The 57,342-nt window shown below is 59.5% G+C and carries 56 protein-coding genes, 1 tRNA gene and 1 pseudogene (2 of these 58 cut by a window edge); 18 read left to right on the forward strand and 40 right to left on the reverse strand.

What is annotated here, in order from left to right:
* A protein-coding gene (locus HF257_RS20485; RefSeq protein ID WP_185708017.1) for a CoA transferase crosses the window boundary here: on the forward strand, window positions 1-385 show its 3' end. The gene continues 965 nt to the left of window position 1, outside the view; 385 of the gene's 1,350 nt are visible here — the last part of the coding sequence; its start codon lies off the left edge, out of view; it ends in the stop codon at window positions 383-385.
* Window positions 386-505: 120 nt separating this feature from the next.
* On the opposite strand, the gene HF257_RS20490 is transcribed toward HF257_RS20485, so the two are convergent.
* Both HF257_RS20490 and arcD (HF257_RS20495) read right to left on the reverse strand, forming a co-directional pair.
* Window positions 506-1,369, reverse strand: a complete 864-nt coding sequence (locus tag HF257_RS20490) for a DNA-3-methyladenine glycosylase family protein (RefSeq protein ID WP_185708019.1) — start codon at window positions 1,367-1,369, stop codon at window positions 506-508.
* Window positions 1,366-2,793 carry an arginine-ornithine antiporter gene (arcD, locus tag HF257_RS20495; RefSeq protein WP_185708021.1) on the reverse strand — a complete coding sequence of 476 codons (1,428 nt, stop codon included), beginning with the start codon at window positions 2,791-2,793 and terminating at the stop codon, window positions 1,366-1,368. The genes HF257_RS20490 and arcD (HF257_RS20495) overlap by 4 nt, the downstream gene beginning before the upstream one ends.
* A 447-nt stretch (window positions 2,794-3,240) precedes the next feature.
* Between arcD (HF257_RS20495) and arcD (HF257_RS20500) the strand changes: the two genes are divergently transcribed.
* The 12 genes from arcD (HF257_RS20500) to HF257_RS20555 all read left to right on the forward strand — a co-directional run bounded on the left by arcD (HF257_RS20500) (window position 3,241) and on the right by HF257_RS20555 (window position 17,744).
* Window positions 3,241-4,668, forward strand: a complete 1,428-nt coding sequence (gene arcD, locus HF257_RS20500) for an arginine-ornithine antiporter (protein ID WP_185708023.1) — start codon at window positions 3,241-3,243, stop codon at window positions 4,666-4,668.
* 24 nt (window positions 4,669-4,692) lie between these two features.
* A complete protein-coding gene (arcA, locus tag HF257_RS20505; protein ID WP_185708025.1) occupies window positions 4,693-5,949 on the forward strand; it encodes an arginine deiminase in 1,257 nt (418 codons plus the stop codon).
* 69 nt (window positions 5,950-6,018) lie between these two features.
* Complete coding sequence (locus tag HF257_RS20510; protein WP_185708027.1) at window positions 6,019-7,029, forward strand: ornithine carbamoyltransferase; 1,011 nt, start codon at window positions 6,019-6,021, stop codon at window positions 7,027-7,029.
* A gap of 153 nt (window positions 7,030-7,182) precedes the next feature.
* Window positions 7,183-8,112 (forward strand): carbamate kinase, encoded by a 930-nt coding sequence (arcC, locus tag HF257_RS20515; RefSeq protein WP_185708029.1) that lies wholly within the window; start codon window positions 7,183-7,185, stop codon window positions 8,110-8,112.
* 18 nt (window positions 8,113-8,130) lie between these two features.
* Window positions 8,131-8,493 carry a DUF5064 family protein gene (locus HF257_RS20520; protein ID WP_122488999.1) on the forward strand — a complete coding sequence of 121 codons (363 nt, stop codon included), beginning with the start codon at window positions 8,131-8,133 and terminating at the stop codon, window positions 8,491-8,493.
* Between the two features lie 213 nt (window positions 8,494-8,706).
* Window positions 8,707-10,215: a sigma-54-dependent transcriptional regulator gene (locus tag HF257_RS20525; RefSeq protein ID WP_185708031.1), complete on the forward strand. Its 1,509-nt coding sequence runs from the start codon at window positions 8,707-8,709 to the stop codon at window positions 10,213-10,215.
* Window positions 10,216-10,617: 402 nt separating this feature from the next.
* Window positions 10,618-11,001 carry a glycine cleavage system protein GcvH gene (gene gcvH / locus HF257_RS20530; protein WP_185708033.1) on the forward strand — a complete coding sequence of 128 codons (384 nt, stop codon included), beginning with the start codon at window positions 10,618-10,620 and terminating at the stop codon, window positions 10,999-11,001.
* A 10-nt stretch (window positions 11,002-11,011) separates the two neighbouring features.
* Entirely contained in the window at window positions 11,012-13,852 is a 2,841-nt protein-coding gene (gene gcvP, locus HF257_RS20535; protein ID WP_185708035.1) for an aminomethyl-transferring glycine dehydrogenase, read from the forward strand.
* A 163-nt stretch (window positions 13,853-14,015) separates the two neighbouring features.
* Entirely contained in the window at window positions 14,016-15,392 is a 1,377-nt protein-coding gene (locus HF257_RS20540; protein ID WP_185708037.1) for an L-serine ammonia-lyase, read from the forward strand.
* Between the two features lie 39 nt (window positions 15,393-15,431).
* Window positions 15,432-16,556, forward strand: a complete 1,125-nt coding sequence (gcvT, locus tag HF257_RS20545; RefSeq protein WP_185708039.1) for a glycine cleavage system aminomethyltransferase GcvT — start codon at window positions 15,432-15,434, stop codon at window positions 16,554-16,556.
* A gap of 393 nt (window positions 16,557-16,949) precedes the next feature.
* Window positions 16,950-17,162, forward strand: coding sequence for a cold-shock protein (locus HF257_RS20550; protein WP_034109143.1), 213 nt, complete (start codon window positions 16,950-16,952; stop codon window positions 17,160-17,162).
* 93 nt (window positions 17,163-17,255) lie between these two features.
* Window positions 17,256-17,744: an RDD family protein gene (locus HF257_RS20555; RefSeq protein ID WP_185708041.1), complete on the forward strand. Its 489-nt coding sequence runs from the start codon at window positions 17,256-17,258 to the stop codon at window positions 17,742-17,744.
* A 133-nt stretch (window positions 17,745-17,877) separates the two neighbouring features.
* Here the strand turns inward: HF257_RS20555 and nadA are convergent, their stop codons facing one another.
* The 32 genes and pseudogenes from nadA to HF257_RS20710 form a co-directional block, all read right to left on the reverse strand.
* Window positions 17,878-18,936 carry a quinolinate synthase NadA gene (gene nadA / locus HF257_RS20560; RefSeq protein ID WP_135289433.1) on the reverse strand — a complete coding sequence of 353 codons (1,059 nt, stop codon included), beginning with the start codon at window positions 18,934-18,936 and terminating at the stop codon, window positions 17,878-17,880.
* Between the two features lie 237 nt (window positions 18,937-19,173).
* On the reverse strand, window positions 19,174-20,460 hold the full coding sequence (locus tag HF257_RS20565) for an OmpP1/FadL family transporter (protein ID WP_185708043.1): 1,287 nt from the start codon (window positions 20,458-20,460) through the stop codon (window positions 19,174-19,176).
* 276 nt (window positions 20,461-20,736) lie between these two features.
* Entirely contained in the window at window positions 20,737-21,531 is a 795-nt protein-coding gene (locus HF257_RS20570) for an IclR family transcriptional regulator (RefSeq protein WP_185708045.1), read from the reverse strand.
* A gap of 193 nt (window positions 21,532-21,724) precedes the next feature.
* Window positions 21,725-22,333, reverse strand: a complete 609-nt coding sequence (locus HF257_RS20575; protein WP_233081408.1) for a sarcosine oxidase subunit gamma — start codon at window positions 22,331-22,333, stop codon at window positions 21,725-21,727.
* Between the two features lie 52 nt (window positions 22,334-22,385).
* Complete coding sequence (locus tag HF257_RS20580) at window positions 22,386-25,283, reverse strand: FAD-dependent oxidoreductase (protein WP_185708049.1); 2,898 nt, start codon at window positions 25,281-25,283, stop codon at window positions 22,386-22,388.
* The gene (locus HF257_RS20585) at window positions 25,280-25,573 is read right to left on the reverse strand and encodes a sarcosine oxidase subunit delta (protein ID WP_105695417.1); all 294 of its coding nucleotides are present in this window, start codon (window positions 25,571-25,573) and stop codon (window positions 25,280-25,282) included. Before HF257_RS20585 ends, HF257_RS20580 begins: the two co-directional genes overlap by 4 nt.
* Before the next feature lie 12 nt (window positions 25,574-25,585).
* Entirely contained in the window at window positions 25,586-26,827 is a 1,242-nt protein-coding gene (locus HF257_RS20590) for an FAD-dependent oxidoreductase (protein ID WP_185708051.1), read from the reverse strand.
* Window positions 26,817-27,704, reverse strand: a complete 888-nt coding sequence (gene folD, locus HF257_RS20595) for a bifunctional methylenetetrahydrofolate dehydrogenase/methenyltetrahydrofolate cyclohydrolase FolD (protein WP_185708053.1) — start codon at window positions 27,702-27,704, stop codon at window positions 26,817-26,819. Before folD ends, HF257_RS20590 begins: the two co-directional genes overlap by 11 nt.
* The gene (purU, locus tag HF257_RS20600) at window positions 27,701-28,567 is read right to left on the reverse strand and encodes a formyltetrahydrofolate deformylase (RefSeq protein WP_185708055.1); all 867 of its coding nucleotides are present in this window, start codon (window positions 28,565-28,567) and stop codon (window positions 27,701-27,703) included. Before purU ends, folD begins: the two co-directional genes overlap by 4 nt.
* 165 nt (window positions 28,568-28,732) lie before the next feature.
* Entirely contained in the window at window positions 28,733-29,512 is a 780-nt protein-coding gene (locus tag HF257_RS20605) for an ABC transporter ATP-binding protein (protein ID WP_198913603.1), read from the reverse strand.
* Complete coding sequence (locus HF257_RS20610) at window positions 29,500-30,291, reverse strand: ABC transporter permease (RefSeq protein WP_198913604.1); 792 nt, start codon at window positions 30,289-30,291, stop codon at window positions 29,500-29,502. The genes HF257_RS20605 and HF257_RS20610 overlap by 13 nt, the downstream gene beginning before the upstream one ends.
* On the reverse strand, window positions 30,288-31,307 hold the full coding sequence (locus HF257_RS20615; RefSeq protein ID WP_185708057.1) for an ABC transporter substrate-binding protein: 1,020 nt from the start codon (window positions 31,305-31,307) through the stop codon (window positions 30,288-30,290). The genes HF257_RS20610 and HF257_RS20615 overlap by 4 nt, the downstream gene beginning before the upstream one ends.
* 299 nt (window positions 31,308-31,606) lie before the next feature.
* Entirely contained in the window at window positions 31,607-31,909 is a 303-nt protein-coding gene (locus HF257_RS33795; RefSeq protein ID WP_456300219.1) for a DUF7693 family protein, read from the reverse strand.
* A pseudogene (locus HF257_RS33365) lies at window positions 31,904-32,512 on the reverse strand (histidine phosphatase family protein); the annotation flags it as partial. The gene HF257_RS33795 and the pseudogene HF257_RS33365, both read right to left, overlap by 6 nt.
* A gap of 237 nt (window positions 32,513-32,749) precedes the next feature.
* Window positions 32,750-32,825 (reverse strand) — tRNA-Lys (locus HF257_RS20625).
* Window positions 32,826-32,888: 63 nt separating this feature from the next.
* Window positions 32,889-33,578, reverse strand: coding sequence for a 7-cyano-7-deazaguanine synthase QueC (gene queC, locus HF257_RS20630; RefSeq protein WP_185708061.1), 690 nt, complete (start codon window positions 33,576-33,578; stop codon window positions 32,889-32,891).
* A gap of 1 nt (window position 33,579) precedes the next feature.
* Window positions 33,580-34,227, reverse strand: a complete 648-nt coding sequence (gene queE, locus HF257_RS20635; RefSeq protein ID WP_185708063.1) for a 7-carboxy-7-deazaguanine synthase QueE — start codon at window positions 34,225-34,227, stop codon at window positions 33,580-33,582.
* A gap of 164 nt (window positions 34,228-34,391) precedes the next feature.
* Window positions 34,392-35,225: a tol-pal system protein YbgF gene (gene ybgF, locus HF257_RS20640; RefSeq protein ID WP_185708065.1), complete on the reverse strand. Its 834-nt coding sequence runs from the start codon at window positions 35,223-35,225 to the stop codon at window positions 34,392-34,394.
* Between the two features lie 6 nt (window positions 35,226-35,231).
* On the reverse strand, window positions 35,232-35,732 hold the full coding sequence (pal, locus tag HF257_RS20645; RefSeq protein WP_003209827.1) for a peptidoglycan-associated lipoprotein Pal: 501 nt from the start codon (window positions 35,730-35,732) through the stop codon (window positions 35,232-35,234).
* Window positions 35,733-35,784: 52 nt separating this feature from the next.
* Window positions 35,785-37,065: a Tol-Pal system beta propeller repeat protein TolB gene (tolB, locus tag HF257_RS20650; protein ID WP_185708067.1), complete on the reverse strand. Its 1,281-nt coding sequence runs from the start codon at window positions 37,063-37,065 to the stop codon at window positions 35,785-35,787.
* A gap of 17 nt (window positions 37,066-37,082) precedes the next feature.
* Complete coding sequence (tolA, locus tag HF257_RS20655; RefSeq protein WP_185708069.1) at window positions 37,083-38,156, reverse strand: cell envelope integrity protein TolA; 1,074 nt, start codon at window positions 38,154-38,156, stop codon at window positions 37,083-37,085.
* Window positions 38,156-38,608, reverse strand: a complete 453-nt coding sequence (tolR, locus tag HF257_RS20660) for a protein TolR (protein ID WP_161634127.1) — start codon at window positions 38,606-38,608, stop codon at window positions 38,156-38,158. Before tolR ends, tolA begins: the two co-directional genes overlap by 1 nt.
* 23 nt (window positions 38,609-38,631) lie before the next feature.
* Window positions 38,632-39,327 (reverse strand): protein TolQ, encoded by a 696-nt coding sequence (gene tolQ, locus HF257_RS20665; RefSeq protein ID WP_010208111.1) that lies wholly within the window; start codon window positions 39,325-39,327, stop codon window positions 38,632-38,634.
* A 1-nt stretch (window position 39,328) separates the two neighbouring features.
* Window positions 39,329-39,784, reverse strand: a complete 456-nt coding sequence (gene ybgC, locus HF257_RS20670; protein ID WP_025854760.1) for a tol-pal system-associated acyl-CoA thioesterase — start codon at window positions 39,782-39,784, stop codon at window positions 39,329-39,331.
* A gap of 138 nt (window positions 39,785-39,922) precedes the next feature.
* Complete coding sequence (ruvB, locus tag HF257_RS20675; RefSeq protein ID WP_003193867.1) at window positions 39,923-40,981, reverse strand: Holliday junction branch migration DNA helicase RuvB; 1,059 nt, start codon at window positions 40,979-40,981, stop codon at window positions 39,923-39,925.
* Complete coding sequence (ruvA, locus tag HF257_RS20680; RefSeq protein WP_003175802.1) at window positions 40,982-41,593, reverse strand: Holliday junction branch migration protein RuvA; 612 nt, start codon at window positions 41,591-41,593, stop codon at window positions 40,982-40,984.
* 68 nt (window positions 41,594-41,661) lie between these two features.
* A complete protein-coding gene (ruvC, locus tag HF257_RS20685) occupies window positions 41,662-42,186 on the reverse strand; it encodes a crossover junction endodeoxyribonuclease RuvC (protein WP_005790910.1) in 525 nt (174 codons plus the stop codon).
* A 157-nt stretch (window positions 42,187-42,343) separates the two neighbouring features.
* Complete coding sequence (locus HF257_RS20690; RefSeq protein ID WP_185708071.1) at window positions 42,344-43,090, reverse strand: YebC/PmpR family DNA-binding transcriptional regulator; 747 nt, start codon at window positions 43,088-43,090, stop codon at window positions 42,344-42,346.
* A 135-nt stretch (window positions 43,091-43,225) separates the two neighbouring features.
* Window positions 43,226-45,001, reverse strand: a complete 1,776-nt coding sequence (gene aspS / locus HF257_RS20695; protein ID WP_105524020.1) for an aspartate--tRNA ligase — start codon at window positions 44,999-45,001, stop codon at window positions 43,226-43,228.
* 107 nt (window positions 45,002-45,108) lie between these two features.
* On the reverse strand, window positions 45,109-45,330 hold the full coding sequence (locus tag HF257_RS20700; RefSeq protein ID WP_010208103.1) for an FmdB family zinc ribbon protein: 222 nt from the start codon (window positions 45,328-45,330) through the stop codon (window positions 45,109-45,111).
* A gap of 171 nt (window positions 45,331-45,501) precedes the next feature.
* Entirely contained in the window at window positions 45,502-45,831 is a 330-nt protein-coding gene (locus HF257_RS20705) for a ribbon-helix-helix domain-containing protein (protein ID WP_185708073.1), read from the reverse strand.
* A gap of 180 nt (window positions 45,832-46,011) precedes the next feature.
* Window positions 46,012-46,485, reverse strand: coding sequence for a Dps family protein (locus tag HF257_RS20710; RefSeq protein ID WP_105695396.1), 474 nt, complete (start codon window positions 46,483-46,485; stop codon window positions 46,012-46,014).
* A 426-nt stretch (window positions 46,486-46,911) separates the two neighbouring features.
* Between HF257_RS20710 and HF257_RS33460 the strand changes: the two genes are divergently transcribed.
* Window positions 46,912-47,514, forward strand: coding sequence for a cold-shock protein (locus HF257_RS33460; RefSeq protein ID WP_025854767.1), 603 nt, complete (start codon window positions 46,912-46,914; stop codon window positions 47,512-47,514).
* A 74-nt stretch (window positions 47,515-47,588) separates the two neighbouring features.
* On the opposite strand, the gene HF257_RS20720 is transcribed toward HF257_RS33460, so the two are convergent.
* A complete protein-coding gene (locus tag HF257_RS20720; protein WP_056791149.1) occupies window positions 47,589-47,795 on the reverse strand; it encodes a SlyX family protein in 207 nt (68 codons plus the stop codon).
* A gap of 3 nt (window positions 47,796-47,798) precedes the next feature.
* The gene (locus tag HF257_RS20725; RefSeq protein WP_185708075.1) at window positions 47,799-48,224 is read right to left on the reverse strand and encodes an HIT domain-containing protein; all 426 of its coding nucleotides are present in this window, start codon (window positions 48,222-48,224) and stop codon (window positions 47,799-47,801) included.
* Between the two features lie 873 nt (window positions 48,225-49,097).
* Here HF257_RS20725 and HF257_RS20730 point away from each other — a divergent pair.
* A complete protein-coding gene (locus tag HF257_RS20730; protein ID WP_185708077.1) occupies window positions 49,098-50,414 on the forward strand; it encodes an OprD family porin in 1,317 nt (438 codons plus the stop codon).
* A 191-nt stretch (window positions 50,415-50,605) separates the two neighbouring features.
* Here HF257_RS20730 and HF257_RS20735 read toward each other — a convergent pair whose 3' ends face one another.
* Together HF257_RS20735 and HF257_RS20740 are read right to left on the reverse strand one after the other, a co-directional pair.
* A complete protein-coding gene (locus tag HF257_RS20735) occupies window positions 50,606-51,448 on the reverse strand; it encodes a mechanosensitive ion channel family protein (RefSeq protein ID WP_185708078.1) in 843 nt (280 codons plus the stop codon).
* A gap of 136 nt (window positions 51,449-51,584) precedes the next feature.
* Window positions 51,585-52,070, reverse strand: a complete 486-nt coding sequence (locus HF257_RS20740) for a YajQ family cyclic di-GMP-binding protein (protein WP_003175814.1) — start codon at window positions 52,068-52,070, stop codon at window positions 51,585-51,587.
* A gap of 123 nt (window positions 52,071-52,193) precedes the next feature.
* Here HF257_RS20740 and HF257_RS20745 point away from each other — a divergent pair, with 123 nt between their 5' ends.
* The 3 genes from HF257_RS20745 to HF257_RS20755 are packed head-to-tail and all read left to right on the forward strand — an operon-like array spanning window position 52,194 to window position 55,775.
* Window positions 52,194-53,111, forward strand: coding sequence for a putative 2-dehydropantoate 2-reductase (locus HF257_RS20745; protein ID WP_185708079.1), 918 nt, complete (start codon window positions 52,194-52,196; stop codon window positions 53,109-53,111).
* Window positions 53,112-53,157: 46 nt separating this feature from the next.
* Window positions 53,158-55,194 carry a sensor histidine kinase gene (locus tag HF257_RS20750; protein ID WP_185708080.1) on the forward strand — a complete coding sequence of 679 codons (2,037 nt, stop codon included), beginning with the start codon at window positions 53,158-53,160 and terminating at the stop codon, window positions 55,192-55,194.
* A gap of 2 nt (window positions 55,195-55,196) precedes the next feature.
* Window positions 55,197-55,775: a cob(I)yrinic acid a,c-diamide adenosyltransferase gene (locus HF257_RS20755; RefSeq protein WP_185708081.1), complete on the forward strand. Its 579-nt coding sequence runs from the start codon at window positions 55,197-55,199 to the stop codon at window positions 55,773-55,775.
* A gap of 116 nt (window positions 55,776-55,891) precedes the next feature.
* Here HF257_RS20755 and HF257_RS20760 read toward each other — a convergent pair whose 3' ends face one another.
* A complete protein-coding gene (locus tag HF257_RS20760) occupies window positions 55,892-56,836 on the reverse strand; it encodes a Nudix family hydrolase (protein WP_185708082.1) in 945 nt (314 codons plus the stop codon).
* 20 nt (window positions 56,837-56,856) lie between these two features.
* On the reverse strand, window positions 56,857-57,342 hold the 3' portion of the coding sequence (argJ, locus tag HF257_RS20765; protein ID WP_185708083.1) for a bifunctional glutamate N-acetyltransferase/amino-acid acetyltransferase ArgJ. Its footprint extends 732 nt past the window's final position; only the last 486 of its 1,218 coding nucleotides appear in the window; its start codon lies off the right edge, out of view — the gene reads right to left on this strand; it ends in the stop codon at window positions 56,857-56,859.

The raw sequence follows: 57,342 nt of genomic DNA on the forward strand, positions 1-57,342 counted from the left end.
GATGAGCAGCGGGATTGCCGACGCGGGCATGGCCTGGAAACAGGCGGATAAACCGGTGCCGCTGCCGTTGCAGGCACTGGATCACGCCACCGGGTATCTGATGGCGGCCAGTGCGATCCAGGCGTTGAGTGAACGCTTGAAGAGCGGCCGAGGCGGATCGGCACGTTTGTCGTTGGCGCGTACAGCGACGTTGTTGGTGGAAGCTGGGCAAGTGCCCGAGCAACCAGTATTGCGGGCAGAAGCAGCAGGCGATCAGGGGTTGGTGGTGGAGCAAACCAGTTGGGGGCCGGCTCATCGGTTGTTGGCGCCATTGACCATCAGCGGCACGCCGTTGCAGTGGGATTTGCCGGCGGGGGAATTGGGGTCGCATCGGGCTCAGTGGTGACCTGATGATCGCCTTCGCGAGCAAGCCCGCTCCCACATCGACTGAATTCACACATTATGAATTGTGAACACAGTCAGTGTGGGAGCGGGCTTGCTCGCGAAGAGGCCAATATAGCCACTATCAATCTCCCCGGCTAAGTGACGTCCACAAATGCTGCGCCGCATACGCGCGCAACGGCCGCCACGCCTCGGCGCGGGCGGACAGCTGCCGCGACGACACCGGCCCGCCCTCCAACGCCACCAACGCGTTGATCAAGCCGATATCCCCCGACGCAAACGCATCCGCCTCGCGCATCTGGCGCATGGCGATGTACTGCGCCGTCCAATCGCCAATCCCCGGCAATGCCACCAAGCGTGCCACGCCCTCTTTGAGGCTGGCTTTGGGTTCAAACAATTGAGGATCATCCAACAGCGCCTGGGCGACGCCGGACAAGGTGCGGCCCCGCGCTTTGGGCATGCCCAGGGTCGCCAGGTCCGCTGCTGCCAGCACCGCGGGTGTCGGGAATACGTGGGTGATGCCGGCATGTGGCGTTTGCAGCGGCTGGCCATACTGCGCCACTAATTTTCCCGCCAGGCGAATCGCCGCCGCCACCGTGATCTGCTGGCCCAGTACCGCGCGAATCGCCAGTTCCAGACCGTCCCAGGTGCCGGGCACGCGCAAGCCAGGACGCGCTGCGACCAAATGCGCCATCAACGGGTCCGTCGCCAGCTGTGGGTTGATCAATTGCGGCTGGGCGTCCAGATCAAACATCGTGCGCAACCGCCGCTCGATCTCGGGCAAGGCCGCTGGGTTCGCAAACTCAACGTCGACATCCAGCCAATCGCCCGCCCCCAGCGTCACACTGATCCAGCCATGCTGCTGCCCCACGCTGATGCTGCGCCGATACACGCCAGCCTCGACCGTCTCCAACCCACTGATCGCCCGAGCAGACAAAAAACCGATCATCGCCGCCCAGTCATAAGGCGGCGCAAATGCCAGTCTCACAACGACAACACCCCGCTGTACAACCCATACGCCGCCAGCCCTGCGCCGGCGACTACGCAGCTGAAAATGCCTTTTTCCATGTGGGTAAACAAGGGCTGGCCCTGCTCACGCTTGGCCAGGGCGAACAGGATCACGCCCGGCGCATACAACAACGCCGACAGCAGCAAGTATTTCAAGCCACCCGCGTATAGCAGCCACACGGCGTAACCCAGGGCGATCAGGCCAACCAGCAGGTCCTTCATGCGCCGGTGCGGGGCGCCTTCGTAGGTTTCGCCACGCCCACTCAACAGCACCGCATACGCCGCCGACCACAGGTACGGCACCAGAATCATCGACGATGCGAGGTAGATCAGCGTGGTGTAGGTGCTTTGCGAAAACAGCGTAATCACCAGGAACACCTGGATCATCACATTGGTCAGCCACAGGGCATTGACCGGCACCTGGTTGGCATTTTCCTTCTTCAAAAACGCGGGCATGGTCTTGTCGTGGGCGGTGGCGTAAAGAATCTCGGCGCATAGCAGCGCCCATGAGAGCAAGGCCCCCAGCAACGACACCGCAAGCCCAATGCTAATCAGCATCGCGCCCCATGGCCCGACGATATGTTCCAACACACCCGCCAGTGACGGGTTTTGCAATTGCGCAAGTTCCGGCTGGCTCATGACCCCCAGGGACAGCACATTCACCAACACCAACAACGCCAGCACGCCAAGAAACCCGATCACCGTAGCGCGGCCCACATCCGAACGTTTCTCGGCCCGCGCCGAATAGACACTGGCACCCTCGATGCCGATAAACACGAAGACGGTGACCAACATCATATGGCGCACCTGGTCCACCACGCTGCCCATGTTCGGATTGCCCAGGCCCCAGATATCACGCGTGAAGATATCGGCCTTGAACGCCACGGCGGCGATCACGATAAACATCAGCAGCGGCACGATCTTCGCCACGGTGGTGACCTGGTTGATGAACGCCGCCTCCTTGATCCCGCGCATCACCAGAAAATGCACGGCCCATAACAGAAGCGACGCGCAGACGATTGCCACAGGCGTATTGCCCTGGCCGAACACCGGGAAAAAGTAGCCGAGCGTACTAAATAGCAACACGAAGTAACCGACGTTGCCCATCCAGGCACTGATCCAGTAGCCCCAGGCCGATGAGAAACCCATGTAGTCGCCAAAGCCCGCCTTGGCATAGGCATACACACCGGAATCCAATTCGGGCTTGCGGTTGGCCAGGGTCTGGAACACAAACGCCAGCGTCAGCATGCCCACGGCAGTGATCCCCCAGCCAATCAGTACCGCACCTACTTCGGCACGTGCGGCCATGTTCTGCGGCAGGGAAAAAATTCCCCCGCCGATCATCGACCCCACTACCAGGGCGATCAAGGCGCTGAGTCGAAGCTTCTGGGCGGGTTGGGACATGGAGACTCCTGGATAAATAACAATTTGAGCCGACAACTGTGCACTCAACTAATTAACTCATCGAGTGTAGCGTTTATTAGAGAAGGCGATAAAACAGACACGCTCATAACCTAATGGCATGTCAGTTTATAAAGTTTAGGCTTATTTAGATTTTAAATACTGCCCTGCCCCCGCCCTTATAGCGCCTTGGTGAAACATTGTTCAAAAAGTTTGCACATCCGAAAAAACGGGCTAGCTTCAAACGTCCATAGCCCTGACTAAATGATTAACCACAAATTGAGAGAGCGCTCTGGCAAGCGCCTTTCAGAGGATATCCATCGCCCGCGAGTTTTCAACCTAAGTCATTAATTCACAATGGAATGTGCCAATGAAGTGATCTGAGTCAGCTGTTTGAATAGCGCACGGAATTATTCTGTGGTCTCTCTTCTCCTGCATTGGAGTCACGCAATGTCTGAAACTCCCGGAAAACTTAGGCTTGGTGCACTGGTTGCACTTGTCGTGGGCTCGATGATTGGTGGCGGGATCTTCTCACTGCCACAAAACATGGCGGCCAGCGCCGATGTTGGCGCGGTATTGATTGGTTGGGTCATTACCGCCATCGGCATGTTGACCCTCGCTTTCGTGTTCCAGACCCTCGCCAACCGCAAGCCCGACCTCGATGGCGGTGTCTACGCCTACGCCAAGGCCGGTTTCGGCGATTACATGGGCTTCTCATCGGCCTGGGGCTACTGGATCAGTGCCTGGCTGGGCAACGTCGGTTACTTCGTTTTGCTGTTCAGCACCCTCGGCTACTTCTTTCCGATCTTTGGCGAAGGCAACACGCCGGCAGCCGTGATTGGTGCGTCGGTGCTGTTGTGGGCCGTGCACTTTCTGGTGCTGCGCGGGATCAAGGAAGCGGCGTTCATCAACCTGGTGACTACTGTCGCCAAGGTCGTGCCGCTGGTTCTGTTCGTGTTGATCGCGCTGTTCGCGTTCAAGCTGGAGATCTTCACCGCTGACATCTGGGGCGTGAAAAACCCGGACCTGGGCAGTGTGATGAACCAGGTGCGCAACATGATGCTGGTCACCGTGTGGGTGTTCATCGGTATCGAGGGCGCCAGCATCTTCTCGTCCCGCGCGGAGAAACGCTCCGACGTGGGTAAAGCCACGGTCATCGGCTTTATCACCGTGCTGCTGTTCCTGATGCTGGTGAACGTGCTGTCCCTGGGGATCATGACCCAACCGGAACTGGCCAAGCTGCAAAACCCGTCGATGGCTGCCGTACTGGAACACGTAGTGGGCCACTGGGGTGCGGTGCTGATCAGCGTCGGCTTGATCATTTCCTTGCTGGGTGCGCTGCTGTCGTGGGTGCTGCTGTGTGCGGAGATCATGTTCGCCGCCGCCAAGGACCACACCATGCCAGAGTTCCTGCGCAAGGAGAACGCCAACCACGTGCCGGTCAACGCCCTGTGGCTGACCAACGCCATGGTGCAGCTGTTCCTGGTGATCACGCTGTTTTCCGCCAGCACTTACCTGTCGCTGATCTACCTCGCCACCTCGATGATCCTGGTGCCTTACCTGTGGTCGGCGGCCTACGCCCTGTTGCTGGCGGTGCGTGGTGAAACCTACGAAGCCGCGTTGGCCGAGCGTAAGAAAGACCTGTTCATCGGCGCCATCGCTCTGATCTATGCGATCTGGCTGCTTTACGCCGGTGGCACCAAGTACCTGCTGCTCTCCGCCCTGCTCTACGCCCCCGGCGCGATCCTGTTCGCCAAGGCCAAGCGTGAACTGGGCAAACCGATTTTCACCAACGTCGAGAAGCTGATTTTCGCCGCAGTGGTCATTGGCGCCCTGGTGGCGGCCTATGGGCTCTACGACGGTTTCCTGACCTTGTAACTTGTGTTTATTGGAGGATCTGTAATGACCACGGAAAAAGTGAAGTACGGCGTACATTCCGAAGCCGGCAAACTGCGCAAAGTCATGGTGTGCTCCCCAGGCTTGGCCCACCAGCGGCTGACGCCCAACAACTGCGATGAACTGCTGTTCGATGACGTGCTGTGGGTGGCCCAGGCCAAGCGCGACCATTTCGACTTCGTGACCAAGATGCGCGAGCGGGATATTGATGTGCTGGAAATGCACAACCTGCTCACCGACATCGTCGCCATCCCCGAAGCACTGGACTGGATCCTGGAGCGCAAGATCACTGCCAACACCGTTGGCCTGGGCTTGGTCAACGAAGTCAGCTCCTGGCTGCGCAGCCTGGAACCCCGCAAGACCGCCGAGTTTTTGATCGGTGGTGTATCGGCCGATGACCTGCCGAGCCAATTCGGCGGCAAGGCCATCGAGATGTTCCGTGACTTCCTCGGCCACGCCAGCTTCATCCTGCCGCCGCTGCCGAACACCCAGTTCACCCGTGACACCACCTGCTGGATCTACGGCGGCGTAACGCTGAACCCGATGTACTGGCCGGCGCGACGTCAGGAAACCCTGCTGACCACCGCCATCTACAAATTCCACCCCGAGTTCACCAACGCAGACTTCCAGATCTGGTACGGCGACCCCGACCAGGAACACGGCGCCTCCACCCTGGAAGGCGGTGACGTGATGCCAATCGGCAACGGTGTGGTCCTGATCGGCATGGGCGAGCGCTCGTCCCACCAGGCGATCGGCCAACTGGCGCGCAACCTGTTCAAGAACAAGGCAGTAGAGAAGGTGATCGTCGCCGGCCTGCCGAAATCCCGCGCCGCGATGCACCTGGACACCGTGTTCAGCTTCTGCGACCGCGACCTCGTGACCATCTTCCCCGAAGTGGTCAACCAGATCGTCGCGTTCACCCTGCGCCCTGACGAAAGCAAGCCGCACGGCATCGACATCCAACGCGAGAAAACCAACTTCCTCGACACCGTCGCCGCCGCCCTCGGCCTCAAGGCCCTGCGCGTAGTAGAAACCGGCGGCAATGCGTTTGCCGCCGAGCGCGAGCAGTGGGACGACGGCAACAACGTGGTGGCCGTGGAGCCTGGCGTGGTGATCGGTTACGACCGCAACACCTACACCAACACCCTGCTGCGCAAGGCCGGCGTGGAAGTGATCACCATCAGCGCCGGTGAACTCGGCCGTGGCCGTGGCGGCGGCCACTGCATGACCTGCCCGATCATCCGCGACCCTATCGACTACTAAGCGACCATCCACCCGGCGGCTTCCACCCGAAGCCGCCCGGGCCGATTACCGAATCCAAGGAGAATCATCATGGCGTTCAACATCCACAACCGCAGCCTGCTCAGCCTGGAACACCACACCCCGCGCGAGCTGCGCTACCTGCTCGACCTGTCCCGCGACCTCAAGCGTGCCAAGTACACCGGCACCGAACAGCAGCACCTCAAGGGCAACAACATTGCGCTGATCTTCGAAAAAACCTCGACCCGCACCCGTTGCGCCTTCGAAGTCGCGGCCTATGACCAGGGCGCCAACGTCACCTATATCGACCCGGGCTCCTCGCAGATCGGCCACAAAGAAAGCATGAAAGACACCGCCCGCGTACTTGGGCGTATGTACGACGCTATCGAATACCGTGGCTTCAAGCAGGAGATCGTCGAGGAACTGGCCAAGTTCGCTGGCGTGCCGGTGTTCAACGGCCTGACCGATGAATATCACCCCACCCAGATGATCGCCGACGTGCTGACCATGCGTGAACACGCCGACAAGCCGATCCACGACATCAGCTACGCCTACCTGGGCGATGCGCGCAACAACATGGGTAACTCGCTGTTGCTGGTGGGTTCCAAGCTCGGCATGGACGTGCGTATCTGCGCGCCAAAAGCCCTGTGGCCTCACGATGACCTGGTGGGCCGCTGCAAAAAATACGCGGAAGAAAGCGGCGCGCGCATCACCCTCACCGAAGACCCGAAAGCGGCAGTCAAAGGCGTGGACTTCATCCACACCGACGTGTGGGTATCGATGGGCGAGCCGGTGGAAGCCTGGGCCGAGCGGATCGAGCAACTGCTGCCGTACCAAGTGAACGCCGAGCTGATGAAAGCCACCGGCAACCCGCGCACCAAGTTCATGCACTGCTTGCCGGCGTTCCACAACAGCGACACCAAGGTCGGCAAGCAGATCGCCGAGCAGTATCCGCACCTGGCCAATGGCATTGAAGTGACGGACGACGTGTTCGAGTCGCCGGCGTGTATCGCCTTTGAGCAAGCGGAAAACCGCATGCACACCATCAAGGCGATCTTGGTCTCTACCCTCGCCGATTTGTAACTGAAGGAATGCGGTCAACTGTGGGAGCGGGCTTGCTCGCGAATGCGGTGTGTCAGTCAGCACATGTATCAACTGATACACCGCTTTCGTGAGCAAGCCCGCTCCCACATTGGTCCTGTGTTCACAACGATGAATTTCAGAAGGACACTCTGTATGCGTATCGTCGTTGCACTGGGCGGTAACGCCCTGCTCCGCCGTGGTGAACCCATGACAGCGGACAACCAACGCGCCAATATCCGGATCGCTACCGAACAGATCGCCAAGATCCACGCCGGCAACGAACTGGTGATCGCCCACGGCAATGGTCCGCAAGTCGGCCTGCTGTCATTGCAGGCGGCGGCCTACACCCAGGTGTCGCCTTACCCGCTGGACGTGCTCGGCGCCGAAACCGAAGGCATGATCGGCTACATCATCGAACAAGAGTTGGGCAACCTGCTGGACTTCGAAGTACCGTTCGCCACCCTGCTTACCCAAGTCGAAGTGGACGCCAACGACCCCGCCTTCAAGAACCCCACCAAGCCTATCGGCCCGGTGTACTCCAAGGCCGAAGCGGAAAAACTCGCCGCTGAAAAAGGCTGGGCCATTGCCCCGGACGGCGATAAATACCGCCGCGTCGTTGCCAGCCCACGGCCAAAACGCATCTTTGAAATCCGCCCGATCAAGTGGCTGCTGGAAAAAAGCAGCATCGTGATCTGCGCCGGCGGTGGCGGCATCCCGACCATGTACGGCGAAGACGGCAAGCTCAAAGGCATCGAGGCCGTGATCGACAAGGACCTGTGTTCGTCGCTGCTGGCCACCCAACTGGACGCCGATTTGCTGGTCATCGCCACCGACGTCAACGCCGCCTTTATCGACTACGGCAAGCCAACCCAGAAAGCCATCGGCCAGGCTCACCCGGACGAAATCGAAAAACTCGGCTTCGCCGCCGGCTCCATGGGCCCCAAGGTGCAAGCCGCCTGCGAGTTCGCCCGCAAGACTGGCAAAACGGCGGTCATCGGTTCACTCTCGGACATCGAAGCCATCGTCCAGGGCAGCGCCGGCACGCGCATCAGCACGGCAAAACCTGGCATCACCTATCTGTAAAGTCGAGGAGAGACGCCTATGGCCACCTTTGAACCGGGACACTTGCACGTCGAACGTCATGCGCTCAATGCCCAGGACTACAGCTACAACCTGTGCATCGACTACGAAGTCAGCCAGGACCCCAAGGAAGGCAAGGGAATGCTGTTCAAACTGCATGGCTCGGTACAGGGCAAGGACCTCAAGGAAGAGTTCTTTTTACCCAAGGACCAGGCGTTCGACTTTGCACGGCATGCGATGAACATCGCGCAGAAGTACGGCATGCCGAAAATTGCGGTGCTGAACGGCTCGATGCACAAGCAGTACGACTTGATGTTCGAGGATGTGCGGCATCAGTTGGATGTGAAATCAGGCGATCCGATCAAGCCTGAGCACCTGGAATAAGAACACCGCAATCCCCCTGTGGGAGCGGGCTTGTGTGGGAGCGGGCTTGCTCGCGAATGCGGTGGGTCAGTCACTTGATTTATCAACTGACCCACCGCATTCGCGAGCAAGCCCGCTCCCACATTTGGATCTTCACCCAATGTGAGATTTCACCTCTACCCGCGCTCCAAGGCATACTTGCCGCCTCTGCTCTCCAGAATTGCTAATCGCCCCATGCGTATCCACGTCAGCTTCATCGACCGCGTCGGCATCACCCAGGAAGTCCTGGCCCTGCTCGGTGGGCGCAATCTCAACCTGGATGCGGTGGAAATGGTGCCGCCCAACGTCTATATCGACGCGCCAACCCTGAGTGCCGACGTGCTCGAAGAGCTGCGTGACGCACTGTTCAGCGTGCACGGCGTACAAGCGGTGACGGTAGTCGACATCCTCCCCGGCCAACGCCGTCACCTGCAACTCGACGCCCTGCTGGCCGCGATGACCGACCCTGTACTGGCGCTGGACAGCGCAGGCAAGATCCTGCTGGCCAACCCGGCGCTGATCGCGCTGTACGGTCGCGAACCGGCTGGGGAAAGCATCAGCGAACTGTTCAACGACCCGGCGCTGCTGGACACCTTGCTGGAACAGGGTTTTCGCCTGCCGCTGCGCGAGATCAGCGTCAACGGCCAGACCCTGCTGCTGGACGCCACGCCGATCACCGACGCCGGCGCCCTACTGACCTTGTACCCACCCAACCGCATCGGCGAACAACTGTCGGCGCTGCACCACGACCATGCCGAAGGGTTTGATGCCCTGCTGGGCGAATCCCCCGTGATCCGCACCCTCAAGGCGCGTGCGCAGCGGGTAGCCGCGCTGGATGCGCCGCTGTTGATTCAAGGCGAAACCGGCACCGGTAAAGAGCTGGTCGCGCGGGCCTGCCATGCCATCAGTGCACGCCACAGCGCACCGTTCCTGGCGTTGAACTGCGCGGCGTTGCCAGAGAACCTCGCCGAAAGCGAGTTGTTCGGTTATGCGCCCGGCGCGTTCACCGGCGCCCAACGCGGCGGCAAGCCGGGGCTGATGGAGTTGGCCAACCAAGGCACAGTGTTCCTCGATGAGATCGGCGAAATGTCGCCGTACCTGCAGGCCAAGCTGCTGCGTTTTCTCAATGACGGCAGCTTCCGCCGTGTCGGTGGCGACCGTGAAGTGAAGGTCAACGTGCGCATCCTCAGCGCTACCCACCGCGACCTGGAAAAGATGGTCAGCGAAGGCACCTTCCGAGAAGACTTGTTCTACCGCCTTAACGTGCTCAACGTCGAAGTGCCCCCCCTGCGCCAACGTGGCCAGGACATCCTGCTGTTGGCCCGCTATTTCATGCAGCAAGCCTGCGCGCAGATCCAGCGCCCGGTCTGCCGCCTCGCGCCGGGCACCTACCCGGCACTGCTGGGCAACCCGTGGCCGGGCAATGTGCGGCAATTGCAAAACGTGATCTTCCGCGCCGCCGCGATCTGCGAAAGCAACCTGGTGGACATCGGCGACCTGGACATCGCCGGCACCTCGGTGGCGCGCCAAAGCGACAACGAAGTCGATAGCCTGGAACAGGCCGTGGAAGACTTCGAACGCAGCCTGCTGGAAAAGCTCTACGCCAGCTACCCCTCGACTCGCCAACTGGCCAGCCGCTTGCAAACCTCCCACACCGCCATCGCCCATCGCCTGCGCAAGTACGGCATTCCCAACAAGCCTTAACTGCCAAAACGCAGATCAAAATGTGGGAGCGGGCTTGCTCGCGAAGGCGGTGTGTCAGCTATTACATCTGTGACTGATGCAACGCATTCGCGAGCAAGCCCGCTCCCACAGGGATCGCATTCCAAGTTTTGGTCCAGGAACGACATCGGCTGTACTGAAAGCGCTACAGCGTAACGATATCGCTACAGCCTTGTTTTTTGCGCGCCATGCAAGGCTTTGATCCACATAGGCTTTTTTTCGCGCGCTCAACTGTAGCGAAATCGCTACAGACCTTGGGCATAAGCCTATAACCATTTTCACCAAACCATTGATTTTAAAGGGTTTAACAACCTTGGCCGCGATTTTGCTAAGCAACTCCCCATTATTCCGTCCACCAGACGAATCTGGCCCCGAGGAGTTTCCATGAGCGAGTTGCGTTTCACTGAAGATCACGAATGGCTGCGCGCCGAAGCTGACGGCAGCGTCACCGTGGGTATCACCGCTTTCGCGCAGAACGCGCTGGGTGATGTGGTTTTCGTGCAACTGCCGGAGTTGCAGGCCTACGACAAGGGCGCCGAAGCGTCCACCGTGGAATCGGTGAAGGCCGCCAGCGGCGTGTACATGCCCCTGACCGGCGAAGTGCTGGAAGTGAACGACAAGCTCAGCGACAGCCCGGAACTGGTCAACGAAGACCCGATGGGCGAAGGCTGGTTCTTCCGCTTTAAACCGGCCGATGCCGAGGCGGTGGCTAAACTGTTGGATCAGGACGCGTACGACCGCCTGATCAAAGCCAACGCTGAAGCTTGAGGAGCGCGCAATGACCGTTCAACTGACCACCGCCAACGAATTCATCGCCCGCCACATCGGCCCACGCCAAGAAGATGAGCAGCAGATGCTCGCCAGCCTGGGTTTCGATTCCCTGGAAGCCCTGAGCGCCAGCGTGATCCCGGAAAGCATCAAGGGCACCAGCGTGCTCGGCCTGGAAGACGGCCTGAGCGAAGCCGATGCCCTGGCCAAGATCAAGGCCATCGCCGGCAAGAACCAGCTGTTCAAGACCTACATCGGCCAGGGCTACTACAACTGCCACACGCCGTCGCCGATCCTGCGCAACCTGCTGGAAAACCCGGCTTGGTACACCGCCTACACCCCGTACCAGCCAGAAATTTCCCAAGGCCGCCTGGAAGCGCTGCTGAACTTCCAGACCCTGATCAGCGACCTCACTGGCCTGCCGATCGCCAACGCTTCCCTGCTCGACGAAGCCACCGCCGCTGCCGAGGCCATGACCTTCTGCAAACGCCTGAGCAAGAACAAGGGCAGCAACGCCTTCTTCGCCTCGGTCCACAGCCACCCGCAAACCCTCGACGTGCTGCGCACCCGTGCCGAGCCGTTGGGCATTGACGTAGTCGTAGGCGATGAACGCGAGTTGACCGACGTCAGCCCGTTCTTCGGCGCCCTGCTGCAATACCCGGCCAGCAACGGTGATGTATTCGACTACCGCGCATTGACCGAACGCTTCCACGCTGCCAACGCCCTGGTGGCCGTAGCCGCCGACCTGTTGGCCCTGACCCTGCTGACCCCACCGGGTGAGTTCGGCGCCGACGTCGCCATCGGCAGCGCACAACGCTTCGGCGTGCCGCTGGGCTTTGGTGGCCCGCACGCGGCGTACTTCTCCACCAAGGATGCGTTCAAGCGCGACATGCCGGGCCGTCTGGTGGGTGTGTCTGTCGACCGTTTCGGCAAGCCGGCCCTGCGCCTGGCCATGCAAACCCGCGAGCAACATATCCGTCGCGAAAAAGCCACGTCGAACATCTGCACCGCTCAGGTGCTGTTGGCCAACATCGCCAGCATGTACGCCGTGTACCACGGACCCAAAGGCCTGACCCAGATCGCCCAACGTGTGCACCAGCTCACCGCGATCCTGGCCAACGGCCTGACGACTCTGGGCTTCAAGGTCGAGCAAGAAAACTTTTTCGACACCATCACCCTCAACACCGGCGCCAACACCGCCGCCCTGCACGACAAGGCCCGCGCCCAGCGCATCAACCTGCGTGTGGTAGACAGTGAGCGTGTTGGTGTGTCGGTGGACGAAACCACCACCCAGGCCGACATCGAAACCCTGTGGGCGATCTTCGCTGGCGACAAAGCCCTGCCGGGCTTCTCCGCCAAGGTAGACGCCACCCTGCCGGCCGCGCTGCTGCGCCAGTCGCCTGTGCTCAGCCACCCGGTGTTCAACCGTTATCACTCCGAAACCGAGCTGATGCGCTACCTGCGCAAGCTGGCCGACAAGGACCTGGCACTGGACCGCACCATGATCCCGCTGGGCTCGTGCACCATGAAGCTCAACGCCGCCAGCGAAATGATCCCGGTGACTTGGGCCGAATTCGGCGCCCTGCACCCGTTCGCCCCGGCCGAGCAAAGCGCCGGTTACCTGGAGCTGACCTCCGACCTGGAAGCCATGCTGTGTGCGGCCACCGGCTACGACGCGATCTCCCTGCAACCGAACGCCGGGTCCCAAGGCGAGTACGCAGGCCTGTTGGCGATCCGTGCCTATCACCAGAGCCGTGGCGATGAACGTCGCGACATCTGCCTGATTCCTTCGTCGGCCCACGGTACCAACCCGGCTACCGCCAACATGGCCGGCATGCGCGTGGTGGTCACCGCGTGCGATGCCCGTGGCAACGTCGACATCGAAGACCTGCGCGCCAAGGCCATCGAGCACCGCGATCACCTCGCCGCGCTGATGATCACCTACCCGTCCACCCACGGCGTGTTCGAAGAAGGCATCCGCGAAATCTGCGGCATCATTCACGACAACGGCGGCCAGGTGTACATCGACGGCGCCAACATGAACGCCATGGTCGGCCTGTGCGCACCAGGCAAGTTCGGCGGCGACGTGTCCCACCTGAACCTGCACAAGACCTTCTGCATCCCCCACGGCGGTGGCGGCCCGGGCGTTGGCCCGATTGGCGTCAAGTCGCACCTCACGCCGTTCCTGCCGGGCCACGCGGCCATGGAACGCAAGGAAGGCGCGGTCTGCGCCGCACCGTTCGGCAGCGCGAGCATTTTGCCGATCACCTGGATGTACATCAGCATGATGGGCGGCGCAGGCCTCAAGCGCGCTTCGCAGTTGGCGATCCTGAATGCCAACTACATTTCCCGTCGCCTGGAAGAGCACTACCCCGTGCTCTACACCGGCAGCAACGGTCTGGTGGCCCACGAATGCATCCTGGATCTGCGCCCGCTGAAAGACAGCAGCGGAATCAGCGTGGATGACGTGGCCAAGCGCCTGATCGACTTTGGTTTCCATGCGCCGACTATGTCGTTCCCGGTAGCCGGCACCTTGATGATCGAGCCGACCGAAAGCGAATCCAAGGAAGAACTGGACCGCTTCTGCAACGCGATGATCGCGATCCGCGAAGAGATTCGCGCGGTGGAAAACGGCACGTTGGACAAGGACGACAACCCGCTGAAAAACGCCCCGCACACGGCGGCGGAACTGGTGAGCGAGTGGACGCACCCGTACACCCGCGAGCAAGCGGTGTACCCAGTGCCATCGTTGATCGAAGGCAAATACTGGCCGCCGGTTGGCCGGGTGGACAATGTGTTTGGTGATCGCAACCTGGTGTGCGCGTGCCCGTCGATCGAGAGCTACGCATAACCTGAGGATGCACTCGGTCAAAAATGTGGGAGCGGGCTTGCTCGCGAATGCGGTGGGTCAATTACCGATATGCAAGCTGACACTCTGCATTCGCGAGCAAGCCCGCTCCCACACTTTGACCGAGTCGACTTCCAGAAAATAATAAGAAACCGGAGAACAACTCATGTCTTTAAGCGTGTTCGACCTGTTCAAGATTGGCATCGGCCCCTCCAGTTCCCACACCGTTGGCCCGATGCGCGCCGCCGCTCGATTCGTCGAGGGCCTCAAGCGTGACAACCTGCTGGGCACCACCGCCTGCGTCAAGGTGGAACTCTATGGATCGCTCGGCGCCACCGGCAAAGGCCACGGCAGCGACAAGGCCGTGTTGCTGGGCCTGGAAGGTGAACACCCGGACACCGTGAATACCGAAACCGTAGCCGCCCGCCTGGCGCAGATGCGCAAGGACGGCCGCCTGAATTTGCTCGGCGAACACAGCATTGCGTTCAACGAGAAAGAACACCTGGCGATGATTCGCAAACCCCTCGCCTACCATCCCAACGGCATGATCTTTCGTGCCTTCGACGCCGCCAACATTCAAATCCGCAGCCGCGAGTACTATTCGGTGGGCGGTGGTTTTGTGGTGGATGAAGACGCAGCAGGCGCCGACCGCATTGTCGAAGATGCCACGCCGCTGACCTTCCCGTTCAAGCACGGCAAGGACTTGTTGAACCATTGCACGACCTACGGGCTGTCCATCAGCCAGGTCATGTTGACCAACGAAAGTGCCTGGCGCCCCGAGGCTGAAACCCGCGCCGGGCTGCTGAAAATCTGGCAAGTGATGCAGGACTGCGTAGATGCAGGCTGTCGCAATGAAGGGATTTTGCCCGGCGGCTTGAAGGTCAAGCGGCGTGCGGCTGCGTTACATCGGCAACTGTGCAAGCACCCGGAATCGGCGCTGCGTGATCCATTGTCGGTGCTGGATTGGGTCAATCTCTACGCCCTGGCCGTCAATGAAGAAAACGCCAACGGCGGGCGCGTGGTCACGGCGCCCACCAACGGTGCGGCCGGGATCGTGCCGGCGGTGCTGCATTACTACATGCGCTTTATCCCCGGCGCGAACGAAGACGGCGTGGTGCGCTTCCTGCTGACTGCCGCCGCCATCGGCATTCTGTACAAGGAAAACGCCTCGATTTCCGGTGCCGAAGTCGGCTGCCAGGGCGAGGTTGGCGTGGCCTGTTCCATGGCGGCTGGCGCCTTGTGTGAAGTATTGGGCGGTACGGTTTCCCAAGTGGAAAACGCCGCCGAGATCGGCATGGAACACAACCTCGGCCTGACCTGTGACCCGATTGGCGGGCTGGTGCAGGTGCCGTGCATCGAGCGCAATGCCATGGGCTCGGTGAAAGCGATCAATGCGGTGCGCATGGCCTTGCGCGGCGACGGGCAGCACTTCGTGTCCCTCGACAAGGTTATCCGCACCATGCGCCAGACCGGCGCCGATATGAAAAGCAAATACAAGGAAACCGCCCGTGGCGGTTTGGCGGTCAACATTATCGAGTGCTGACGCCCCAAGGCGCGCCAGCACGTTTTTCAGGAGCTGAACATGTCCACCGAAACCCTGTTGAAAACCCCATTGCATGCGCTGCACATCGAGCTGGGCGCGCGCATGGTGCCCTTCGCCGGCTACGACATGCCGGTGCAATACCCGCTGGGCGTGATGAAGGAACACCTGCACACCCGTGATCAGGCCGGGCTGTTCGATGTGTCCCACATGGGCCAGATCCGCCTCACCGGCGCCAATGCCGCCAAGGCCCTGGAAACCCTGGTGCCCGTCGACATCATCGACCTGCCAGTGGGCATGCAGCGCTACGCAATGTTCACCAACGACCAGGGCGGCATCCTCGACGACCTGATGGTGGCCAACCTCGGTAACGACGAGCTGTTCCTGGTGGTCAACGCCGCCTGCAAGGACCAGGACCTGGCCCACTTGCGCCAGCATATCGGCGACCAGTGCAGCATCGAACCACTGTTCGAAGAACGCGCCCTGCTGGCCCTGCAAGGCCCGGCGGCGGTGAAGGTGCTGGCACGCCTGGCGCCGGAAGTGACGAAGATGACCTTCATGCAGTTCGCCACCCTGCGCTTGCTGGGTGTGGACTGCTATGTCAGCCGTTCGGGCTACACCGGTGAAGACGGTTTTGAAATCTCCGTGCCTGCGGCCAACGCCGAAAGCCTGGCCCGCAGCCTGCTGGCCGAGACCGAAGTACACGCCATCGGCCTGGGTGCCCGCGACTCCCTGCGCCTGGAAGCCGGCCTGTGCCTGTACGGCCACGACATGAACGCCGACACCACCCCCATTGAAGCCAGCCTGCTGTGGGCGATCTCCAAGGCTCGTCGCGCCGACGGCGCACGTGCCGGTGGCTTCCCTGGCGCCGACCGCATCTTCACCCAGCAGCAAGCCGGTGTGAGCCGCAAGCGTGTCGGCCTGCTGCCACAAGAGCGCACCCCAGTGCGTGAAGGCGCAGAGATTGTCGACGAGCACGGCACCGTGGTCGGCACCGTATGCAGCGGTGGCTTTGGCCCGACCCTGGGTGGCCCGTTGGCCATGGGTTACCTGGACAGCGCATTTGTCGCGCTGGATACCGAAGTGTCAGCGCTGGTGCGTGGGAAAAAGGTGCCACTTCGTGTAAGTAAAATGCCATTTGTACCGCAACGTTACTATCGCGGCTGATTGACTGTTCCAATAAGTAACGCGGTTGCGTTACGCGCACTAATCTGTAACGCAACCGCCATAAAACAGTGCATTGACGATAGTCATTGTTTAACGAATTAACCTATAACCAAAGATCAACGCTATCGAATAAGTCAGATCCGGATTGTTGACCGAAGTGTCATGAAGCCGAGCAAAACCTGGGCTTTTGGCAGGACTTGTTTTTTCTCCTTTAGTTGGCGTAGAGTTTGCTGACTGTGTTTGCATGGGTCGCTTTGAACCTGGACCTGGGCAGTAGCTGAAGTAGTTGTGCTACAACCCGTTCGACGTCTCTTACTTTCCTGCAACCCAGCCCAGTACTCTTTCATGTGAAAGAGACTGTCATTAATTTTTAGCGTCAAAGGAAAGAAGAAAATGTCAGATCGTCAGAGCGGTACCGTCAAGTGGTTTAACGACGAGAAAGGGTTTGGTTTTATCACTCCAGAAAGCGGTCCGGATCTGTTCGTGCATTTCCGCGCTATTCAAGGCAATGGCTTCAAGAGCCTGAAAGAAGGCCAGAAGGTCACCTTCAAAGCCGTGCAGGGCCAAAAAGGCATGCAGGCTGACGAAGTACAAGCAGAAGGCTGATCCCGACTGCGACAAAAAGCCCCTGATATGACATCAGGGGCTTTTTTATGCCCGTTATTTCGTACTATGGGTTTTTCTCCAGAGACCCCTGCCATGTCCAAACCCCTGCTGAGCCCCCAAGGCGAATTCCCCGCCGTTGGCCTGGGCCGTCGCCTGGCAGCGATGTTCTATGACTTCCTGCTGTGCACTGCCCTGCTGATCGTCACCGCGTTCATCTACAAGCTGGTGTGGATCGCCTTCGTGGGCGAAGCGAAGATGCGCACCCTCACCGAGTCCGGCGCACTGGACGGCGACCCGTTGCTATCGACGATTCTGTTCTTCGTGCTGTTTGGTTTCTTCGCCAAGTTCTGGACCCACTCCGGGCAGACCCTGGGCATGCAGGTGTGGGGCGTGCGCGTGCAGAACGCCGACGGCTCACGCATCAGCCTGTGGCAGGCGCTGCTGCGCTTTGTGGTGTCGATTGCGTCGTGGTTGTGTGTGGGGCTGGGATTTGTCTGGTCGCTGTTTGATAAGAAGCAGCGCAGCTGGCATGACATTTATTCGGATACGCAGTTGGTGCGAATCCCGAAGCAGAAGAAGTAGGTTCGAACGCAACAAAACCAGTGTGGGAGCTGGCTTGCCTGCGATAGCGTCAGTCCAGTCACTGCAACATTGACTGATAGACCGCAATCGCAGGCAAGCCAGCTCCCACATTTTTTACTGAGCAAACCTCAAGTCAAGCGTTGCCAGCCAACTTGAGGCGCGCAGCCTGGGTGAAATCCAACATCCGCTTAAGCGGCCTTACCGCCTGCGGAATCACCGACGGTTCAACGAATATCTCGTTGCTACCCTCACGCAGGCACTGCAACGTGCGCTCCAGCGTGTTCATCGCCATCCACGGGCAGTGCGCACAACTGCGGCACGCCGCGCCGTTGCCGGCGGTAGGCGCCTCGACGAAGACCTTGTCCGGGCACAGCTGCTGCATCTTGTAGAAGATGCCGCGGTCGGTGGCCACGATAAACGTCTTGTTCGGCAAGCGCTGTGCAGCGGCAATCAGTTGGCTGGTGGAGCCTACGGCGTCCGCCAGTTCGATCACCGAGGTCGGGGATTCGGGGTGAACCAGGATCGCTGCGTCCGGGTACAACGCCTTCATGTCCTCGAGCTGCTTGGATTTGAACTCTTCGTGGACGATGCACGCACCGTCCCACAGCAGCATGTCGGCACCGGTCTGCCGCTGGATGTAGGTGCCCAGGTGCTTGTCCGGGCCCCAGATGATGGTCTCGCCGTTGTCCATCAAGCTTTCGACGATTTCCAGCGCACAGCTGGAAGTCACCACCCAATCTGCCCGGGCTTTGACCGCTGCCGAGGTGTTGGCGTACACCACCACGGTGCGCTCGGGATGCTGGTCGCAAAACGCCGAAAACTCATCCACCGGGCAGCCCAGGTCCAGGGAGCACGTGGCTTCCAAGGTGGGCATGAGGATGCGTTTTTCGGGGGTGAGGATCTTGGCCGTCTCGCCCATGAAGCGCACGCCGGCGACCAGTACGGTCTTGGCCGGGTGGGCGGCGCCGAAGCGGGCCATTTCCAGGGAGTCGGAAACACAGCCGCCGGTTTCCTCGGCCAGGGCCTGGATCACCGGGTCACAGTAGAAGTGGGCAACCAGCACCGCGTCTTGAGCCTTGAGCTCGGCGGCGATGGCGGCACGCAGGCTCGCCTCTTCGTCGGCGCTGAGGGCCTTGGGCTGCTTGGCGTCGAGGTGGGCTTGAACCAGAAGGCGTTCGGAAATTTGCGTCATGTTCGCAAGACCTGCAGGCGCAGTTGCGCGAAAGTCGAGTGTACCACCGGCTCTGGAGCCCTTCGGGCGCCGCCGGACGAAGTGTTTTTGTTCATCAAGCACGGGTAAAGGTGAAGCTGCGCAAGGCTACAGAATATCGAATCGATTCAAAAGCCCAATCTAGCATTCGCGGACGCGTCTGTCGGACAAAAAAAGGGAACCTCACTTGAGGTTCCCTGTGTTCACTGCTTGGCGCGATCAGAAGCGGTAAGTCACCGACCCACCGAAACCATTGGCGCTGTTTTCATACTTGGCGTCGTAGGTCAGGCCGACCTGGCTCAGGTTCTGATGAACCTTGATCGGTTCTTCCTTGAGGTAGGAATACGCCACGTCAAACGTCACGTTTTCGATCGGTGTCCAGCCGGCACCCAGGCTGAATACGGTGCGGTCGCCGGTAGGAATCCGCACAGAGCGATCCGTATTGTTTGTAGGCGTCTGGTCGACAGAGAAACCGGTACGCAGCACCAGCTCCTTGTTCACACGGTAGGACGCGCCAATCGCGTGGGACCAGGTGTCATGCCAGTGCTGTTGTTCGGTGATCGTACCCAGGCCACCGAACTGTGCGGTGAGGTCGGACACCCCATCGTTGTTGATCGTGATCTTTTTCAACTGGCTCCAACGGGTGTAGGTGCTGCCCAGGTAAAGGGTCCAATCGTCATTGAGTTGGTGGGTGACCGAGAAATCCACCGAGGACGGCGTGGTCACGTTGAGGCTGGCGTCATAACGCTGCGGGCCGCCATCGAACGCGTTGGAAATCAAGCCAGAAGCGTCTGTCTTGCCCGTGAGGTGGTACACCACTTGCGAGTGGTAGGTCACACCGAAACGGGTGCTCTCCAGAGGCTGCACGAGGATACCGGCGTTGAACCCGGTGGCGTTGTCATTGCCCTTGACCTTGACGCTTTCACCCGCGCCACCACCGAGGGGGACGTTGGAGTCCAACTCGCCACTGATGCGGTTGAAGGTCGGGCCAAAGCCCACCGAAACGATGTCGTTGAAGGCATAGCTGATGGTCGGCTGCACGGTGATGACCTGCACCTTGCTCTTGTTGCCAAAGCCGTTGCCCTGGAAGCTGTGCTCGTAGTCGGTCACCAGGCCGAACGGCGCGTAGATCCCCAGGCCGAATGCCCAGTGCTCATCGATGGGCGTGACCAGGTAGCCCATCGGCACGGCAATGCCAGGCACCATGTCGCCCTTGTCGGTGCCTGGGTTGTCGGCACCGAACTGGGTCGAATGGGCATCCTTGATGTTGGATTTGGCATCGAGGTAGGTCGCGCCGATGCTCACTTCATTCTTCTTGAGACGGGACATGCCCGCTGGGTTGCCGAACACCGTGCTGGCGTCGTCGGCAGAAGAAGAACGGCCGGCATAGCCCGTGCCCATTGAACTGATGCTTTGTTCATTGAGCGCGAAACCACCGGCGAACAGTGGGGTGGAGGCCAGTGAAACGGCAAGCGCCAAGGCGCCTTTAAGAGTTTTGTTATTCATTATTAGGACTCGAATTATTGGGCAGCGATGAGGAAGCTACCAACGTTCGAGAAGCGGGTTTATGAAGAGTTTTTCATGCACAGGATTGTCGGACAATCCTAGGTATTTCAAAGACTTTGGCTGGCTTTACGTTGCTGTTTCAGACCTTTCAACCCCAATCTGACTGAGCGGTTTCGAGCGCCGGTCGTGAGGCTTTGGCCGGCCAAGGCGGTGCCTGGCAAGCAGCAACCCACTGCCGGAAAACCAGCAATGGGGGCCTGTCATCCAAGCCTCATTTCACCCCAGCGCTGCGGGCCGGTAGCCGGCCTCGGCGGAAATCTGCCGGGCGCATTCGAGCAGCATGTCGCGGGTACGCTCCAGCACACCTTCGGCGGCCATCATGGCATCAGGTCCAGACACGTTGATGGCAGCCACCACATTGCCCTCATGGTCGCGGATCGCGGTGGCAATGGCCGTAGCGTAGTCCGAGCGGCTAAGTACCCAGCCTTGCTCGCGGGCTTCGCTGATAGCCAGCTTGAGGTCTGGCAAGTTCCTGGGGCCGGATGTCATGTGGTCGTCGAGACGCACGTGCTGGTACAGCGACTCCAGTTCCGCTTCGCTCATTGAGCTGAGCAGCATCTTGCCCATGGCGTTGCAATGGCAGGGAATGCGGGTGCCGATGGGGATATTCACCGACAACCGTTGCTGGGCGAACGAGCGATAGATGTAGAGGGTGTGGTGCTGCTCGCGGATGCTCAGGTGGCACGACAACGAGGTGCGATCGCGCAGGGTGTTCAGGTGCGGCAGGGCCACGTCGACGATGTCGCGGCTGGCCAGGTAAGTGAACCCGCGAGAGATGAGCTGAGGCCCAAGCTCGTAACCGTTCTTGCCGACTTTTTGCAGGTAGCCCATCGCAGCCAGGGTTTGCACGATGCGGTAGATGGAGGAAACGCTGCCGCCCATGAGTTCGGCCAGTTCGTTCATGTTCAGGTTGCGTTGGTCGGAGTTGAACAGTTCCAGGATGCGCAGGCCGCGCTGAAGGGCTGGAACGATGTAGTCCAGGTCTTTGGCTGAGGGGTCCTGCTCGCTCATGTGCATCTCTCGTCTACAAAATGTTTTTTGGCTACCGAATGCCAGACAAGATAACAGTGTCCGGCCCGACACAAATCAAAAAATGTGGGAGCGGGCTTGCTCGCGAAGGCGGTGTATCGGTCAGTTGACTCATTGGCTGTCCCACCGCCTTCGCGTGCAAGCCCGCTCCCACATTTGAACTGCATAAGCAGGGTTATCGTGGCGAGACTGGGAGGGCCTTGATGCCTGCCGGTGCGCCGTCGAACTCCTGCATTGCATCGATCAACACATGCCAGAGGTAGTGCGCCGATGCCCGATCAAACAGCAGGTGGAAGCACGGTGTGTCATTCGTGCCCGTGTTGACGATGATGCCATTGACCCGCGCCACCGAAGTCTGCGCGACGCTGCCCGGTGCGAACGCCAAAGCGCTCAAATCAACGCCGCAGAGCTTGGCCATGATCTCGCTGATACGCGGACCAAACAGTGCCAGGCAAGTGTGGCTGTCCTGACGTGGCAGGCAGTAGTTGGTCTGCTGGCTGAGTGCCCACCCGGCTTCCAGTTGCGCCAGGCGCTCACCGCCGTCGTTGAGGGCGCCGAGCAAAAAATATTCGTTCATCGACAGCCGTGCAATCCACTCGCCGCCCGACTGGCGTACGGCGGTGTTGGGCTGCGATGGCAGGCTGAAACCGTGGCCTGCTAAGTAGTCGGCAGCTTGGGTGCCGCGAAAGCCGACGCGGTGCAGGTTGGCCAGGTCCACCAGCCCGCATTCACGCGCGTCGCTGTCATAGGCCTCTACGAACAGCTTGCCACCGGATGAAACCATCGCCGCGCCGGCGTGCAACGAGTGCAGCGGGCTTCGCTCAAGGTTATTCATATCAAAGCTCCTGACGCTTGTTTTCAGGGTCATAGAAAGGCAGTTCGACCACCGTGGCGCTGACGACCTGGCCGCCTTCCACACGGATCGGCACTTGACTGCCCGGTGCGGCCTGCTTGGCGCCGACATAGGCCAAGCCGATGATGGCGTCCAGGGTGCTGGAGTACTCACACGAGGTGACGTTGCCGCTGATATCGGCACCTTCGAGTACCAGGTGCCCTTCCAACGGCAGCGGTTGGCGCTTGTCCAGCTTGAAGCCCACCAGCTTGCGCTTGAGTGGCTGGGCTTCGAGGATTTCCACCGAGCGCTTGCCGATGAAGAACGGCTTCTTGCGGGCAATCGCCCACTGCATGTCGATCTCGCCGGGGTGGGTCATGCCGTCGGTGTCCTGGCTGATGATCACGTGGCCTTTTTCCAGGCGCAGCAGCCGTTGGGTTTCGACGCCGAACGGGCGAATGCCGAAGGGTTCGCCGGTTTCCAGCAGGAGGTCCCACAGGGCTTCGGCATAGCGTGCCGGCACGTGGATTTCATAACCCAGTTCGCCCACGAAACCGACCCGCAGGATGCGCGCGGGAATGCCGGCCACGGTGCCTTCGCGCACACCCAGGTAAGGGAAGGCTTCGGCGCTGAGGTCGACATCGGTGCAGACTTTCTCCAGCACCTTGCGCGATTGCGGCCCCGCCAAGTTGACCGCAGCGTAGGCTGCGGTGACGTTGGCCACGTCCACCTCCAGGCGCCACTGCGCATTCCACTGCAGCATTTGCTGGTAGATACGGTCCACGCCACTGGTGGTGGCCGAGACGTAGAAGTGGTTGTCGGCCAGGCGGCACGCCACGCCGTCATCGCCCACCACGCCTTGCTCGTTGGTCAGCAGCGCATAGCGAGTACGACCCACTGCCAGCTTCTTGAAGCCGAAGGTGTACATGCGCTCCAGCAGTTCAGCCGCGTCCGGGCCGCGCACATCCAGGCCGCCCAGGGTGGAGACGTCGATCAGGCCGACGTTCTTGCGCACGCACTCGGCCTCTTCACGCATGCAGCGTTCGCGCTCATGGGCCGGGCCGTAAAACGCCGGGCGCTGCCAGATACCGGCGGGCATCATTTTCGCGCCGGCCTGCAAGTGGCGCTCATGCATCGGGGTACGGCGGTAAGGGTCGAAGCCACGCCCGGCCAGCAGCGCGAGTTTCTCTTCGGTGAACGGCGGACGCGCAGTGGTTACGCCGGTTTCGCTGATGTTGCGGTGAGTGGATGCAGCCACCAAACGCGCCGTCGGCAAAGCGGAGTGACGCCCCTGGGACGGCCCCATGCCCACGGTGGAGAAGCGCTTGACCAACTGCACATCGCGATAGCCATGGCGGGTGGCGTTGATGATGTCGCGGACCTGCAGGTCTTCATCGTAGTCGACGAATTCCTTGCCCTTGGGGTGGGCGAAGATCGGCCAGTCGAAGTTGACCCGTGCAGTATCGGCCGCTGGCGCCTGCGCGGGCTCTTCACCCAGGCCCAGTGCCGCCAGGGCGTTGGCGGCAGCGTAGCGACCGTCTTCGATCACGTTGGCCAACGCGTGCTGCCCATTCACGGAACCGGCGATCTGCAAGTTGGCCGGCAGGCCCTTGATGGCGAACGCGGCACGCGTGTCGTTGTAGCTCAGCGCACCACCGGCCTGGCACAGCAGTTGATAGACCGGCATATAGCCCGCGGACATGCACAGCAGATCGCATTCCAACACCTGCCCGTTATCGGCGACGCGGCCCTGGCCGACGATGCGGCGCACATCCACGCCGGTGACATGCAGGCCGCGCTTGTCGGTAAGCGCTTCGTACACCGTATGCTCCAGGTGCACCACGATGCCCTTGGCCTTCACCGCCGCCAGCAATGCAGGTGACGCCGGCTGTGGGCGCATGTCGAGCAAGGCGGCAACGGTCACGCCTTGTTCGTGCAAATCCAGTGCGGCGAGATAGCCGTCGTCGTTGCCGGTGAGCACCACGGCGCGCTGGCCCGGCTTGACTGCGTACAGACGCATCAAGCGCTGCACCGCACTGGTGAGCACCACGCCCGGCAAGTCGTTGTTGCGGAACACCACCGGCTGGTCGAACGCGCCGCTGGCGACGATGCACTGGCGCGCCCGCACCTTGTACATGCGCTTGCCCTGGTGGATCGGCAGGTAGTTATCGGCAAACCAGGCATTGCAGGTGGCGTCGGTCATCACGCGGATATTCGGGTGATTGCTTGCCGCGCCGACCATTTGCTCACGGGTGCCGCTGGCCAGGTTGGCGTCCAGGTCGAAGCGCGCATAGGTCAGCGCACCGCCGAGGACCGGCTGCTGTTCGACCAGCAGCACCTTGGCGCCGGCGTCCGCTGCGGTCAGCGCCGCGCTCAGGCCCGCCGGGCCGCTGCCGATGACTACCACATCAAAGAACAGGAAGGCCTTGTCGTGGTACTCAGGCTTGAACTCCAGGTCGAGTACACCCAGGCCTGCTTTCTTGCGAATCAACGGCTCCCAGCGCTTCCACATGCCCTTGGGCTTGTAGAACGCGCGGTAGTAGAACCCCACCGGCATGAACTTGGAGAACTTGCCCAGGTAGGCGTCCTTGTCTTTCTCCAGCGTGCCGCTGATGTTTTGCGGGGTCACTTGCAAGCCCGGCAACAGCGGTTGCAGGTCGGCGATGACGTTCGGTTCATCGGGAAGTTGAACCAGGGTATTGGCGTCCTGGGCGGCCATGGTCAGCGGGCCACGGGCTCGGTGGTATTTGAACGAGCGGGACATCAGCCACTGGTCGCTACCCAGCAAGGCGCTGGCGACGGTATCACCGCTGAAGCCCTGAAACTGGCGGCCGTCAAAGGAAAAACTCACAGGCTTGTTGCGGTCGATCAACAGGCCCATCGGGGCAGGCAGGCGCGTCATTGGGAAGCCTCCGTGGCGAAGTCGATTCGCCGGGTGAACATTTCCTTGGGGTCGAAGGTGCGCAGAATCTGGTCGGTGACGGTGTGGCGCACGGCGATAAACCAGTAGCTGGACGCGTTGTGCATCCACCATTCAGTGACCACACCGGCGATGTTCTCGCTGTTGAACACGTAGTCGGCCCACTCTGCCGTGGAGCAGGTGGCAGGGTCGGGCATGCTTTTGACTTCGCCGCCGTAGGTGAACTCGTTGATGTTGCGCGCGCCGTTGAGGGGGCAGGTCATGATTTTCATACGTGCACTCCGTCAGTGGCTGGCCGCTGTCGCGCCCATCTCGTTGACTTGCTGGAAGGTGGAAAAACGATCGAGGGCAAACGGTTTGATCAGGTCCGGGACCTTGCCGCCGCTGGCGACCAGTTCGGCCATGGTTCTGCCGGTGATGGGCGTGGCCTTGAAGCCCCAGGTGCCCCAGCCGGCGTCGAGGTAGTAATTTTCCACTGGAGACAAACCCATGATCGGGCTGTAGTCGGGGGTCATGTCGGTCATGCCGCCCCATTGGCGCATCAGTTTGGCGTTGGCCATGAACGGGAACATCTCGATGGCGGCGGTTAGCAGGCTTTCCTTGAGGTCCAGGGTGGAGCGCGAGTTGTACAGCGGGTACGGGTCGGAGCCGCCGCCGAAGACGATCTCGCCACGGCTGGTCTGCTGCACGTAGCAGTGCAGCGCCGAGGAACTTACCAGCGGGTCGAGGAATGGCTTGAACGGCTGGGTGACCATCGCCTGCAAGGGGTAGGTATGGATCGGCGCCTTGATCCCGGCCTTGTTCAGCAGGATCGAACTGGAACCGGCCACCGCCTGCACCACACAGCCACATTGGATGTTGCCGCGATTAGTCTTGATGGAAGTGATGCGGCCGTTGGTGATAACCAAGTCTTGCACTTCGGTGAGCTGATGGATTTCCACGCCGCGCTTGGCCGCTTCCTTGGCGTAGCCCCAGGCCACCGCATCGTGGCGCGCGGTGGCGCCGTCTTCGTGCCAGAGCCCGGCGAGCACGGGCAGATGGCCCGGGTCGAGGTTAAGGGACGGCACCAGTTCGCGGATCTGCTGGCGGTCGATCATTTCGCAGCGTCCGCCAAAGTGTTTGTTCACTTCCGCGCGCTGGCGAAACGCACGCACCGTGGCGTCGGTGTGCGCCAACGTTAGTTGCCCGCGCTCGGAGTACATGATGTTGAAATCGAACTCGTTGGACAGTTCTTTGAACATGCGCACCGATTCGATGTAAAAGCGCACGCCTTCGGAGGTCAGGTAGTTGGAGCGAATCACCGCCGTGTTGCGTGCGGTATTGCCGCCGCCCAGGTAGGCCTTTTCCAGCACGGCCACGTTGGTGATGCCGTGGTACTTGGCCAGGTAGTAAGCGGTGGCGAGACCATGGCCGCCGGCGCCGATGATGACCACGTCATAGGCCGATTTAAGTTCCTTGGGCGCCGGCAAATCCACTTCCACCGGGTACTCGGACGACAAGCCATATTTCAATAGGCTAAAGGGCATGGTGGGCTCCAGGTACGGACAGTTGCTGGCGCAGGGCGCGGACGGTGTTTTGCAGCAGGAAGGCAATGGTCATGGGACCGACGCCACCAGGCACAGGCGTGATGGCAGAGGCTTTTTGCGAGGCGCTGGCGAAGTCCACATCGCCTACCAGGCGAGTTCTGTCGGCTTCGGCAATACGGTTGATGCCGACGTCGATCACCACGGCGCCCTCTTTGAGCCAGTCCGCCGTGATCAACTGCGGGCGGCCAACGGCGGCGATGACGATATCGGCTTCGCGGCACAGGCGCGGCGCATCCACGCTGCGCGAATGCAACACGGTCACCGTGCAATGGGCTTGCAGCAGCAGCGCGGCCATCGGCTTGCCGACGATGTTCGAACGCCCCACCACCACGGCGTGCTTGCCGCTCAAGTCGCCAAGCACTTGGTTGAGCAGGTACATGCAGCCGCTGGGGGTGCACGGGTACAGCGCCGGTTGGCCGAGGGTCAACGCGCCGACGTTTTCGCGGTGGAAACCATCCACATCCTTGCGCGGGTCAATCGCCTGGATCACCGCCGCTTCGTCGATCTGCTTGGGCAACGGCATCTGCACCAGAATGCCGTTGACCAACGGGTCGGCATTCAGGTCGGCGATCAACGCCAGCACCGTGGCCTGGTCAATATCTGCCGGCAATAGATGCTCCATGGAGCAGATACCCACCTCTTCGCAGCGCTCGACCTTGTTGCGCACGTACACGCGACTGGCCGGGTCGTTACCTACAAGCACCACGGCCAGACACGGTTGCAGGCCCTCGGCGCCGAGCACCTCGACCTCGTGCTTGACCGCTGCGAGCACCGCGCGTGCGGCCAGCTTCCCATCAATGATGTGCGGTATGTTCATCGAAAGATCACCGTACGGTCGTGGTTCATGAACACGCGGTGTTCCAGGTGATATTTGACGGCCTTGGACAAGGCGACGGTTTCGGTGTCGCGACCGATGGCCACCAAGTCCTCAGGCTTGTAGGCGTGGTCCACGCGCTGCACTTCCTGCTCGATAATCGGGCCTTCGTCCAGGTCGGAGGTCACGTAGTGCGCGGTGGCGCCGATCAGTTTTACCCCGCGCTCGAACGCTTGGTGATACGGCTTGGCGCCCTTGAAACCGGGCAGGAACGAGTGATGAATGTTGATCGCGCGTCCACTGAGTTGCTTGCACAGGTCGTCAGAGAGGATTTGCATGTAGCGCGCCAGCACCACCAATTCGGTACCCGTTTCGCGTACCACATCGAGCAGCGCCTGCTCTTGCTGGGCCTTGGTGTCTTTGGTCACCGGCAAGTGGATAAAGCGGATGCCTTCGCGCTCAGCCATGGCGCGCAGGTCTTTATGGTTGGAGACGATGGCGGTGATCTCCATCTCCATCTCGCCCTTATGGCGGCGGTACAGCAGGTCGGACAGGCAATGGTCGAACTTGCTGACCATCAGCAGCACCTTCATCGGGCGGCTGCGGTCGTGGATCTGCCAGGTCATGTCAAACTCGTGGGCCACAGGCTCAAAGCCTGGCTTGAGCGCTTCAATATCACCGACCACGCCGGCGTTGAAACGAAACACCGCCCGCAGAAAGAAGCGCCCGGTATATTCGTCGTCGAACTGCGCCAGCTCACTGATGTAGCACTTCTGCTGCGCCAAGTAAGAGGTGACGGCGGCGACGATGCCCGAGGTGGCCGGGCAACTGACGGTGAGTATAAAAGATTCGCTGGAAGTGTTCATTTTTCGCCTGACAATTTTAAGTTCGTAAGTGAATTTATTTATCAATAAACCCTTTATCTAAGGCATCAACAAAATCGCTTGCAAATATAGTTTTTATTGAAAAGCTATGGACGAGCGAAGCCCCGGCGCAGACCTTCAAACGGAGATCTACGCCCCATGGCTTCGTCAGCGCGTTGCTAGACTTTTAGCCACCTCGCCCTGAACGGTCTTCCAGATCTTCTGCTTCATTGCCAGGTACTGCTCCGACAGCTGCACGTCGGCGTTACGCGGGTGTGGCAGGTCGTTGACGATGTCCTGGGCGATCTTGCCCGGCCGGGCCGACATGATCAGGATGCGCGACGACAGCATCAGCGCTTCATCAATGGAGTGAGTGATGAAGACGATGGTCTTGCCGCTTTGCTCGTAGATGCGCACCAACTCTTCCTGCAACACTTGGCGAGTCATGGCATCCAGCGCGGCGAAGGGTTCGTCGAACAGCATCACGGCCGGGTCGTTGGCCAGCACCCGGGCAATCGTCACGCGCTGCTTCATACCGCCAGACAGTTGCTTGGGGTAGGCGTTTTCAAAGCCCTTGAGCCCGACCATGTCGACAAACTGCTGAGCGATGGCACGGCGCTCGGCTTTTTTCATGCCCTTCATCTTCAGGCCGTAGGCAATGTTGTCGAGCACACTCAGCCACGGGAACAGCGCGTACTGCTGGAACACCATGCCGGTGTTGGGGCTCACTTCGGTGACCTGGCGGCCTTCGACTTTCACCAGCCCTTCGCTGGGATGGTCGAAGCCGGCGATCATGTTGAGGGTGGTGCTCTTGCCGCAGCCCGATGCGCCGACAATCACCACGAACTCGCCTTTCTCGATGCGCAGGCTGACGTTATCCAACGCCAGCATGTCGCCGTAGCGCTTGGAGACGCCTTCGAGCTCAATGATTGGATTCAGTCCTGCCACGATACGAGCCTCCTCTCGATAATGCGCATCACCAGGTCGGTGAGCAGTACGGTGATGCTGATCATGACCATGCCCAACACCACGGTGTCAGTCTGGAAGTATTCCTTGCCGTTCATGATCATGAAGCCCAGGCCTTCGCGGGCCGCGATCAGTTCGGCGGAGATCACGCAGGTCCAGGCGATGCCGAGCATCACTTTCAGGCCGGTGATGATCTGCGGCAGCGCGGCGGGAAGGATGATGCCGAACATGATGTTGTGGCGCTTGGCGCCCAGGTTCTTGGCGGCGCGAATCAGCAGCGGGTCGACGTTGCGGGTGGAGTCGATGATGTACAGCAACGCCGGGGCCAAGGAGCCCATGAACACGATGGAGTACTTTTGCGACTCGGAAATGCCGAACCACAACAGCGACAGCGGCACCCAGCTCATCGACGGCAATGGCCGCAGGAACGACAACAGCGGGTTGAAGATCGCCATGCACAACGGCGACGAGCCCATGGCAATGCCCAGTGGGACAGCGACGATAGTGGCCAGCAGGAAGCCGACCATGACGCGGCGGGTCGAGGCGAAAATGTTGGCAATCAGGCTGCCGTCGCCCGTCATGTCGACGGCGCGGTGCCAGATATCCGAAGGTGCCGGCAGGAACAGGGCTTCGACAAACCCCATCTTTACCGCTGCTTCCCAGATAGCCAGGATGATGATCAGCGTGGCAAAGCCAATGATCAGCCGCGACACGATGCCGGTGCCCATGGGTACATAGGGGCGAGCTAAAGAGTTACTCATGGACGGATCTCTGCATGACTGACGAACGAGGTGTTGAACCAGTCATCCACGGCCGGGACCTTGGACAGCTGCTTGTTCTCCACCATGAAGGCCGCCAATTGGTTGAGGCCGTGCTGGAAGCTCTGGGTCTCGATCAAGGTTTTTTTCTGGTCGGCCAGGTCATGCCATTCGATGGCGTTGATGGTCTTGAGCTGTTCTTCCACCGGTAGTTTGGTCAACTCGGTGATAGACTTCGCCGCCTCCTCCGGGTTTGCCTTGATGAACGCGATCGCCTCCATGTAGCTATCCACGAACGCTTGGGCTTCCTTCGGATGCTCTTTGGTGTAGGCGCGGCTTGCGATCAGGATGTCCGGCCCGGTGCCGATCTTGAATTGCTTGTAGAGGCTGAACTGGGTGTCATCGGCCAGAAGCGTGCTGCCCTGCTGTTGCAGGATGTTGAAGGTTGGCGACCACGCGACGGCAGCATCGATTTGCCCGGTTTTGAGGGCCGCCGGCATTTCCTGGGTCGGTATGTTCAGCAGCATCACGTCCTTGTTCGGGTCCATCTGCGCTTGTTTGAGCAGGTCAAGGATGAGAATGTGTCCGCTTGATGCGTAAGTGACGCCTATCTTCTTGCCCTTGAGGCTGGCGATGTCCTTGATCTCGCCGTTGGTGAACACTCCCTGCACGGTCACGAAGGAATCCGGCTCCGAGACCACCTCGAACGACTTGCTGCCCGCCGCCATCAACGACAACGCAGGAATCGCGCTGGACGCGGCGAAGTCCAGATTACCGGACACCATCGCGCTCATCCGGCTCGACGAGGTACCAAAGAGCTGCCACTTAACGTCCAGGCCATTCTTTTTGAAGATACCCTTATCAATGCCCACCCAGACCGGAAAGCTGCTGAACCAGGTCGAGCCACCATAGGTGACAGGCGCAGGCGTCGCGGCTTGAGTGGCAGTGGCGCCAAGGCCACCGACCAGCAGCGAGGCTGATAACAGGAGGGTTCTGGTGAAGGCTTTGAGAGTGGTCATGCAAGGTACCCGAGCTTGGTGGGAGCAAAAAGGACGGCAAGCGCCATCATTCAATGAAGGGCAGAATTTTCTATTTATTCATTTGGAAATGTTATTTTTACAGGTGAATTGATTTTATGTTTCACCTTGTGTTATTGGCTATTTTATAAGTCATGAAAGCACATGTGTAAACACTATATTCTCTGGAGATATTTTAAGCGCTCCGAAACCGAGCCAATCCACAGGCAAAAAAAAATCCGGAAACCCACACCCGCGTGCGGCCTTCCGGATTGTTCGTGGCGCCAGTAAGCGCGCCCCACCTAAAGACTCTTCAGCAAATCCCCGAGCGTTTTGTGCTCCCAAGTCGATAGCAACGCCACGGGATCAGTCCCATAGCGGGCACCCGAATCAAACGACCAGCGCCGCCCATCGGGGCTAATGCAGGTTTGGCAGTAGTCGAGCTCACCGCAGTTGCTGTAGATCGAAATGCGCCAACCGCCAACTTCAACATCAAGGTGATCGCTATCAGACATCTGCCCCACCCTAGTCATCACGCGCCGCCCCCAGGCAACCTCGCGCAACACCTCGCACACGTCTCGGGCAGAGAGCGGCGGGGTTATCATCCAAACCGCCTCGCCTGCGGACCAGGACAACCTGTATCCGCAACCGTTAGGCACAGGGTTCTGGATTTCGTATTCACGCCAGTCGGCCATAGCTCGACCATCAATACCCTGCGGCTTGCGCTCGATCAGCCAAGCGACAGCATTGATGAACTGCCCATGGGAAAACACCGCAATGTCATCGGCAGGGTGCGCTACCAGTCGATCCAGGAAAGACCGAGCCCTGCACAAAAAATCCAGGAAGGATTCAGCGCCTGCACCATCCGTAAACGCCGGGTCTGACCTGAACCAATACTCATCGACCCAAGCCCGCCGCTGAGCCACAGTAGTGTTAACGCACCGTGTGGGCTCAAGGTAAGTAAATTCGTGAACGGGCCAAGTCTCGAGCCGAATCGCCGGATACCTCGCCACTGTAGCCATAGCGGTTGACTGGGCCCGGGAAAACGGCGAGGCAACGACCAGGCCAGGAGCATGATCAAAGGAACACGCCACCTGATGCGCCTGCTCGACACCCCTTACCGTAAGAGGGATGCTCGCGTGATCCAGGCTGGGCTCACCAGCATTGGCAGCACTTTCTCCATGACGTATCAGCCTGACACGCTTCATACACCCGACACTCGCACAGTTACGGCCATTCGCCTCTCCTGGGTATCTTTTGGCCTATATGGCCAGCAACCAAGGATACATGCACTAGCATCAGTGGCGATGCAGTGGCGACTGCTGCACAGGCGAGCGAGTGGACTTGTCGCAACCTCCGACACCACAACCTCTAAATCGCAGGCAAAAAAAAACCCGGAAATCCTCACTTACGTGGGCCTTCCGGATTTTCTAAACCGCCAAAAATGGTGGGTCGTGTGGGATTCGAACCTACGACCAATTGGTTAAAAGCCAACTGCTCTACCAACTGAGCTAACGACCCGCTGTGTGGTGGCGCGTATAATACTGATTTCTAAGGATTATTCAACACCTTATTTGAAATAAATCAGAAATAACGCGTTGGGTCAGTAATTCCGGCCGCTTGGAAGCCTTCTGCACGCAGTCGGCAGCTGTCGCATTTCCCACAAGCACGGCCGTCATCGTCTGCCTGGTAGCAGGAAACAGTCAGCGAATAATCTACGCCAAGTCCTACACCAGCCTTCACGATATCGGCCTTGCTCAGGTTTTGCAGCGGCGCCAGGATGCGGAAGCCCTGCCCTTCTACACCGGCCTTTGTCGCCAGATTGGCCATGCGCTCGAACGACTCGACGAACTCTGGTCGGCAGTCCGGGTAGCCGGAATAGTCCACAGCGTTGACGCCGATAAAGATGTCACGCGCATTGAGCACTTCTGCCCAGCCAAGGGCGAGGGACAGGAAGACAGTGTTACGTGCTGGCACGTAGGTGACCGGAATGCCTTCACCCGGCGTTTCAGGCACATCGATACTGCTGTCGGTGAGCGCGGAGCCACCGATGCCATTGAGGTTCAGGCCGATCACCTTGTGCTCGACCACACCCATGTCGCGAGCGACACGGGCAGCGGCGTTCAACTCGGCGCGGTGGCGCTGGCCGTAGTCGAAGCTCATGGTGTAGCAGCGGTAGCCTTCGGCTTGCGCCATAGCCACCACGGTGGCGGAGTCGAGACCACCGGACAGCAGGATTACAGCGCGTTTTTGATCGTTGGTTTGTTCAGTCATGTCAGCGTCCTGGCTCATCGTTCCAAAGGTATTTGTGCAACTGCAATTGCAGCCGCACCGGTAGATTGTCCGCAACCACCCAGTCGGCAAGATCGCGTGCATTCAGGTCGTGGTGACTAGGAGAGAACAGCACCTCGCCGGCGCGACGATCCAGGCCGTACTGGATGAGCTTGGAACTCGCCCAGTCGTAATCGTCACGAGAACAAATCACGAACTTGACCTGATCGTTGGCCGTCAGCAAGTCCATATTCTCGTAAAGATTGCGGTGCGATTCCTTGGAGCCAGGGGTCTTGAGGTCGACCACACGGCTGACGCGCGGGTCTACCGCGGAAATATCCAAGGCACCACTGGTCTCCAGGGACACTTCATAACCGGCGTCACACAGCTGCTTGAGCAAAGGAATAGCATTAGGCTGGGCCAGGGGCTCGCCACCGGTCACACAGACGTAGCGCGGGCGGTAACCGGCAACCTGCTGCAGGATGTCATCGAGGGTGCGCACGGTGCCGCCACTGAAGGCGTAGGCGCTGTCACAGTATTGGCAACGCAAAGGACAGCCGGTCAAGCGCACAAATACTGTGGGCAGGCCAGCGGTTCGCGTTTCACCCTGCAACGAGTAAAAAACTTCGGTGATGCGTAATGTGTCTTGCATAGTCGCCACGGGCGTAACAGCTAAACAGGCTGTCCGCCTCCGTCAGGCACTTCAAGGGACCCCGCCAACGCGTAGACCCCAAGGAGCGTGCTTCATAAAAGGGCGTGGATTCTAACGAAAAAACCCGCGCCAGGCGCGGGTTTCTTCTAAACGGGCTGCATTGCTTACAAGCGCTGCAGATCCCGTTGTGCCAACTGCGCAGCCGAGGTGCCCGGATATTGGGCAACCACCTGCTGCAGAATGCCTTTGACCTTGTCGGTATGACCCAGGCGGCGCTCTACGTCAGCGAGTTTGTACAGCGAGTCCGGGACCTTGGCATGCTTGGGGTACAGCTGGCTGACCTTGGCAAATGCCTGGCCGGCTGCTTGCAGATCACCCTTGGCCAGATTCACCTCACCCAGCCAATATTGGGCGTTGCCCGCGTACTGGCTGTTAGGGTATTTGCGCAGGAAAGCGGTAAATGCCTGGCTGGCTTTATCGAAATCCTTGGCCTTGATCAGGTCGAAGGCTGCGTCGTAATACAGTTTTTCCTTCGCCGGATCACCCGGTTCGCTGCTGGCGGCAGGGGCTTGGCTGGCAGCCGCCCCTGCAGCTGCACCACCGGCGGCGGCACTTGGCGCACCACCGGTAGAAGAATTATCAGGAGTTGCGGCAGGTTGAACACCGGCTCCAATGCGTCGATCAAGATCCTGGTAACGCTCCAGGCCTTCTTGCTTCAGCTGGTTCACTTGATTCTGCAGAACCTCAATCGTGCCTTGTTGCTGGGACAATTGATCCTGCATACGTTGCAGCTGGTTGAACAGTTCGCCCTGTGCCGAGGGGGCGGACGTAGCCGCTCCCCCAGCATAGGCGCCGTTCGTGCCATAACCCGCTGGCGGATAACTGCTCCCGCTATTGTTATAGCCAGAGTTGCTATCTTCCACAGGAACCGCAGCCCACACCGCAAGCGGTGCGAGGCTGAGAGCCAATACAGTTAGAGCACGACGGCACGTTCGCATGACGAATTACTTACGCAGTTCGACGCGACGGTTTTGAGCCCAGGACTGCTCGTCGTGGCCAGTAGCAACTGGACGCTCTTTACCGTAGGAAACCAGTTCCAGTTGGCCTGGAGCAACACCTTGCAGTACCAGGTAGCGCTGAACGGCTTTCGCACGACGCTCGCCCAGTGCCATGTTGTACTCACGAGTACCACGTTCGTCAGTGTTACCTTCCAGAACAACGCGAGCGCCGTTAGCTTTCAGGTCCTTCGCGTGAACGTCCAGAGCGCGCATGGCTTCTGGCTTCAGGTCCGAACTGTCGTATTCGAAGTAGAAAGTGGTGATAGCGCGCAGAGCAGCTTCTTCGCTCAGGGAGCCGTCAACAGCACCAGTGTTAGCGCCGTAACCAGCGTTTGGATCAACAGCTGCGCCTTCACCGGCATTGTCGCCGCCTTTAGACGAGCAACCAACGGCTACGGACAGAGCCAGAGCCAGAGCAGCAAACTTACCAAACTTCAGCATTTCCATCGTGAAACTCCTAATGAACCCCAGTGTGTTAAGCAAATCTTGTAGCGCCGCGTCAGTTCAGGTAAGGGGACCAGGATGGTTCTCTGACTTCGCCTTGAGCGGTAGGAAGTGGGAGCCTTACGCGTCCATTAATGGACACGAGCATCAAGACTCCCCGGCCCTGCTGGCGGGTGGCGTAGATTACCATGGTGCCGTTGGGCGCAACAGTGGCTGACTCATCAAGGTTGGTATCTGTAAGGATTTTTACCGTTCCACGCTGCAAATCCTGGGCCGCAACCCGGAAATTAGTGAAACCATCCTGACGGTGAATCATCACCAACGTCTTTTCATCAGCCGAAAGCTTAGGGTTGGCGTTGTAGTTACCAATAAAGGTCACGCGTTCTGCGCCACCGCCACCCACGCTTGTTTTATAAATCTGTGGCTTGCCGCCCCGGTCGGAGGTGAAGTAGATGGTCGAACCATCCTTACCCCAGAACGGCTCGGTGTTGATGCCTGGGCCGCTGGTAACACGGCTGATCTGGCGCGAAGCCATGTTCATCACGTAGATATCAGGGTTACCGTCTTTAGACAGCACGAATGCCAGGCGCGAACCATCCGGCGACCAGGCTGGTGCACCGTTGAGGCCTTCGAAGTTGGTGATCTGCTCACGACGGCCAGTATCGATGTGCTGGACGAAGATGCGCGGACGCTTCTGCTCAAAGGATACGTAGGCAATACGCTTGCCGTCCGGTGCAAAACGCGGCGACAGGATTGGCTCACGCGACTGCAGCAAAGTTACAGCCCGTGCACCGTCATAGTCCGAACGCTGCAAAGTGTAACGAGTGTTGTCTACGGAGAAACGCTCAGCCGTTACGTACAACAGACGCGTCGAGAAAGCACCCTTGATACCGGTGAGCTTTTCAAACGATTGGTCCGAGATGTAGTGGGCCATGTCGCGCAGTTGTTCGGCGGTGCCCGATACGCTGCCGGTCAGGACCTGCTGCTCGGTGGCCACGTTGAACAACGTGTACTGGATCTGCAGGCGACCGCCGGCCGGCACAATGTTGCCGACCATCAGGTACTGGGCGCCAACGGCCTTCCAGTCACGGAACACAACTTCGCTGGCCTGGTTCGGCTGGCTGATCATGTTGCCTTTCGGAATCGGCGCGTAGTAGCCGGAGTTGCGCAGGTCGTCGCTGACGATCTGGGCCATGTCGTCCGGCAGCACGCTGCCGCCCTGCCAACCGAACGGTACTACCGCGATCGGGGTGGCCCGATCACTACCGCTGGTGACCAGGATGTTCTTTTCATCCGCCGCCGCTATCCCTGCCATACAGCAAATAACGACAAGCATTCCTCGAAGAAGGTTTCTCACAAGGCTAGATCCTCAGGTGTGAATGTCATCTTGAATGAACGATAGGGAGCGAAGTCGCTTGGTTTCATTCCCTGCATCTCGGTCAACCGGCCAATGTTCTTGACCGCGGCAACCGCCGAACTGTCGAACGAACCGTCACCACTGGACTTGGACACGCTGACCGAAGTCACCGTACCGTCCGGCAACATGCCGATCTGCAGCACTACTGTCATGCCTTTGCGTGCCGAAGGTGGACGTGTCCAGCCCTCTGCTGCCCGCGCCCGGATCAGGTCGTCGAAACTGCCCGCAACTTCATCACCACGTTCATCGGCCAAGGCTTGCTGACGCTGCGGCGTGTCGGAGAGCAAATCTGCCAAGGCCTGGGCCTTTTTCTCTTCGGCGGATTTACGCGCTGCTTCCTGGGCCTTTTTCTTCTGGGCGTCGGCGGCAGCTTTCTTCTTCGCGTCGTCGGCGACTTTCTTCTTCGCCTCGTCTGCTTCAGCTTTTTTCTTGGCGTCTTCGGCGGCTTTCTTCTTCGCGTCTTCGACAATCTTTTTCTTGGCGTCTTCAGCGGCCTGTTTCTTGGCCTCTTCTTCGGCAGCTTTCTTCGCTTCGTCTTCGGCTTTCTTCTTGGCTATATCAGCCAATTGTTTCTCTTCAGCCTTTTTCGCTTCGGCAGCTTTCTCGGCTTTCTTGGCTTCATCAGCCTTTTTCGCCTCGTCGGCCTTCTTCGCTTCGTCAGCCTTTTTCGATTCCTCGGCCTTTTGAGCCGCCTCTTCTTTCTTTTGTTCCGCAGCAGCCTTCACCGCTTCCTGCTCGACCTTCTTCTGTTCCATCTGCTCGACTTCAGTCTGGCGCGCAGCCGACTTCTGAGCCTCACCCGCAATCTTCTGATTGGTCTGGGTGGTGGCCTGACTTTTCGATTTCAGCTGATACAGGGTCGCCTGCACGATCGGCTTGGCTGGCGGCAAGTCCGGGGTCATGGCAAAGCTGACGAACAGCATGCCAAACACCAGGACGTGCAGGGCAATTGCCCAAACGCTAGGCCAGAAGTAGCTTTCCGAGGCGGACGGCTCTCGCTGTTGCTGCATCAGGGCGCCTCGGTAATCAAGCCAACGTTACCGACGCCGGCCTTCTGCAGCCCGCCCATGGCACCCATGACGGAGCCGTAGTCGACCGCCTTGTCGCCACGGATGAAGACTTGGGTGTGCTTGCCGCCTTCGTTGCCCGAGCGAATGATCTTGGTCACGGCATCAGTCATCGCTGGCAAGGTCAGGGCCTTGTCCTGCTGCTTCTGAGTGTCGACTTCGCTGCCAAGGTTCCAGTAATAGGTCTTGTCGGACTTGATCGAAATGGTCAGCACCTGGGTGTTGTTGTCCTGGGGCAAGGCTTCGCTGGAAACCTTGGGCAGATCAACCTTTACACCCTGGTTGAGCATCGGCGCGGTCACCATGAAGATAACCAGCAGCACCAGCATCACGTCGATGTAAGGCACTACGTTCATCTCGGCGACCGGCTTGCGCTTGGTTCGAGCTCGAGTGATTAAAGCCATCGGGGAGTACCTGCTTATTCTTCGCTGGTGTGCACTTTACGGTGCAGGATCGCCTGGAATTCATCGGCGAAGGTGTAGTAACGGCCAATCAGGTTTTCGCCGCGAGCGGCAAAACGGTTGTAGGCAATTACTGCCGGGATAGCAGCGAACAGGCCGATCGCGGTGGCGATCAGGGCTTCGGCGATACCCGGGGCCACAGTGGCCAGGGTCGCTTGCTGGGCCTGGGCCAGGCCGCGGAAGGAGTTCATGATGCCCCATACGGTACCGAACAGACCGATGTACGGGCTCACGGAACCAACGGTGGCGAGGAACGGCAGGCTCTGCTCCAGTTTTTCTTCTTCACGGGAGATGGCAACGCGCATGGCACGGGCCACGCCTTCCATTACCGCTTCCGGGTCTACGCCTGGCTGCTGGCGCAGACGGGAGAATTCCTTGAAGCCAGCGCGGAAGATCTGCTCGACGCCCGAATCCGGGTCCGGGTTGCTGCCGGCCTGACGGTACAGCTTGGACAGGTCGATACCCGACCAGAAGCGCTCCTCAAAGCTCTCCAGGGCACGTCGACCGGCACGCAACAGGTTGCTGCGCTGAAAAATCATGACCCAAGAGGTAACCGATGCGGCTACCAGGGTCAGCATGACCAGTTGAACCACAACACTGGCATTGCTGACCAGGCTCCACATGGAGGAATGGTCGACGACGGTAGGTTCCACGCTAAATCTCCTGCTTTGATTGTTTACCCGCGCCGCTTACGTCGGCAAAGGCCGCACGTAGAGCTTCGGGAATGGCCCGGGGTTTCAAACTATTGGTGCGCACACAGGCCACCAGGAACTGCCCCTCACAGAGCAGCGTTGCATCCGTTGCCCGCCTGACCTGCTGTTTAAAGCGCAGGCTGACACGGTTCAATTCGATTACTTCAGCGCTTACCAACAACTCGTCGTCCAGCCGCGCCGGCGCGTGGTAGCGCGCCTCGCTGGAGTGCACGACGAACAACAGGTCCTCCCCTGCCAACTCGGACTGGGCAAAGCCCAGCTCCCGTAGCCGCTCGGTTCGAGCCCGCTCCATGAACTTGAGGTAATTGACGTAATACACGATGCCGCCGGCATCGGTGTCCTCGTAATAAACGCGACAGCGATGTGCGAACGACTGATCCCCGTTTTGCGCGCGCATACTCTAGTGCTTACTCCTCAGGTTGCCAATTGGCTGGGCAACTGTTTTTTCATTCTCGAGAATACTTCGAGTGACTGAATGACGACGCCAGCCACTAGGACAGCACAAACTCCAGATAAATCGACTGGCGTGACCTTTTTAATCGTCCACTGCATCGAGGAATTCGTCTACCACGGGCATCTCACCCAATCGTGACGGAATGTTTAACCCGAAGTGCAGGTAGGCATGGCGCGTCACCACCCGCCCCCGTGGCGTGCGCATGATGTAGCCCTGCTGGATCAGGTACGGTTCCAGCACGTCCTCGATGGTATGGCGCTCCTCGCTGATGGCGGCCGCGAGGCTGTCGACACCCACCGGACCGCCGTCGAACTTCTCGATCATGGTCAAGAGTAGACGTCGATCCTGGTGATCGAAGCCATGCTCGTCCACATCCAGCAGGTTCAGCGCCAGGTCGGCCACGGCCTTGGTGATATGCCCCTTGGCCCGCACTTCGGCAAAGTCGCGCACACGACGCAGCAGGCGGTTGGCGATTCGCGGCGTGCCACGGGCCCGACGGGCGATTTCAAATGCGCCTTCCGGGTCCAGGGGCAAGCCGAGAATGCTCGCCGAACGGCTGACGATGGTCGCCAAGTCTGCGGTGCTATAAAACTCTAGACGTTGAACAATGCCGAAACGGTCTCGCAACGGATTGGTCAACATACCGGCGCGAGTGGTGGCACCCACCAGGGTGAACGGTGGCAGGTCGAGCTTGATCGAGCGCGCCGCCGGGCCTTCGCCAATCATGATGTCGAGCTGAAAGTCTTCCATCGCCGGGTACAGCACTTCCTCGACGATCGGCGACAACCGGTGAATCTCGTCGATAAACAGCACGTCATGCGGTTCAAGGTTGGTCAGTAGTGCTGCCAGGTCGCCCGGCCGCTCCAGCACTGGGCCGGAGGTGGACTTGATCGACACGCCCATTTCCTGGGCAATGATGTTGGCCAGCGTGGTTTTACCCAACCCCGGCGGGCCGAAGATCAGGGTGTGATCGAGGGATTCACTGCGCCCGCGCGCGGCCTGGATAAACAGCTCCATCTGCTCGCGCACGGTGGGTTGGCCGATATATTCAGCCAGGCTCAGGGGCCGGATGGCGCGGTCCTGGACTTCTTCACGGTCGCGCGGGCCGGTGGCCGCGATCAGACGATCTGCTTCAATCACTTAAATCATTCCCTTCAGGGCACGGCGGATCATGTCTTCACTGCTCAGGTTCTTGTCCTTGATGGCCGAAACGGCCTTGCTGGCCTCCTGCGGCTTGTAGCCCAGGGAGATCAGCGCGCTGACAGCGTCGCTTTCGGCACTGGCGACCTGACCGGCCGGCATGTCCGGCTGGTTCGGCACCAGGGCGAACATGCTCGGTACGACTTCCCAGGCCTTGAATCGGTCCTTGAGTTCCACTAGCAGACGTTCGGCGGTTTTCTTGCCGACACCCGGTACCTTGGTCAGTGCCGACGTATCCTGGGCCGACACGGCACGCACCAGCTCGTCCACTTCCAGGCTCGACATCAGCGCCAGTGCCAGTTTCGGCCCCACGCCATTCAAGCGGATCAGTTCACGAAAGAAGTCACGGTCGCGCTTGCCAATGAAACCATAGAGCAATTGCGCATCTTCGCGCACCACCAGATGGGTGTGCAGCGTAATCGGCTCGCCGACAGACGGTAGGCGATACAGGGTGGTCATGGGCACTTCCAGCTCATACCCCAACCCATTTACATCCAGAATCAGGTGCGGCGGCTGTTTCTCAGCCAGGGTGCCGCGCAAGCGTCCAATCACGGTTCAAATCCTTAAAGCTTGAGGGTCAGCCAAAGGCCTGACCGGGAAACACGATTGCGCTGATGCTATCAGAGACGCAGCCGCCCGCCACGACTGCGTGCCGTACCCAGACCGTGGGGCAGCAGACTGGAACGGGTGTGCGCATGGCAAATGGCAATGGCCAGGGCGTCGGACGCGTCAATCTGTGGTTTTGAGGTGAGCTTGAGCATGTGCATGACCATCATCTGCACCTGCTCTTTGTTGGCGGCGCCGGTGCCGACCACAGCCTGCTTGACCTGGGTCGCGGTGTACTCGGCGATTTCCATGCCCTCCTCCGCGCCCGCGACGATAGCAGCGCCACGGGCCTGGCCAAGCTTCAGCGCCGAATCGGCGTTTTTGGCCATGAACACCTTTTCGATGCCCATGGTCACCGGCCCGTAGGTCTGGATCACTTCACGCACGCCGCGATAGACGATCTGCAAGCGCTCGGCCAGCTCGCCTGCACCTGTGCGGATGCAACCCGAGGCCACGTAGATGCAGCCGCGTGGGGTCTGCTGCACCACGCCAAAACCGGTGATGCGCGAACCGGGGTCGATACCTAGGATTAAAGTCATAACGCCTGCGGGTTGGGTAAAACAATTTTTGATACAGAGCAGATCGAATGTGGGAGCGGGCTTGCTCGCGAAATCGGTGTGCCAGTTAACACATGTATTGACTGACACACCGATTTCGCGAGCAAGCCCGCTCCCACATTTTGATCTACATCTACCCTTAGACTAGCTGTGCGGCTACGTCTTCCGGGATGTCAGCATTCGAATACACGTTCTGCACATCATCCAGGTCCTCAAGCATGTCCAACAGCTTCAGCACCTTCTGCGCGCCATCCAAATCCAGCTCGGCACTGGTGGTTGGCAGCATCACGATTTCCGCGTCGGTGCCTTTGAAACCAGCGGCTTCCAGCGCATTACGCACTGCGTAGAAACTGCCAAACGAAGTGAACACGTCGATGGAGCCATCTTCGTTGGTCACCACGTCATCGGCGTCAGCTTCCATCGCGGCTTCGATCAGCGCGTCTTCGTCCACACCCGGTGCGAAGGAGATCTGCCCCTTGCGCTCGAACAGGTAGGCCACCGAACCGTCGGTACCGAGGTTGCCGCCGCACTTGCTGAACGCGTGACGCACAGCGGCTGCGGTGCGGTTGCGGTTGTCGGTCATGCATTCGACCATCACCGCCACGCCACCTGGGCCGTAGCCTTCGTAGGTCAGTTCGACCATGTCGTCGGTATCGGCAGCACCGGCACCACGGGCCACGGCGCGATCGATGATGTCACGGCTCATGTTGGCGCCAAGCGCCTTGTCCAGCGCCAGGCGCAGGCGCGGGTTGGAGCCAGGGTCACCACCGCCCTGCCGGGCAGCGACGGTCAGCTCGCGGATCCATTTGGTGAAGATCTTGCCTTTCTTGGCATCCTGTCGCTCTTTGCGGTGCTTGATGTTCGCCCACTTGGAATGGCCAGCCATAACACAACTCCGAAATTCTGTAGAAACCTTATCAATCCCGCCCCAGGCGGGATGCAACCCTTGTAACGCAAAGGCGCATCCGAAGATGCGCCTTTTTAGACTGCGTAAACCTCAGTGCGCTTTCACGCAGTAGCCTTACTCAGCCTTCGGCGTCTCGCGCAGACGAATGTGCAGCTCGCGCAGCGCCTTGGCATCCACCACACCTGGAGCCTGGGTCATGACGTCCGCAGCACTCTGGGTTTTCGGGAAGGCGATCACTTCACGGATCGACTGGGCACCGGTCATCAGCATCACCAGACGGTCCAGGCCAAAGGCCAGGCCACCGTGCGGCGGCGCGCCGTACTTCAAGGCGTCGAGCAGGAAGCCGAATTTCTCTTCCTGTTCCGCTTCGTTGATGCCCAGCAGGCGGAAGACCGCTTGCTGCATCTCTTTGCGGTGAATACGGATCGAACCGCCACCCAGCTCAGTGCCGTTAAGCACCATGTCGTAGGCACGGGACAGTGCGCCTGCCGGGTTGGCTTCCAGCTCGGCCGGCGAGCACTTCGGTGCAGTGAACGGGTGGTGCAAGGCGCTGAAGCTGCCGTCGTCGTTCTCTTCGAACATCGGGAAGTCAACGACCCACATCGGGGCCCATTCGCAGGTCAGCAGGTTCAGGTCGTGACCGAGCTTGATGCGCAGCGCGCCCAAGGCTTCGCTGACGATCTTGGCCTTGTCGGCACCGAAGAACACGATGTCGCCATCAACCGCACCAACGCGATCGAGTATCGCGTTCAGGTTGTCCAGCGGAATGTTTTTCACGATCGGCGATTGCAGACCGTCAACACCATTGGCGCGCTCGTTGACCTTGATGTATGCCAGGCCCTTGGCACCGTAGATGCCAACGAACTTGGTGTAGTCGTCGATCTGCTTGCGCGGCATGCTTGCGCCGCCAGGCACGCGCAGGGCGGCGATGCGGCATTTAGGGTCGTTGGCCGGGCCGCTGAACACCTTGAAGTCGACTTCTTTCAGTTGATCGGCCACATCCACCAGTTCCAGCGGGTTACGCAGGTCTGGCTTGTCGGAACCGTAGCGGCGCATGGCTTCTTCGAAGGTCATGTGCGGGAAATCGCCGAACTCCAGGTCCAGCACTTCCTTGAACAGGTTGCGGATCATTTGTTCGGTCAGGCCCATGATCTCTTTTTCATCGAGGAAGCTGGTCTCGATGTCGATCTGGGTGAATTCCGGCTGGCGGTCAGCGCGCAGGTCTTCGTCGCGGAAGCACTTGGCGATCTGGTAGTAGCGGTCGAAGCCGGCCACCATCAGCAGTTGCTTGAACAGCTGCGGCGATTGCGGCAAGGCGAAGAAGCTGCCAGCGTGGGTACGGCTCGGCACCAGGTAGTCACGCGCGCCTTCCGGAGTAGCCCGGGTCAGGATCGGCGTTTCTACGTCGAGGAAGCCGTTTTCGTCGAGGAAGCGGCGGATGCTGGTGGTCATGCGCGAACGCAGGCGCAACTTCTCGGCCATTTCCGGACGACGCAGGTCCAGGAAGCGGTAGCGCAGGCGGGTTTCTTCGCCCACGTCGGAGAATTCGTTGAGTGGGAACGGCGGGGTTTCCGACTCGTTCAGCACTTCCAGTTCGTAGCCCAGCACTTCGATGCCGCCGGAGGCCATGTTCTTGTTCACGGCACCGGCCGGACGCAGGCGAACCTTGCCGGTGATCTTCACGACGTATTCGCTGCGCACGCGGTCGGCGGCGGCGAAGCTTTCAGCGCGGTCCGGATCGAACACCACCTGGGCCAGACCATCACGATCACGAATGTCGAGGAAGATGACCCCGCCGTGGTCGCGGCGACGGTGAACCCATCCGCAAAGGGTGATTTCCTGACCTTCCAGGGTCTCGTTCAGTTGGCCGCAATAGTGGCTGCGCATCATGGTAGTGGTTTCACTTCTCGTAATTCGAAATTCGGTGGAGGCCTGCCTCGTCACCGTACATTAAAGCAGGGGACGGATAATGCAGGAGCCTGCGCGTAGAGTTCAACTCAGTCTGCTTTGTCGCCGCCCGCCAGATTCTTCTTCGAACCTGTCTTGAAATCGGTCTCGTACCAGCCGCTGCCGCTCAGGCGGAAGCCAGGCATGGACAACATCTTCTTGAGCTCCGGGGCCTGACAGGCCGGGCAATCGACCAGCGGCGCTGCGCTGATCTTCTGAATGGCTTCCAACTGATGACCACAGGAAGCACATTGATAGTCGTACATGGGCATGGCGATGTCTCGGCGATCAGAACATTACTGCGCCACGCCTGCTCCGGGACAACCCCGGCACGCGCAGCAAAGCGCGGGATTATATCTGGTAAATCGAGGCAGCGCAGCCGGCTTTCTGCCCGAAGCCTTGCCCACCGGGACGATGGGCCGGCTCCGGGGCCTTTTGATGGCTCAGGGCTCAACACTGCCCTTGAGTACATGTTCCACGCACACCACCCTGACCAACCCACTGAAGTTCTTCACTCCCCCATATCGCAAGTGCACCTCCCGATCGACGTAAGACAGCAACGCACTGACAGAACAGGCATTGATCCTGGCTATTTCCGTGAGGATATTCCAATAGATCTGCTCCAGCCGCAGGCATGTCGAAAACCCATTGAGCCTGACCGATCGGGACAATGGCCTGGCCAGCCCCATGTCGAATCCCTTTACAAATGGATCGACTTTGATTTTATGAAAACCAGCGGTTTCCATGACCCCATTACCTTCTCCACGCGACATACACCTGACACTCCATTGCCAAACAGCAGCCCATGGGCTCTCCCATGGGGCGATGGCCCTATAAAACAGCAGGCGCAAGGAAGCGGCCAGAAGACGGGGAGTTGATAGTCGTAGGACAACGCCAGGAAATGCGCGGAAACAAGCGAGCGGCGCCAGGACGGCGCCACTGCGGGTTGACGCTTATTTGTTTTCGAGGAGGGAACGCAGCATCCACGCGGTTTTCTCGTGAACCTGCATACGCTGGGTCAGCAGGTCGGCGGTCGGCTCATCACTGACCTTATCGAGCAATGGGAAAATACCGCGCGCCGTGCGAGTGACCGCTTCCTGGCCGGCGACCAGTTGCTTGATCATTTCTTCGGCACTGGGCACACCCTCCTCCTCCTTGATGGAGGAAAGACGCGCATAGATCGAATAGGCACCCGGCGCCGGGAAGCCCAGGGCACGGATGCGCTCGGCAATGGAGTCCACCGCCAGCGCCAGTTCGTTGTACTGCTCTTCAAACATCAAGTGCAGCGTACGAAACATGGGGCCCGTAACGTTCCAATGAAAGTTGTGGGTCTTCAGATACAGTACGTAGGTATCGGACAGCAGTCGCGAAAGCCCATCGACGATGGATTTACGATCTTCTTCACTGATACCAATATCGATTGCCATGTTTTTCCCCTTCAATTGAGAGCATTCATTGATCAGGTGCAGGACCACTCTAGCAAGAGTGCCGGTAACGTGCCGTTCTATACACCCAGGCGATGTGCGGCAAATTGCCCTGGCGCTACCCGCCAGGCATTGCAGGACAAGCCTTAGGACGGCATAGGACATTTCCTAAAAAACACTCAAAACGCCTGCACCTCTCTAGGACAAGCGTTTGGCGCAGAAATGCCCACCCCCTTGCAACCCCCGCAAATGCTTGATTTGAGTAGGCACAGCCTTTGCTGTTAAATAGGCGGCGTGTCGCTGCGGTTCATTTCTGCAGCAGCGACATAGGCTGATACCCGCGCACGTGCCCAACGCCTCCCATAGTTCAGAAGCGAACCGTGCCAGTCAGCTCTTCCTTGTGATCCGTCTTAACGTGAGTTAATCAAAATGTTGAAAATCGTCCACCTGCTAACGGGCGTTGCAGCTTTGCTGCTGTCCTTTATACCGAGCTTGCAACAGGGAAGCCCTCCCTACCTGGAACAACACGACGCTCTGTACCTGGCCTTGTTCGGCCTTCTTAACCTGACGCTGGCACCGGTCATTCCTTACTGGAACAAAGGCACACGTCATCAACTGCAAAACCTGGTCAGCGCGCTGCTGGTTCTGACCGTTGTTGTACAAACCCTCACCCTCCTGGCGCCTATGCCTGAAGTCGGTGGCCACCCGGCCATTCTGCTTAGCCTGGTGATTGCTGTGGTCGCTATCGTTCTTCACCTGGCCATCAGCTTCTACCGTTCATCCCCTGCGGCCTCGTCGCAAACCTACGACATGACCAATCGGGATACCGGTACCGTCAAGTGGTTCAACACATCCAAAGGCTTCGGCTTTATTTCCCGTGATTCGGGCGACGATATCTTCGTCCACTTCCGGGCCATTCGCGGCGAAGGTCATCGCGTCCTGGTGGAAGGCCAGCGTGTGGAGTTTTCCGTGATGAATCGCGACAAAGGCCTACAGGCCGAAGACGTGATCGCTGCACTGCCGCGTCGCTGATCCCAGCCTTCGCAGCAAAAAAAACCGCGATCCAGCGTTGACTGGATCGCGGTTTTTTATTGCACTCGCATTCTTCAGTAGTGCGGAGGCGGCGCTTCTTCTTCCGACGTTTCGAACTGCCCACCCATCTCTTCCTGGCGCTTGAGCAACGCGGTCATCTGCAACTGCAGGCGCTCAACGGCCCGTTGCTGGGCCACCAGAATGTCATTGAGGGTCTCGATGGTGTCGTCTTGGAAGGCCAAGCGGCTTTCCAGGTCGGTTACACGTTCTTGCAAATCCATAATTCAGCCCTGGGTAAACGTGAAGTCGGCGGGCAACAGTTCGCGCAGACGTGCACGGATAGCCTCCACCTGTGCGTCGCTATACGGCTTGGCCGGGTGCTTGCCCCACACCGGCGCAGGCCAGGCGGCGTCGTCACGTTTGCGCACGATGACGTGCACGTGAAGTTGGCTGACCACGTTGCCCAAGGCGCCGATATTCATTTTATCGGCCGCGAGGCCTTCATTCAGCAACTGCGCCAAGGCGGTCGTTTCCTGCCACAGCCGCTGTTGGTCGGCGACACCCAGCTGAAACACTTCGCTGATACCGTCGATGCGCGGTACCAGGATGAACCAGGGGTAGTTCGAATCATTGGACAACAGCAGGCGGCTCAGGGGGAAATCCCCGATGACCAGTGTGTCTTGTTGAAGGCGTTGATCTAAAGCGAACACCGCAGGCACTCCGTTCGGCAGGTCAGGTTCAAGGCTGCAGCATACCTGCGATTGGCTGACGCTTCACGCTGACCCCATGTGCGTCCATGGAGAACGGTGCGAAAAAAAACGCACCATTTCGAGACAGGCGGTTTTTTCGTCTACGCTGATTGACCAATCCTCCTGCCATCAATCAGGTACCGACAAAAATACAAGCATAAGACCCCCGATACAGAGGCTTCTCGAAACAAGGCACTAAGCCACCATCGAGACCTGCGGCACATCATGGGCATGCACCAAAATGACCCACTTGCGCCTCAAAGAGATCCGCCGATTACCCACTGAATGGGGTGAACGGGTAACGTTTTTCCAAGGATCAGGATTTATGCACAACCGACCAGGCACACAACACGCACGTCAAGGCCAAACCAATCGGCGTAAAACCCCCGTGCTTATGCGGTTTTCATCAAACCGTAACGGTTTTCACGAAAAAATGACATTCGGTTACCGATTTGGGCGCGCTTGTTGCATTCATCCCCACATCGTCGGCAACGGCACCTAAACGGAAGCAGGTGTTTCGCGATGAAAAACAACAGCGGTTCAATGCGTGCCAAGGAAGATTTTAAACACTTGAAAGTGATGCCCAAGGTGCTCTTTTAATGGTTTAAAACAGTATTGAAGTTGTCAGCCTCGTTACAGTGAGGCTGTGGAATTGCGACATGGACATAGCAATTTACGACTGGCTCGTAAAGAAGCTGAAAGGAAAGTTGGGCAAGTATCGCCAATATTGTCAGCGTGATATAACTTTGCGCCGACACAAAAAGAAAGAGCCGCCCAGACAAAAATACAGGTGGGACGGCAGTACTCTTCCTAAAACCAAAGGAGCAAATCACGATGCGCGTGATGAAGTGGAGCATGATCGCCCTGGCTGTTTCAGCAGGCACCTCGCAGTTCGCAATCGCGTCCTCCCAGGATGACGCCAAGGGTTTTGTTGAAGACAGCACTTTCAGTATCAACACTCGCCTCTTGTATTTCAGCCGCGATATCCGTAACGAGCCAGGTGGTGGTTACAAACCCGTCAAGGCAGGCAGTACCGAGCGCAAGAGCATCTCTGAAGAAACCGGCCTTGGCTTCAATGCCCTGTACCAATCGGGCTTCACCCAAGGCACCATCGGTGTAGGTGTTGACGCAATTGGCCTGCTGGGCGTCAAACTCGACAGCGGCCGTGGTCACGCCGGCACCGGGCTGTTCCCTAACGGGGCTGATGGCCGTGCGCAGGACGATTACTCTAAAGGCGGCGGCGCAATCAAGTTCCGCTTCTCTGATACCGTCCTGAAAGTCGGTGATCAGTACACCACCGCGCCGGTCTACGCTTCCGATGACAGCCGCTTGCTGCCAGAGCTGCCACAAGGCGTCTCGATCACCAGCAACGAGATCAAGGGCCTGAAACTGGAAGGTGGTCACTTCACTTCCTCCGTGGCGCAGAACCAGACCTTCCGTGACAGCATCAACGGCACTGGCCTGAAGAAAACCGACTTCATCGGTGGCGTTTACCAGCTCACCCCAGAAGTCGCTGCTAGCCTCTACTACGCGAAGACCGAAGACTACTGGAAGAAAACCTACGCCAACGTCAACTGGACTCACGCACTGAGCAAAGACCAGTCCCTGGCGTTTGACTTCAATATCTACAGCACCAAGAGCGACGGTCAGGGTCTGCAACGCGCAGAAAAAGACGACACCACCAAGCTCGACAACCGTGCCTATAGCTTGCAGGGCGCGTACACCATCGACGCTCACACCTTTACCCTGGCCTACCAAAAGGTTAGCGGTGATGGCGACTACGGCTACGGCGTAGACGGCGGCGGCACGATCTTCCTGGCCAACTCCGTTGCACGTTCCGACTTCAACGCTGAAGACGAAAAATCCTGGCAAGCTCGCTACGACCTGAACATGGCCACCTTCGGCATCCCAGGCCTGAGCTTCATGACTCGTTACGTCAGCGGTAGCGGCGCCAACACTGGCACTACCAGCAACGGTAAAGAGTGGGAACGCGACATCGAAGCCAAGTACGTGATCCAGAGCGGCCCAGCCAAAGACCTGAGCCTGCGTCTGCGTCAAGCGACTTACCGCTCCAGCGATGCCGTTTACTACGGTTCGGCTTCCTTGGACGAACTGCGTCTGATCGCGCAATACCCGCTGAACATCCTGTAATTGATTGTTTGATTACAACGATGACTTAAGGCTTAGGCCCTAAATAAAAAGCCGCTCCCTTGCAACAAGGGGGCGGCTTTTTTATTTCAGTATTGTTTCAATCGAAAAATAACTAGCAAGCTAACTAACGACACTCAACACGTTGCACCGAACCTGACTCATCAGCCAAGTTCGGCGCTGTTTACTGTCGACTACTTCGCCGCTGTTTCCTGCATTACGCGAATAACCCGCTGCGGAAATGGAATATCAATCCCCGCTGCTTTCAAACGATCCCGCGCCAGTTCATTGAGCATAAACACGACGTCCCAATAATCCGGTGTCTTGGTCCAGCAACGCAGGGAAACAGTAATAGAGCTGTCGCCCAACGTCGAAACCACTGCCGCCGGTGCCGGGTCAGCCAGTACACGTGGATCCTTTGCCAGCTCCAGCAATACTTCACGGGCTTTCTGCAGGTCGGCCTCGTAGTCCACGCCTACGTCAAACACCACCTTGCGGGTGGGTTGGCGGTTGGTGTTGGTGATGAGGCCGTTGGACAGGCTGCCGTTTGGAATGATCACCGTCTTGTTGTCGCCGGTGCGCAACACGGTGTGGAAGATCTGGATGCTGTCGACCGTACCCGACGTGCCTTGAGCCTCGATCCAATCACCGATGCGGAACGGGCGGAACAACAGAATCAGTACACCACCCGCGAAATTCGCCAGGCTGCCTTGCAACGCCAAGCCGATGGCCAAGGTGGCGGCGCCGATTGCGGCAACGAACGAGGTAGTTGCCACGCCGATCATCGAGGCCACGTTGACCACCAGCATGACTTTCAACGCGATGTTCGCCAGGCTGGTGATGAAGTGTTGCAGCGCCAGGTCCGCATTACGCAGAGCCAGCAAACGCCCCACGCGGTGGGTCAACACGTTGATCAGCCACCAACCAATGGCCAGCGTCAGGATGGCCAGCAAAAACCGGCTGCCATATTCCATGATCATCGGGATCCAAGACTGTGAGGTCGTGATCAAGTGATCCACTTCAGCGTTCAAATCCATCTACATTCTCCTGTCGAGCGGATGTTCGGTATTTTCTAGTGCCCAAAAATGCAATTGAGCCCCGTAGGGCTCAATCGTTGGCGCAGGCTCTGGGGCGTGGGACGTCAAAAACGTGCTCAGGTTCCCCAAATGGCCATCAGTCGCGGAAGTTATTGAACTGCAGCGGCATATCGAAGGTCTTGGCACGCAAGGCAGCAATCGCCTCTTGCAGGTCATCACGCTTCTTGCCGGTTACCCGAACCTGTTCACCCTGGATGGCCGCCTGGACTTTCAGCTTCGCATCCTTGATATGGGCGACGATTTTCTTCGCCAGCTCCTTGTCGATGCCTTCCTTGAGCACGGCTTCCTGCTTCATCAGCTTGCCCGAAGCGTAGGCGTCCTTGATTTCAAGGCACTGCGCGTCGATCTTGCGCTTGACCAGCGACAGCTTGAGGATCTCGATCATCGCTTCCAGCTGGAAATCGGCTTCAGCGGTCAGGTTGACTGTCAGTTCCTTTTCCTTGAATTCGAAGCTGCCCTTGCCTTTCAAGTCATAGCGACGGTCCAGTTCCTTGACGGCGTTTTCGACGGCGTTGGTGACTTCGTGTTTGTCCAGTTCGGATACCACGTCGAACGAAGGCATGTCATTTCTCCAATATAAGGGGCGGGCTCAGTAGAGATGGAGCGCGCCCGAGCTAAAATGCCGAGGCATTATAGCGGTTCTTTCGTCCCGTTCACTGCGGGCAGCCTTACGGAGCACAAACTGATGTCGACCACCTGGCACATTCTCGGCGCAGGCAGCCTGGGCACACTCTGGGCTGCGCGACTGGCCCGCGCCGGCGTGCCTGTGCGGTTGATTCTGCGCGATGAGGCACGCCTGGCCAGTTATCAGGCGGCACAAGGCCTGACGCTGGTGGAACAAGGTGTGGCGCACACTTATCCGGTAATCGGCGAAACGCCCGACAGCCCGCAGCCAATCCGTCGCTTGCTGGTGGCGTGCAAAGCCTACGACGCCGAAAACGCGGTCGCACAACTGCAACACCGATTGGCGCCAGACGCCGAACTGATCCTGCTGCAAAACGGCCTTGGCAGCCAGGACGCGGTGGCCGCACAACTGCCCCAGGCTCGCTGCATCTATGCGTCCAGTACTGAGGGTGCATTTCGCGACGGCGATTGGCGCGTAGTCTTTGCCGGCCATGGCTACACCTGGCTGGGGGACGCGAGCCATCCTACGCCGCCATTGTGGCTGGACGACCTGGAAGCCGCCGGTATCCCACACGAATGGAGTACCGATATCCTGACGCGCCTGTGGCGCAAGCTGGCACTCAATTGCGCGATCAACCCACTGACCGTGCTGTATCAATGCCGCAACGGCGAACTGCAGTCCCATCAATGCGAAGTCGCCACCCTGTGCGCCGAACTCGCCGAACTCTTGGAGTGTTGCGGCCAACCCGCCGCCGCCGTGGACCTGCAGCACGAAGTAGAACGCGTGATCCACGCCACTGCCGCCAATTATTCCTCGATGTACCAGGACGTGGCCAACGCCCGACGCACCGAAATCAGCTACCTATTGGGCTATGCTTGCCAGGCAGCGGCCCGTCACCAGTTGAACCTGCCGCATTTACAACAGCTGCAAATCCGCCTGGTCGACCACTTGCTTGCACGCGGATTGCCCCGCGACTGAGCCACGCGCTACCCTGCCCGCCTGTCTATCACCTGGGAAAACCCTGATGCCGCTGCGCCAGCGTCTTGAAAATCTACCGGTAGGGCAGAAACTGCTGGCCGCCCTGCTGGTGTTGTTGACCACCGTATTGCTGGTGGCCAACCTCACCTTTATCAGCGCCGCCTACTGGATATCCCAGGAAAGCATGGCCCCCCAGGCCTTGCAGGCCATCGGGCGCCTGGTGTCCAACCCGGCCCTTGCCGTCGAAGCGCTCGAATCGCCGGCCAAAGCCGACGCGCTGCTCAATGAACTGACCAGCTATTCGCCATTGCGCGCCGCCGCCTTGTATGACGGTGAAGGCAACCGCCTGGCGCAGATGCAGCACGGTGACCGCCTGCACTTGCCCGACAACTACCGGCATATCGAAGCCTGGCGCCTCACCGAATTTCGCAGCAACCAGGTCATCACCCTCCCCCGCGCAGGCCAACCGTCCGGGCACCTGCTACTGGTTGCCAGCAGTGAGTTGCCGGTGGCGTTCTATACCGGCACGTTGACCGCCAGCCTGGGCATCCTGATCTTCAGCGTGTTGCTGTGGCTGATCATCGCTCGCCAAATCAAGCGCCTGATCACCCGGCCCATCCATGAGCTGGAAGAGCTGTCACGCCAGGTCACCCGCGAAGAGAACTACGCCTTGCGCGCCGGCCGTGGCAACCACGATGAAATCGGCAGCCTGGCCGAGGCCTTCAACACCATGCTGTCGCGCATTGAAGCCCGCGAGCAGCAGCTCAAGCGCGCACGGGACGACTCCCAGGCGGCGTACGATCAAGCCCAGGGCTTGGCCGAAGAGACACGCCACACCAACCGCAAGTTGGAACTGGAGGTCCAGGTACGCAGCAAGATCGAGAAAAAACTCACCGGTTTCCAGAACTACCTGAACAGCATCATCGACTCAATGCCCTCGGCGCTGATCGCCCTGGATGAACAGCTCTACGTTACCCAATGGAACCAGGAAGCCAGCGCGCTCTCCGGCACTCGCCTGGACGAAGCCTTGAACCAGCCGATCTACCTGGCGTTCCAGCCGCTCAAGCCTTACCTGCCGCAGATCCGCGCCACCGTAGAGCAACACACCGTGGAACGCATTGAGCGCGTCACCTGGACCAAAGACGACGAACCCAAGCATTACGCCCTGACGTTTTACCCGCTGATGGGCGGTGCCGGGCGCGGCGTGGTGATCCGGATCGATGACATCACCCAGCGCCTGTCCCTGGAAGAAATGATGGTGCAGTCGGAGAAAATGCTCTCGGTGGGCGGGCTCGCCGCTGGCATGGCCCACGAGATCAACAACCCGCTGGGCGCGATCCTGCATAACGTGCAGAACATCCGACGCCGTCTGTCGCCCGACTTGCCGAAGAACTTGGAACACGCCGAACAGGCTGGCATCGAACTGGAAACCGTCAATCATTACCTGCAAAGCCGCGAAGTCCCGCAACTGCTGGACGGCATTCAACAGGCCGGGGCACGGGCAGCGAAGATTGTCACCCACATGCTCAGCTTCAGCCGCCGCAGCAACCGGCAGATGGCCCCGTGCGACCTGCCAGCGTTGATCGACCAGGCTGTGGAAATCGCCGGTAACGACTTCGACCTCGCCATCGGTTTCGACTTCAAGGGCCAGGCGATCATTCGCCAGTTCGACCCACAACTGGGACCGGTGCCAGGCACCGCCAACGAGCTGGAACAGGTGCTGCTCAACCTGCTGAAAAACGCCGCCCAGGCCATTCACCTGCGCGAAGACGACAGCGAGCCGGGCCGCATCATCCTGCGCACGCGCCTCAACCCGCCGTGGGCCGAGATCCAGGTGGAAGACAACGGCATCGGCATGAGCGAAAACGTGCGCAAACGTACCTTCGAGCCCTTCTTCACCACCAAGGAAATCGGCCAGGGCACTGGCTTGGGGCTATCGGTGTCGTACTTCATCATCACCAACAACCACAAGGGCCAGATGGAAGTGCACTCCACGCTCGGCCAAGGCACCTGCTTCACGCTACGCCTGCCCTTGGCAGGAAGCCAACTGCCACCTTACGAACTCACCCAACTGGAGCAATGACCATGGGCTTTCGCCTGTCGAAGATCTACACCCGCACCGGCGACAAGGGTGAAACCGGCCTCGGCGACGGCCGCCGTGTGCCCAAGGACCACCCGCGAGTGGAGGCGATTGGCGAAGTCGATACGTTGAACAGCCAGTTGGGGTTATTACTGGCCAATCTGGAAGAACAGAGCGGCCAGCATCCCGAATTGAAAGATGTGATTGAAGTGCTCACGCCCTGCCAGCATCGTTTGTTTGATTTGGGCGGTGAGCTGGCGATGCCGGTATACAAAGCGCTGAACGCAGCCGAGGTGGACCGGCTGGAAGCGGCGATTGACCGCTGGAATGAAGAAGTGGGGCCGCTGGAGAACTTCATCCTGCCCGGTGGCTCGGCGTTGATTGCCCAGGCCCATGTATGCCGCAGCCTGGCGCGCAGTGCAGAGCGACGCTGTCAGCAGTTGAATGCGGTGGAGCCGTTGGAAGGGGTTGGCTTGGCGTATATCAATCGCTTGTCGGATTTGCTGTTTGTGGCGGCGCGGGTGATTGCCAAAAGGCAGGGAGTGGCAGAAGTGTTGTGGCAGGCGGCTGCCAAGCCCCATTGATTATGCAGTGCCTGATCTGACGCCTTCGCGAGCAAGCCCGCTCCCACATTTTGAATGTATTCACAAATCAACATGTGGGAGCGGGCTTGCTCGCGAAGAGGCCAGTCAAAACAACTTCAGACCTCAGGCCAAAACGCCCGAATCCCCGCTACACCCTGAGCCCCAGCCTCCCAAGCCTTCTCCCGCTCAGCCGGCCCAACCCCACCCAGCAGAAACACCGGTTTGCTGAACCCACTGATCAACTGCGCCGCCAGCTCCCAGCCCAGAGGCTGCGCATCCGGGTGAGTCTGGGTCGGCTGAACCGGCGACAGCGTGACGAAATCCACGTCCATCAATTCTGCCAGCGCCAGCTCCTCGGCGTTATGGCATGACGCCGCTAACCAACGATCCTTGGGCAGCGGCCGACCTTTACTCGCATATTTGCGCAACTGTGCCGAAGTCATGTGCCAGCCGGCCGAAGGAAAATCCCCCAGCCATTCGAACGGCCCCTTGAGCATCAACTGCGCCTTGCCGGCACACAGGCCAACCGCGTCCACCGCCAGGTCACGGTACTTGGGGTCGTAGCCATTGGGTGCACGCAGCTGAATCAGCTTGATGCCACCGGCAATGGCTTTCTGGATACCGCGCAACAACGTAGGGGTTTCCAGTTCGCCCGGGGTGATCAGGTACTCGGCAGGCAAGCGCGCAGCGGCAACGATGGGGGCATTGGCCGCCGGAAACTCATAGTTGAGCAGGTCCCGAGGGGCCACCCATTCCAATGGTTGCCCTTCGGCGCCATGGGGCTCGCCGGTAAACGCCGAGACTTCCCAGACATCCAGCAACACCTGTTTGTCCGGGTAGTCATGCTGCACCTTGATCAACGGTCGCGCCGTGGTGACCTGAATGCCCAGCTCTTCCTGCAATTCGCGGGACAGCGCGGTGGCGACCGATTCGTCGGCCTCCACCTTGCCACCAGGAAACTCCCAGAGGCCGCCCTGATGCTGGGTATCGGCACGGCGCGCCAGCAGAATCCTGCCGTCGACACCGCGAATCACCGCTGCTGCTACATGCACTCGTTTCACCGCGCTTATCCTCTTCGCTATCAGGTACGGTATTCCGCGTTGATCTTCACGTACTCGTGGGACAGGTCAGTGGTCCAGATGGTTTCGCTGCACTCACCGCGGCCCAACTCGATACGGATGGTGATTTCTTCCTGCTGCATGACCGCCGAGCCTTGGGCTTCGGTGTAGGTCTCGGCACGCGCGCCACGGCTGGCGATGCACACATCACCGAGGAACACGTCGATCTTGCTCACGTCCAGGTCCGGCACACCGGCACGGCCCACGGCGGCAAGAATGCGGCCCCAGTTAGGGTCGGAGGCGAACAGCGCGGTCTTGATCAGCGGCGAATGCGCCACGGTGTAACCCACGTCCAGGCATTCCTGGTGGTTGCCACCGCCGTTGACTTCAACAGTGACGAACTTGGTAGCGCCTTCACCGTCACGCACGATGGCCTGGGCTACGTCCATGCACACTTCGAACACGGCCTGCTTCAACGCCGCGAACAACGGACCGCTGGCCGAGGTGAT

Source organism: Pseudomonas cremoris (assembly GCF_014230465.1).

Bases quoted from the DNA above. Each gene is read 5' to 3' on its own strand.
- arcD (WP_185708021.1), bottom strand. From the start codon at position 2,793: ATGTCCCAACCCGCCCAGAAGCTTCGACTCAGCGCCTTGATCGCCCTG.
- arcD (WP_185708023.1), top strand. From the start codon at position 3,241: ATGTCTGAAACTCCCGGAAAACTTAGGCTTGGTGCACTGGTTGCACTT.
- arcA (WP_185708025.1), top strand. From the start codon at position 4,693: ATGACCACGGAAAAAGTGAAGTACGGCGTACATTCCGAAGCCGGCAAA.
- HF257_RS20510 (WP_185708027.1), top strand. From the start codon at position 6,019: ATGGCGTTCAACATCCACAACCGCAGCCTGCTCAGCCTGGAACACCAC.
- arcC (WP_185708029.1), top strand. From the start codon at position 7,183: ATGCGTATCGTCGTTGCACTGGGCGGTAACGCCCTGCTCCGCCGTGGT.
- HF257_RS20520 (WP_122488999.1), top strand. From the start codon at position 8,131: ATGGCCACCTTTGAACCGGGACACTTGCACGTCGAACGTCATGCGCTC.
- HF257_RS20525 (WP_185708031.1), top strand. From the start codon at position 8,707: ATGCGTATCCACGTCAGCTTCATCGACCGCGTCGGCATCACCCAGGAA.
- gcvH (WP_185708033.1), top strand. From the start codon at position 10,618: ATGAGCGAGTTGCGTTTCACTGAAGATCACGAATGGCTGCGCGCCGAA.
- gcvP (WP_185708035.1), top strand. From the start codon at position 11,012: ATGACCGTTCAACTGACCACCGCCAACGAATTCATCGCCCGCCACATC.
- HF257_RS20540 (WP_185708037.1), top strand. From the start codon at position 14,016: ATGTCTTTAAGCGTGTTCGACCTGTTCAAGATTGGCATCGGCCCCTCC.
- gcvT (WP_185708039.1), top strand. From the start codon at position 15,432: ATGTCCACCGAAACCCTGTTGAAAACCCCATTGCATGCGCTGCACATC.
- HF257_RS20550 (WP_034109143.1), top strand. From the start codon at position 16,950: ATGTCAGATCGTCAGAGCGGTACCGTCAAGTGGTTTAACGACGAGAAA.
- HF257_RS20555 (WP_185708041.1), top strand. From the start codon at position 17,256: ATGTCCAAACCCCTGCTGAGCCCCCAAGGCGAATTCCCCGCCGTTGGC.
- nadA (WP_135289433.1), bottom strand. From the start codon at position 18,936: ATGACGCAAATTTCCGAACGCCTTCTGGTTCAAGCCCACCTCGACGCC.
- HF257_RS20565 (WP_185708043.1), bottom strand. From the start codon at position 20,460: ATGAATAACAAAACTCTTAAAGGCGCCTTGGCGCTTGCCGTTTCACTG.
- HF257_RS20570 (WP_185708045.1), bottom strand. From the start codon at position 21,531: ATGAGCGAGCAGGACCCCTCAGCCAAAGACCTGGACTACATCGTTCCA.
- HF257_RS20575 (WP_233081408.1), bottom strand. From the start codon at position 22,333: ATGGTTTCATCCGGTGGCAAGCTGTTCGTAGAGGCCTATGACAGCGAC.
- HF257_RS20580 (WP_185708049.1), bottom strand. From the start codon at position 25,283: ATGACGCGCCTGCCTGCCCCGATGGGCCTGTTGATCGACCGCAACAAG.
- HF257_RS20585 (WP_105695417.1), bottom strand. From the start codon at position 25,573: ATGAAAATCATGACCTGCCCCCTCAACGGCGCGCGCAACATCAACGAG.
- HF257_RS20590 (WP_185708051.1), bottom strand. From the start codon at position 26,827: ATGCCCTTTAGCCTATTGAAATATGGCTTGTCGTCCGAGTACCCGGTG.
- folD (WP_185708053.1), bottom strand. From the start codon at position 27,704: ATGAACATACCGCACATCATTGATGGGAAGCTGGCCGCACGCGCGGTG.
- purU (WP_185708055.1), bottom strand. From the start codon at position 28,567: ATGAACACTTCCAGCGAATCTTTTATACTCACCGTCAGTTGCCCGGCC.
- HF257_RS20610 (WP_198913604.1), bottom strand. From the start codon at position 30,291: ATGAGTAACTCTTTAGCTCGCCCCTATGTACCCATGGGCACCGGCATC.
- HF257_RS20615 (WP_185708057.1), bottom strand. From the start codon at position 31,307: ATGACCACTCTCAAAGCCTTCACCAGAACCCTCCTGTTATCAGCCTCG.
- HF257_RS33795 (WP_456300219.1), bottom strand. From the start codon at position 31,909: ATGATAACCCCGCCGCTCTCTGCCCGAGACGTGTGCGAGGTGTTGCGC.
- queC (WP_185708061.1), bottom strand. From the start codon at position 33,578: ATGACTGAACAAACCAACGATCAAAAACGCGCTGTAATCCTGCTGTCC.
- queE (WP_185708063.1), bottom strand. From the start codon at position 34,227: ATGCAAGACACATTACGCATCACCGAAGTTTTTTACTCGTTGCAGGGT.
- ybgF (WP_185708065.1), bottom strand. From the start codon at position 35,225: ATGCGAACGTGCCGTCGTGCTCTAACTGTATTGGCTCTCAGCCTCGCA.
- pal (WP_003209827.1), bottom strand. From the start codon at position 35,732: ATGGAAATGCTGAAGTTTGGTAAGTTTGCTGCTCTGGCTCTGGCTCTG.
- tolB (WP_185708067.1), bottom strand. From the start codon at position 37,065: ATGCTTGTCGTTATTTGCTGTATGGCAGGGATAGCGGCGGCGGATGAA.
- tolA (WP_185708069.1), bottom strand. From the start codon at position 38,156: ATGCAGCAACAGCGAGAGCCGTCCGCCTCGGAAAGCTACTTCTGGCCT.
- ybgC (WP_025854760.1), bottom strand. From the start codon at position 39,784: ATGCGCGCGCAAAACGGGGATCAGTCGTTCGCACATCGCTGTCGCGTT.
- ruvC (WP_005790910.1), bottom strand. From the start codon at position 42,186: ATGACTTTAATCCTAGGTATCGACCCCGGTTCGCGCATCACCGGTTTT.
- HF257_RS20690 (WP_185708071.1), bottom strand. From the start codon at position 43,090: ATGGCTGGCCATTCCAAGTGGGCGAACATCAAGCACCGCAAAGAGCGA.
- aspS (WP_105524020.1), bottom strand. From the start codon at position 45,001: ATGATGCGCAGCCACTATTGCGGCCAACTGAACGAGACCCTGGAAGGT.
- HF257_RS20700 (WP_010208103.1), bottom strand. From the start codon at position 45,330: ATGCCCATGTACGACTATCAATGTGCTTCCTGTGGTCATCAGTTGGAA.
- HF257_RS20705 (WP_185708073.1), bottom strand. From the start codon at position 45,831: ATGTCGCGTGGAGAAGGTAATGGGGTCATGGAAACCGCTGGTTTTCAT.
- HF257_RS20710 (WP_105695396.1), bottom strand. From the start codon at position 46,485: ATGGCAATCGATATTGGTATCAGTGAAGAAGATCGTAAATCCATCGTC.
- HF257_RS33460 (WP_025854767.1), top strand. From the start codon at position 46,912: ATGTTGAAAATCGTCCACCTGCTAACGGGCGTTGCAGCTTTGCTGCTG.
- HF257_RS20720 (WP_056791149.1), bottom strand. From the start codon at position 47,795: ATGGATTTGCAAGAACGTGTAACCGACCTGGAAAGCCGCTTGGCCTTC.
- HF257_RS20730 (WP_185708077.1), top strand. From the start codon at position 49,098: ATGCGCGTGATGAAGTGGAGCATGATCGCCCTGGCTGTTTCAGCAGGC.
- HF257_RS20735 (WP_185708078.1), bottom strand. From the start codon at position 51,448: ATGGATTTGAACGCTGAAGTGGATCACTTGATCACGACCTCACAGTCT.
- HF257_RS20740 (WP_003175814.1), bottom strand. From the start codon at position 52,070: ATGCCTTCGTTCGACGTGGTATCCGAACTGGACAAACACGAAGTCACC.
- HF257_RS20745 (WP_185708079.1), top strand. From the start codon at position 52,194: ATGTCGACCACCTGGCACATTCTCGGCGCAGGCAGCCTGGGCACACTC.
- HF257_RS20750 (WP_185708080.1), top strand. From the start codon at position 53,158: ATGCCGCTGCGCCAGCGTCTTGAAAATCTACCGGTAGGGCAGAAACTG.
- HF257_RS20755 (WP_185708081.1), top strand. From the start codon at position 55,197: ATGGGCTTTCGCCTGTCGAAGATCTACACCCGCACCGGCGACAAGGGT.